Annotated in this window: 50 protein-coding genes (2 of these 50 only partly in view); 27 read left to right on the forward strand and 23 right to left on the reverse strand. The window is 72.0% G+C overall.

Annotated elements, in window-relative coordinates:
- Positions 1-597, forward strand: the 3' portion of a protein-coding gene (locus tag PZ894_RS13240) for a TetR/AcrR family transcriptional regulator (RefSeq protein ID WP_275745416.1). 24 nt of this gene lie to the left of the window's left edge; only the last 597 of its 621 coding nucleotides appear in the window; the start codon falls outside the window, past its left edge; it ends in the stop codon at positions 595-597.
- A 73-nt stretch (positions 598-670) separates the two neighbouring features.
- On the opposite strand, the gene PZ894_RS13245 is transcribed toward PZ894_RS13240, so the two are convergent.
- Complete coding sequence (locus PZ894_RS13245; protein ID WP_275745418.1) at positions 671-1,021, reverse strand: VOC family protein; 351 nt, start codon at positions 1,019-1,021, stop codon at positions 671-673.
- A 241-nt stretch (positions 1,022-1,262) separates the two neighbouring features.
- On the opposite strand from PZ894_RS13245, the gene PZ894_RS13250 reads away from it, so the two are divergent.
- The gene (locus PZ894_RS13250) at positions 1,263-1,673 is read left to right on the forward strand and encodes a YciI family protein (protein WP_275745420.1); all 411 of its coding nucleotides are present in this window, start codon (positions 1,263-1,265) and stop codon (positions 1,671-1,673) included.
- Between the two features lie 14 nt (positions 1,674-1,687).
- Positions 1,688-2,824, forward strand: a complete 1,137-nt coding sequence (locus PZ894_RS13255; protein WP_275745422.1) for a sigma-70 family RNA polymerase sigma factor — start codon at positions 1,688-1,690, stop codon at positions 2,822-2,824.
- Here PZ894_RS13255 and PZ894_RS13260 read toward each other — a convergent pair.
- Positions 2,821-3,222: a hypothetical protein gene (locus tag PZ894_RS13260; protein WP_275745423.1), complete on the reverse strand. Its 402-nt coding sequence runs from the start codon at positions 3,220-3,222 to the stop codon at positions 2,821-2,823. The two genes, PZ894_RS13255 and PZ894_RS13260, sit on opposite strands and share 4 nt — an antisense overlap.
- An 80-nt stretch (positions 3,223-3,302) precedes the next feature.
- On the opposite strand from PZ894_RS13260, the gene PZ894_RS13265 reads away from it, so the two are divergent.
- The 4 genes from PZ894_RS13265 to PZ894_RS13280 all read left to right on the forward strand — a co-directional run bounded on the left by PZ894_RS13265 (position 3,303) and on the right by PZ894_RS13280 (position 7,857).
- Positions 3,303-4,274, forward strand: coding sequence for an FAD-binding protein (locus PZ894_RS13265; RefSeq protein ID WP_275745424.1), 972 nt, complete (start codon positions 3,303-3,305; stop codon positions 4,272-4,274).
- Positions 4,223-4,540: a D-arabinono-1,4-lactone oxidase gene (locus PZ894_RS13270; RefSeq protein WP_275745425.1), complete on the forward strand. Its 318-nt coding sequence runs from the start codon at positions 4,223-4,225 to the stop codon at positions 4,538-4,540. Before PZ894_RS13265 ends, PZ894_RS13270 begins: the two co-directional genes overlap by 52 nt.
- A 102-nt stretch (positions 4,541-4,642) precedes the next feature.
- Complete coding sequence (locus PZ894_RS13275) at positions 4,643-6,931, forward strand: SpoIIE family protein phosphatase (protein ID WP_275745427.1); 2,289 nt, start codon at positions 4,643-4,645, stop codon at positions 6,929-6,931.
- The gene (locus PZ894_RS13280) at positions 6,928-7,857 is read left to right on the forward strand and encodes a formylglycine-generating enzyme family protein (RefSeq protein ID WP_275745430.1); all 930 of its coding nucleotides are present in this window, start codon (positions 6,928-6,930) and stop codon (positions 7,855-7,857) included. Before PZ894_RS13275 ends, PZ894_RS13280 begins: the two co-directional genes overlap by 4 nt.
- An 8-nt stretch (positions 7,858-7,865) precedes the next feature.
- Here the strand turns inward: PZ894_RS13280 and PZ894_RS13285 are convergent, their stop codons facing one another.
- Positions 7,866-8,393 (reverse strand): potassium channel family protein, encoded by a 528-nt coding sequence (locus tag PZ894_RS13285; protein ID WP_275745431.1) that lies wholly within the window; start codon positions 8,391-8,393, stop codon positions 7,866-7,868.
- Positions 8,394-8,505: 112 nt separating this feature from the next.
- On the opposite strand from PZ894_RS13285, the gene PZ894_RS13290 reads away from it, so the two are divergent.
- Positions 8,506-9,459: a YhjD/YihY/BrkB family envelope integrity protein gene (locus PZ894_RS13290; RefSeq protein ID WP_275745432.1), complete on the forward strand. Its 954-nt coding sequence runs from the start codon at positions 8,506-8,508 to the stop codon at positions 9,457-9,459.
- Here PZ894_RS13290 and PZ894_RS13295 read toward each other — a convergent pair.
- The 4 genes from PZ894_RS13295 to PZ894_RS13310 all read right to left on the reverse strand — a co-directional run bounded on the left by PZ894_RS13295 (position 9,365) and on the right by PZ894_RS13310 (position 14,661).
- Positions 9,365-10,726 (reverse strand): hypothetical protein, encoded by a 1,362-nt coding sequence (locus PZ894_RS13295; RefSeq protein ID WP_275745434.1) that lies wholly within the window; start codon positions 10,724-10,726, stop codon positions 9,365-9,367. The two genes, PZ894_RS13290 and PZ894_RS13295, sit on opposite strands and share 95 nt — an antisense overlap.
- A 24-nt stretch (positions 10,727-10,750) precedes the next feature.
- Positions 10,751-11,341, reverse strand: coding sequence for a DUF308 domain-containing protein (locus PZ894_RS13300; protein WP_275745436.1), 591 nt, complete (start codon positions 11,339-11,341; stop codon positions 10,751-10,753).
- 100 nt (positions 11,342-11,441) lie between these two features.
- Positions 11,442-14,036 carry a LuxR C-terminal-related transcriptional regulator gene (locus PZ894_RS13305; protein WP_275745438.1) on the reverse strand — a complete coding sequence of 865 codons (2,595 nt, stop codon included), beginning with the start codon at positions 14,034-14,036 and terminating at the stop codon, positions 11,442-11,444.
- A 142-nt stretch (positions 14,037-14,178) separates the two neighbouring features.
- A complete protein-coding gene (locus tag PZ894_RS13310; protein WP_275745440.1) occupies positions 14,179-14,661 on the reverse strand; it encodes a DUF1269 domain-containing protein in 483 nt (160 codons plus the stop codon).
- 123 nt (positions 14,662-14,784) lie between these two features.
- Here PZ894_RS13310 and PZ894_RS13315 point away from each other — a divergent pair, with 123 nt between their 5' ends.
- On the forward strand, positions 14,785-14,985 hold the full coding sequence (locus PZ894_RS13315) for a hypothetical protein (protein WP_275745442.1): 201 nt from the start codon (positions 14,785-14,787) through the stop codon (positions 14,983-14,985).
- Here PZ894_RS13315 and PZ894_RS13320 read toward each other — a convergent pair.
- A complete protein-coding gene (locus PZ894_RS13320; protein ID WP_275745443.1) occupies positions 14,969-16,114 on the reverse strand; it encodes an AI-2E family transporter in 1,146 nt (381 codons plus the stop codon). The two genes, PZ894_RS13315 and PZ894_RS13320, sit on opposite strands and share 17 nt — an antisense overlap.
- 127 nt (positions 16,115-16,241) lie before the next feature.
- Here PZ894_RS13320 and cls point away from each other — a divergent pair, with 127 nt between their 5' ends.
- Together cls and PZ894_RS13330 are read left to right on the forward strand one after the other, a co-directional pair.
- The gene (gene cls, locus PZ894_RS13325; protein WP_275745445.1) at positions 16,242-17,732 is read left to right on the forward strand and encodes a cardiolipin synthase; all 1,491 of its coding nucleotides are present in this window, start codon (positions 16,242-16,244) and stop codon (positions 17,730-17,732) included.
- 34 nt (positions 17,733-17,766) lie between these two features.
- A complete protein-coding gene (locus tag PZ894_RS13330) occupies positions 17,767-18,195 on the forward strand; it encodes a hypothetical protein (protein WP_275745448.1) in 429 nt (142 codons plus the stop codon).
- 231 nt (positions 18,196-18,426) lie between these two features.
- Here the strand turns inward: PZ894_RS13330 and PZ894_RS13335 are convergent, their stop codons facing one another.
- Both PZ894_RS13335 and PZ894_RS13340 read right to left on the reverse strand, forming a co-directional pair.
- Positions 18,427-20,751: an MMPL family transporter gene (locus PZ894_RS13335; RefSeq protein ID WP_275745450.1), complete on the reverse strand. Its 2,325-nt coding sequence runs from the start codon at positions 20,749-20,751 to the stop codon at positions 18,427-18,429.
- 34 nt (positions 20,752-20,785) lie between these two features.
- The gene (locus PZ894_RS13340) at positions 20,786-21,376 is read right to left on the reverse strand and encodes a TetR family transcriptional regulator (protein ID WP_275745452.1); all 591 of its coding nucleotides are present in this window, start codon (positions 21,374-21,376) and stop codon (positions 20,786-20,788) included.
- A 119-nt stretch (positions 21,377-21,495) separates the two neighbouring features.
- Here PZ894_RS13340 and PZ894_RS13345 point away from each other — a divergent pair, with 119 nt between their 5' ends.
- Positions 21,496-22,872: an NAD-dependent malic enzyme gene (locus PZ894_RS13345; protein WP_275745454.1), complete on the forward strand. Its 1,377-nt coding sequence runs from the start codon at positions 21,496-21,498 to the stop codon at positions 22,870-22,872.
- A 48-nt stretch (positions 22,873-22,920) separates the two neighbouring features.
- On the opposite strand, the gene PZ894_RS13350 is transcribed toward PZ894_RS13345, so the two are convergent.
- The 3 genes from PZ894_RS13350 to PZ894_RS13360 form a co-directional block, all read right to left on the reverse strand.
- Positions 22,921-24,069, reverse strand: a complete 1,149-nt coding sequence (locus PZ894_RS13350; RefSeq protein ID WP_275745456.1) for an HNH endonuclease signature motif containing protein — start codon at positions 24,067-24,069, stop codon at positions 22,921-22,923.
- 274 nt (positions 24,070-24,343) lie between these two features.
- The gene (locus PZ894_RS13355) at positions 24,344-28,120 is read right to left on the reverse strand and encodes a 5'-nucleotidase C-terminal domain-containing protein (RefSeq protein ID WP_275745458.1); all 3,777 of its coding nucleotides are present in this window, start codon (positions 28,118-28,120) and stop codon (positions 24,344-24,346) included.
- A 132-nt stretch (positions 28,121-28,252) separates the two neighbouring features.
- Positions 28,253-30,256, reverse strand: a complete 2,004-nt coding sequence (locus PZ894_RS13360) for an MMPL family transporter (protein ID WP_275745460.1) — start codon at positions 30,254-30,256, stop codon at positions 28,253-28,255.
- A gap of 59 nt (positions 30,257-30,315) precedes the next feature.
- On the opposite strand from PZ894_RS13360, the gene PZ894_RS13365 reads away from it, so the two are divergent.
- Entirely contained in the window at positions 30,316-30,807 is a 492-nt protein-coding gene (locus tag PZ894_RS13365) for a MarR family transcriptional regulator (protein WP_275745461.1), read from the forward strand.
- Here the strand turns inward: PZ894_RS13365 and PZ894_RS13370 are convergent.
- Positions 30,783-31,535, reverse strand: coding sequence for a polyphosphate--glucose phosphotransferase (locus tag PZ894_RS13370; RefSeq protein WP_275745464.1), 753 nt, complete (start codon positions 31,533-31,535; stop codon positions 30,783-30,785). The two genes, PZ894_RS13365 and PZ894_RS13370, sit on opposite strands and share 25 nt — an antisense overlap.
- 32 nt (positions 31,536-31,567) lie before the next feature.
- Between PZ894_RS13370 and PZ894_RS13375 the strand changes: the two genes are divergently transcribed.
- The 4 genes from PZ894_RS13375 (at position 31,568) to PZ894_RS13390 (ending at position 34,876) form a co-directional block, all read left to right on the forward strand.
- On the forward strand, positions 31,568-32,200 hold the full coding sequence (locus PZ894_RS13375; RefSeq protein WP_275745466.1) for a PadR family transcriptional regulator: 633 nt from the start codon (positions 31,568-31,570) through the stop codon (positions 32,198-32,200).
- 18 nt (positions 32,201-32,218) lie between these two features.
- Positions 32,219-32,989, forward strand: a complete 771-nt coding sequence (locus PZ894_RS13380) for a maleylpyruvate isomerase family mycothiol-dependent enzyme (protein WP_275745467.1) — start codon at positions 32,219-32,221, stop codon at positions 32,987-32,989.
- Between the two features lie 110 nt (positions 32,990-33,099).
- Positions 33,100-34,113 (forward strand): ATP-binding cassette domain-containing protein, encoded by a 1,014-nt coding sequence (locus PZ894_RS13385; RefSeq protein WP_275745469.1) that lies wholly within the window; start codon positions 33,100-33,102, stop codon positions 34,111-34,113.
- A 1-nt stretch (position 34,114) separates the two neighbouring features.
- Positions 34,115-34,876 carry an ABC transporter permease gene (locus PZ894_RS13390; protein ID WP_275745471.1) on the forward strand — a complete coding sequence of 254 codons (762 nt, stop codon included), beginning with the start codon at positions 34,115-34,117 and terminating at the stop codon, positions 34,874-34,876.
- A gap of 48 nt (positions 34,877-34,924) precedes the next feature.
- Here the strand turns inward: PZ894_RS13390 and PZ894_RS13395 are convergent, their stop codons facing one another.
- Positions 34,925-35,848, reverse strand: a complete 924-nt coding sequence (locus PZ894_RS13395; protein WP_275745473.1) for an Ig-like domain-containing protein — start codon at positions 35,846-35,848, stop codon at positions 34,925-34,927.
- A gap of 179 nt (positions 35,849-36,027) precedes the next feature.
- The gene (locus tag PZ894_RS13400; protein WP_275745475.1) at positions 36,028-36,888 is read right to left on the reverse strand and encodes a GTP-binding protein LepA; all 861 of its coding nucleotides are present in this window, start codon (positions 36,886-36,888) and stop codon (positions 36,028-36,030) included.
- Positions 36,889-36,952: 64 nt separating this feature from the next.
- Here PZ894_RS13400 and PZ894_RS13405 point away from each other — a divergent pair, with 64 nt between their 5' ends.
- Positions 36,953-38,359 carry an MFS transporter gene (locus PZ894_RS13405; RefSeq protein ID WP_275745477.1) on the forward strand — a complete coding sequence of 469 codons (1,407 nt, stop codon included), beginning with the start codon at positions 36,953-36,955 and terminating at the stop codon, positions 38,357-38,359.
- A gap of 39 nt (positions 38,360-38,398) precedes the next feature.
- Positions 38,399-39,247, forward strand: coding sequence for a methylenetetrahydrofolate reductase (locus PZ894_RS13410; RefSeq protein WP_275745479.1), 849 nt, complete (start codon positions 38,399-38,401; stop codon positions 39,245-39,247).
- Between the two features lie 7 nt (positions 39,248-39,254).
- Here the strand turns inward: PZ894_RS13410 and PZ894_RS13415 are convergent, their stop codons facing one another.
- The 6 genes from PZ894_RS13415 to PZ894_RS13440 form a co-directional block, all read right to left on the reverse strand.
- Entirely contained in the window at positions 39,255-39,887 is a 633-nt protein-coding gene (locus PZ894_RS13415) for a pyridoxamine 5'-phosphate oxidase family protein (RefSeq protein ID WP_275745481.1), read from the reverse strand.
- Between the two features lie 20 nt (positions 39,888-39,907).
- On the reverse strand, positions 39,908-40,438 hold the full coding sequence (locus tag PZ894_RS13420; protein WP_275745482.1) for a DUF1638 domain-containing protein: 531 nt from the start codon (positions 40,436-40,438) through the stop codon (positions 39,908-39,910).
- Between the two features lie 82 nt (positions 40,439-40,520).
- A complete protein-coding gene (locus PZ894_RS13425; RefSeq protein ID WP_275745484.1) occupies positions 40,521-42,383 on the reverse strand; it encodes an ASKHA domain-containing protein in 1,863 nt (620 codons plus the stop codon).
- On the reverse strand, positions 42,380-43,264 hold the full coding sequence (locus tag PZ894_RS13430; RefSeq protein WP_275745486.1) for a dihydropteroate synthase: 885 nt from the start codon (positions 43,262-43,264) through the stop codon (positions 42,380-42,382). The genes PZ894_RS13425 and PZ894_RS13430 overlap by 4 nt, the downstream gene beginning before the upstream one ends.
- Complete coding sequence (locus PZ894_RS13435; protein WP_275745487.1) at positions 43,264-43,929, reverse strand: corrinoid protein; 666 nt, start codon at positions 43,927-43,929, stop codon at positions 43,264-43,266. The genes PZ894_RS13430 and PZ894_RS13435 overlap by 1 nt, the downstream gene beginning before the upstream one ends.
- Positions 43,926-44,744, reverse strand: coding sequence for an IclR family transcriptional regulator (locus PZ894_RS13440; RefSeq protein ID WP_275745488.1), 819 nt, complete (start codon positions 44,742-44,744; stop codon positions 43,926-43,928). Before PZ894_RS13440 ends, PZ894_RS13435 begins: the two co-directional genes overlap by 4 nt.
- A gap of 46 nt (positions 44,745-44,790) precedes the next feature.
- Between PZ894_RS13440 and PZ894_RS13445 the strand changes: the two genes are divergently transcribed.
- Positions 44,791-46,230, forward strand: coding sequence for a trimethylamine methyltransferase family protein (locus PZ894_RS13445; RefSeq protein WP_275745489.1), 1,440 nt, complete (start codon positions 44,791-44,793; stop codon positions 46,228-46,230).
- 81 nt (positions 46,231-46,311) lie between these two features.
- On the opposite strand, the gene purU is transcribed toward PZ894_RS13445, so the two are convergent.
- Positions 46,312-47,187 carry a formyltetrahydrofolate deformylase gene (gene purU / locus PZ894_RS13450; protein ID WP_275745491.1) on the reverse strand — a complete coding sequence of 292 codons (876 nt, stop codon included), beginning with the start codon at positions 47,185-47,187 and terminating at the stop codon, positions 46,312-46,314.
- 106 nt (positions 47,188-47,293) lie between these two features.
- Here purU and PZ894_RS13455 point away from each other — a divergent pair, with 106 nt between their 5' ends.
- The 7 genes from PZ894_RS13455 to PZ894_RS13485 all read left to right on the forward strand — a co-directional run.
- On the forward strand, positions 47,294-48,058 hold the full coding sequence (locus tag PZ894_RS13455) for an IclR family transcriptional regulator (protein WP_275745493.1): 765 nt from the start codon (positions 47,294-47,296) through the stop codon (positions 48,056-48,058).
- 365 nt (positions 48,059-48,423) lie between these two features.
- A complete protein-coding gene (locus PZ894_RS13460; protein ID WP_275745495.1) occupies positions 48,424-49,890 on the forward strand; it encodes an aldehyde dehydrogenase family protein in 1,467 nt (488 codons plus the stop codon).
- The gene (betA, locus tag PZ894_RS13465; RefSeq protein WP_275745497.1) at positions 49,887-51,599 is read left to right on the forward strand and encodes a choline dehydrogenase; all 1,713 of its coding nucleotides are present in this window, start codon (positions 49,887-49,889) and stop codon (positions 51,597-51,599) included. The genes PZ894_RS13460 and betA overlap by 4 nt, the downstream gene beginning before the upstream one ends.
- Positions 51,596-52,630 carry a glycine betaine/L-proline ABC transporter ATP-binding protein gene (locus PZ894_RS13470; RefSeq protein WP_275745499.1) on the forward strand — a complete coding sequence of 345 codons (1,035 nt, stop codon included), beginning with the start codon at positions 51,596-51,598 and terminating at the stop codon, positions 52,628-52,630. The genes betA and PZ894_RS13470 overlap by 4 nt, the downstream gene beginning before the upstream one ends.
- Before the next feature lie 138 nt (positions 52,631-52,768).
- Complete coding sequence (locus tag PZ894_RS13475; protein ID WP_275745501.1) at positions 52,769-54,790, forward strand: ABC transporter permease subunit; 2,022 nt, start codon at positions 52,769-52,771, stop codon at positions 54,788-54,790.
- 41 nt (positions 54,791-54,831) lie between these two features.
- Positions 54,832-55,812: an ABC transporter substrate-binding protein gene (locus PZ894_RS13480; protein WP_275745502.1), complete on the forward strand. Its 981-nt coding sequence runs from the start codon at positions 54,832-54,834 to the stop codon at positions 55,810-55,812.
- 151 nt (positions 55,813-55,963) lie between these two features.
- A protein-coding gene (locus tag PZ894_RS13485; RefSeq protein WP_275745505.1) for an FAD-dependent oxidoreductase crosses the window boundary here: on the forward strand, positions 55,964-57,225 show its 5' portion. 1,249 nt of this gene lie beyond the right edge of the window; only the first 1,262 of its 2,511 coding nucleotides appear in the window; it begins with the start codon at positions 55,964-55,966; the stop codon falls past the right edge of the window.

Genomic DNA, 57,225 nt, shown 5'->3' on the forward strand with positions numbered 1-57,225 from the left:
AAGGCGATCGCCCGCAGCGAGTCCATCCGGCGGGCCACGCTCGAGCTGGCCCACGAGCGGGGCTTTGCGAAGCTCAGCATTGAGGCGGTCGCGGCCCGAGCCGGCGTCGGGAAGCACACGATCTATCGCCGCTGGCCCTCCAAGGGCGCGCTGTTCCTCGACGCAGTGCTCGCGTTGAACGAGGGTGCGTTCGAGTACCCGGAGACGGGCGACATCGTCGCCGACCTGCGCCAACAGATGTACGCGGCCGTCGACCTCCTCGGCCGCCCTCCACTGGGTCCGCTGTACCGGTCCCTGCTCGGCGAGGCTCAGCACGACCCTGCCGTGTCGGCCGCGCTCAACGAGCGCTTCATCGCGCCGCAGACGCAGCGGACGATCGCCCGACTGGAGAAGGCCCGCGACCGCGGGCAGCTCTCGCCCGACTTCGACCTGGAGCTCGCGATGTCGATCTTGTCGGGCCCGATCTACTTCCAGGTCCTGATCGCCGACGAGCCCGTGACCCACGACTACGTCGACAAGGTGCTCGCCGCACTCTTCGCCGGCATGGGTCCGCGAGCGTCATCGCCTCCCGGTGGCGATCAGCGTCCGCCAGGCTGACAGCCGCGGACCCCGTCGCCGAGACGCTGGCGTGATCAGACGCGGGTCGCCGTTCGTTCCTGCGCCGGTGCGCTCACGTGCGGTGCTGCGCGACGTTGATCACGTGGCCGTCCGGGCTGCGGACGAAGAACCTGCGAATGCCCCACGGCTCGTCCGTGAGGGCGTGCACCACTTCATGCCCGCGTCGCTGGGCCTCCGCGTACGCCGCATCGACGTCGTCGACCTTGATGGTCATGACCGAGTCCTCCGGCGCCGTGGCGTCCCGCGTCACCACCTGGACGGACGCACCCGACTCGGGGGAGGTGAAGCGAGCCACCCAACCCTGGTTCATGTTCTCCTCGGTGAGCCCCAGGAACCCGAAGAACTCTCGCGCCACCTCGACGTCGTCAGTGTGCAAGTTGGTGATGGCCTCTGACGCCTTCATCCTTCGAGCCTCACTCCAAGACGGGACACGGACGTTGATCAGCACCGTACCGGCCTCCCCCGGTGGAAGCGCAGCATCCCGAGCACCTGGTGCAGTCCCGCGACCGTGGCGATGCGGAGGGCTGACGGCGACGCGACGCGCGAAAACCTCGCCCGGGGGATGTCGAGGACGTCGTGACGGCTCCGTCCCCGGGTCGGAGGCGGCCAGAATGGGCCGTCACGGACACCGAAGGAGCACGACCATGAAGTACCTGCTGCTCAAGCACTACCGCGGCGGCCCGACGCCGACGCCGAACGGCGCGATCCTGATGGACCAGTGGACGCCCGAGGAGGTGTCCGACCACATCGCGTTCATGCGCCACGTCGCCGACACGTTCCGCGAGCGCGGCGAGTTCGTCGACGCGCAGGCGCTCTCGCCCGAAGGCACGTTCGTCCGGTACGACGCCGACGGCAAGCCGCCGGTCACCGACGGGCCGTTCGCCGAGACCAAGGACCTGATCGCCGGGTGGATGATCATCGACGTCGACTCGGTCGAGCGCGCGCACGAGGCCGCGGCGTACCTCTCCTCCGCGCCGGGCAAGGACGGCCGGCCGCTGCAGGAGTGGATCGAGGTGCGGCCGTTCATGGAGGAGCCGCCGACCGTCACCGACTGAGGGTCGTCGGAGCGATGGAGGAGCTGCTGCGGGACCTCACTCCTCAGGTGCTCGGTGTCCTCGTCCGCCGCGGAGCCGACTTCGCGGCGGCCGAGGACGCGGTCCAGGAGGCACTGGTCGAGGCGGTGCGCCGCTGGCCGGACGACCCGCCGGCCGAGCCGCGCGGATGGCTGATCACCGTCGCCTGGCGCAAGTTCATCGACGCCCGGCGCTCCGAGGTCGCACGCCACCGGCGGGAGCTGGCCGACCTCGAGGAGCCGGTGCCGGGGCCGACCGAGCAGCGCGACGACACGCTCCGGCTGCTCTTCCTGTGCTGCCACCCCAGCCTCACGCCGGGCTCGGCCGTGGCACTGACGCTCCGGGCGGTCGGGGGTCTCACCACCCGCCAGATCGCCGAGGCCTACCTGGTGCCGGAGGCGACGATGGCGCAGCGGATCAGTCGCGCCAAGCGCACCATCGGCGCCGCCGACGTCGGGCAGCCGGGCGACCTGCGCACCGTGCTCAAGGTGCTGTACCTGATCTTCAACGAGGGCTACACCGGCGAGGTCGACCTCGCCGCCGAGGCGATCCGGCTGACCCGACAGCTCGCCGCCAGCAGCGACGAGCCCGAGGTCGCGGGGCTGCTGGCGCTGATGCTGCTCCACCACGCCCGCCGGACCGCCCGCTTCACCGACGACGGAGCGCTGGTGCCGCTCGCCGACCAGGACCGCGCCCGCTGGGACACCGCGGCCATCGCCGCGGGCGTCGAGATCCTCCAGGCCGCGCTGGCCCGCGACCGGCTCGGCGAGTACCAGGCCCAGGCCGCGATCGCCGCCCTGCACGCCGACGCCCCCAGCGCCGCGGAGACCGACTGGACGCAGGTCCTCGAGTGGTACGACGAGCTGGCCCGACTCACCGACAGCCCGGTCGTCGCCCTCAACCGCGCGGTCGCGGTCGGCGAGGTCGACGGACCCCTGGCCGGGCTGCGGGCGGTGGAGCGCGTGCCCGACGACGTACCCCGGCACACGGCGGTGCGCGCCTACCTGCACGAGCGGGCGGGCGACCTCTCGGTCGCGCACGAACTCTACGCCCGGGCCGCCCGGCAGGCGACCTCGGCGGCCGAGCGCGACCACCTCACGCGGCAGGCCGCCCGGACGCGGTCGAGCGTCTAGGTGCGCCGGCGGCTGCCGATCGTGGTGCTCAGGGCCCAGATCACGGCGATGTCGAACGCGATCACGATGACCGCCCAGAAGGGGTAGTAGGGCAGCCACACGAAGTTCATCAGCGCCGAGACGACCGCGACCACGACGCCCGCGACCATCGCCCAGGACTGCCCGGCGAGGATCGCGCCGCCGACGACGGCGACGATGATGCCGACGATGATGTGCACCCACCCCCACGTCGTGAGGTCGAACTCGAACACGTAGTTGGGCGTGCGGACGAAGACGTCGTCCTCGGCGGCCGCGGCGACACCCTCCAGGAACTGGAAGATGCCGACGGTCAGCAGTGCGGCGCCCGCGAAGATGCCGATGCCCTCGGCCCAGGCGCTCTCGGTGGTGGACGGAGACATGGCCCGAGTGTGTGCCCGGCACCGCCGCCCGGGGCTCACCCGGACCGGGTGAGTCCGCGGCCCTGCGGGAGGATGGCCGGGTGCTGACGAACTGGGCGGGCAACCACACCTACGCCGCCGGGCGGGTGCACTCGCCGGAGAGTGTCGACGAGCTCCGGGCGCTGGTCGCCCGGCTCCCCCGGGTGCGGGCGCTCGGCACCCGGCACTCGTTCACCGACCTCGCCGACAGCACCGGCGACCTGGTGTCGACCGCCGACCTGCCGCGGGAGGTCGAGGTCGACTCCGACGGCCGCCAGGTGCGGGTCTCGGGCGGGCTCAGGTACGGCGACCTCGCGGAGGCGCTGGCGAACCGCGGCTGGGCGCTCGCCACGATGGCCTCGCTGCCGCACATCTCCGTCGCCGGCGCGGTCGCGACCGGCACCCACGGCTCGGGGGACCGCACCGGCTCGCTGGCGGCGGCGGTCGCCGGGGTCGAGCTCGTCGACGCGCGCGGCGAGCTGCGCAGCGTGCGCCGGGGCGACGCCGACTTCGAGGGGTACGTGGTGGCGCTCGGCGCGCTCGGCGTGACGACCCACGTCACGCTCGACGTGGAGCCGACGTACGACGTCCGCCAGGACCTGTGGACCGACCTGTCCTGGGATGCCGCCGCCGAGCACTTCGACGACCTCACGTCGAGCGCCTACAGCGTCAGCCTCTTCACCGACTGGGTCAGCGGTGCGGTCCAGCAGGTGTGGCTGAAGAGCCGGGCGACCGAGCCGCCCGCGGACCTGTGGGGTGCGCGACCGGCGGCCCGTACGCTGCACATGCTCGCCGGCGCCGACGTCGCCGCCGTGACCGGTCAGGGCGGGGTGCCGGGCCCGTGGCACCGCCGGCTGCCGCACTTCCGCATGGAGTTCACGCCCAGCCGCGGCGAGGAGCTGCAGAGCGAGTACCTCGTGCCGCGAACCGCCGCGGCGACGGCCGTCGAGCGACTCCGCGCGCTCGCGCCGGGTTCGCGCCGATGCTCCAGGTCGCCGAGGTGCGCACGATCGCCGCCGACGACCTGTGGCTGAGCGGCGCCCACGGGCACGATGTGGTCGGCTTCCACTTCACCTGGGTGCGCGACGTCGCCGGCGTCCACGCCGCGCTGCCGGCCATCGAGGATGCGCTGCTGCCGCTCGGCGGCCGGCCGCACTGGGGCAAGTGCTTCCTCGCGGGCGCCTCCCGCCTGCGGTCGCTCTACCCGCGCTTCGACGACTTCCGTGAGCTCGCGCTCCGGGCCGATCCCGGCGGCAAGCTCCGCAACGCCTTCCTGACCCGCTGCCTCGACCTGTCCTGACCTCGGGGCGTGGCCTCATCCCGCGGGATGGGGTCGCTTCTCGTCCGGATACGCGAGACTGGTCGTCCACCGCAGCATCTGCCACCCAGGCCGGAGTACACCGTGTCCGAGTCCCCCCTCGCGCCGCACACCCCGGCGTACGGCGAGGTCGACCTCTCCACCTGCGAGAGCGAGCCGATCCACGTCCCGGGGGCGATCCAGCCGCACGGCGTGTTGCTCGCCCTCGACGCGGAGCTGCGCTGCGTCGTGGTCTCGGCGAACTGCGAGGAGCTGCTGGGCATCCCGTCGAGCGCGGCGGTCGGCGCCACCCTCGCCGCGCTGGTCGGGCCCGCGCTCGCCGCCGCGCTCGAGGAGCGGATCGCGGCGGAGGTGACGACCGAGCCCCTGGTCGTCCGTCTCGACGACCTCGCGCCCCGCGCCGCCCTGGTCGGCGCGCACGTCGACGTGCGGCACCACCGCTCCGGCAGTCGGTGGATCGTCGAGATAGAGCCGATCAGCGGAGCCGGCGCGAACCGCCTGACCTACCAGTCGACCCGGGGCGCGATGGCGCGCCTGGCGGAGGCGGCGTCCGTGCACGAGCTCGCCGACCAGCTGGCCGTGGAGGTGCGCGCGCTGCTCGGCTTCGACCGGGTGATGGTCTACCGCTTCGACGGGGACTGGAACGGCGAGGTCATCGCGGAGGAACGGCGCGCCGACCTCAACTCGTTCCTCGGCCTGCACTACCCGGCCAGCGACATCCCCGCGCAGGCCCGCCGGCTCTACACGATCAACTGGACCAGGCTGATCGCCGACGTCGGCTACACGCCGGTGCCGCTGCAGCCCGTCCTCGACCCGGCGACGCGGGCACCGCTCGACCTGTCCCACGCCGGCCTCCGCAGCGTGTCGCCGATCCACATCGAGTACCTCGCCAACATGGGCGTCACCGCCTCGATGTCGATCTCCCTCGTCGTCGACGGGGTGCTGTGGGGCCTGGTGGCGTGTCACCACTACTCGGGTCCGCACCGCCCCAGCCACGAGGCGCGGGCCGCCGCCGAGTTCCTCGGCCAGGTCGCCAGCCAGACCGCCTCCGACCGCGAGCGGGCCGACTCGCGCGAGCGCACGCTCGCCGCCCAGACCGTGCTCGCCCGGATGTTCGCGCGCATCTCGAGCAACCCCGCCTCACCGCTCGTGAGCCTGATGGAGGACCCCGAGCTGCTCACCCTCGTCCACGCGACCGGTGCGGTGCTCTCGTACGACGGCGCGGTGACGCGACGCGGAGACATCGATCTCGACGACGACACCCTCCAGCGGATCGCGTCGACGCTCGAGGACCCGGTCGTGTACGCCACCTGCACCGACCGGCTCGACACCCTCATGCCCGAGCTGGCGGGCCGGACCTCGGCGGCCGGCGTGCTGCGCGTGGGGTCGGCGCCCGACCGCTGGCTGATGTGGCTCCGCCCCGAGCAGAAGCGCATCGTCGACTGGGGCGGCGACCCCACCAACAAGGCGCTCGCGGCCGCGGAGGGACCGGAGGTCCGGCTGAGTCCCCGCAAGTCCTTCGAGAAGTGGCGTGAGGTGGTCCGCGGGCGCAGCCTGCCGTGGGCGCCCTGGAAGCTCGAGGCCGCCGACGCGCTCGGCAAGCACATCATCGGCCTGCTGCTCAGCCGCTCGAAGGAGCAGATCGCGATGGCCGAGTCGCTGCAGCGCAGCGTGGTGCTCGACCAGACCCCCGAGGTCGCGGGACTCGAGCTGGCGGCCCACTACCGCCCCGCCTCGACCTTCCAGCTCGGCGGCGACTGGTGGGACGTGTTCGACCTCGACGACGGCAGCGTCGCCTTCGTCGTCGGCGACGTCGCCGGCCACGGTGTCTCCGCGGCGTCGGCGATGACCCAGCTGCGCACCGCGCTGCGCGCCTACCTCGTCGAGGGCCACTCGCCCGCCGCCGCCCTCGACCGGCTCGACCACCTGATGGCGAACCTCCTCGACCAGCGAGTCGCGACCGCGGTCGTCGGCATCGTCGACGCCGAGCGCACCCGGATCAGCCTCGCGAACGCCGGCCACCCCGTCCCGCTGCTGGTCACCGCGCAGGGCGCGCGCGACCTCGACGTGCCGCTCCGGCCGCTGCTCGGTGTCGGCGCCGGCGAGGCGGTGACCGTCGACGTGCCACTCGTGCCCGGCGCCGCCCTGCTCCTCTACACCGACGGGCTAGTCGAGCGTCGCGGCGTCGACCTGCGCGCGCGCACCGAGCGGCTGCGCGCCCTGGCCGGTGACACGTACGCCGGCTCCGACTTCCAGCTCTGGCTCGACCGGCTGCTCGGGCTGCACGAGGGCGGGGACGACGACACGACGCTGCTGGCGCTGCGGTTGGCCTCGCCGGGCGACGACGGCCCGTCTGCTACACAGGGGGCGTGACAGAGGGCAGCACGGCGGTCGACCGCCAGGGGATGGTGCTCGTCCCGGGCGGGACGGCCACGCTCGGGAGCGAGCGGTTCTACCCCGAGGAGCGCCCGCTGGTCGAGGTGACGGTCGGCGACGTGTGGTTCGACGTCCACCCGGTCACGAACGCCGAGTTCGCCGCCTTCGTCGAGGAGACGGGCCACGTGACGGTGGCCGAGGTCGCGCCGGACCCGGCCGACTTCCCGGGCGCCGACCCGGCCCTGCTGGTGCCGGGCTCCCAGGTGTTCACTCCGACGGCGGGTCCGGTCCGCCTCGACGACTGGACCCAGTGGTGGCGGTGGCAGCCCGGCGCGTCGTGGCGTGCGCCGCAGGGCCCGGGCAGCGACTGGCGGGAGATCCCCGACCATCCCGTGGTGCACGTGGGCTGGGGGGACGCGTCGGCGTACGCCCGGTGGGCGGGCAAGGAGCTCCCGAGCGAGGCGGAGTTCGAGCATGCCGCGCGCGGCGGCCTGGTCGGCCGCGACTACGCCTGGGGCGACGAGCTGATGCCCGGCGGCGCGCGGCTGGCCAACACGTGGCAGGGCGCCTTCCCCTGGCGCAGCGACGATCCGGACGGCCACCACCGCACCTCGCCGGTCGGCAGCTACCCCGCGAACGGCCACGGCCTGCACGACCTGATCGGCAACGTCTGGGAGTGGACGTCGACGCGGTGGACCGACACCCACTCCCGGGCCGGTGACACCGTGACCGTCGAGGCCACGGCCAGCCCCTGCTGCGGCGGCAGCATCCGGCTCGCCGAGACCGACCGCTTCGTCTCGAAGGGCGGGTCGCACCTCTGCTCGCCGCACTACTGCCAGCGCTACCGGCCGGCGGCGCGGCAGGGGCACGGCGTCAACGACACCACGTCCCACGTGGGGTTCCGGTGCGTACGCCGCGCCTGAGCCTGCGTTCACTCCTCCGGCGGGGCTGAGTCCGCGGCCGCGCGCCGCGCCCGCGCTCGCTCCTCCGCGCGCGTCCGGACCCGGTTGGTCAGCGTCGTTGCGCCCATCGCCAGCACGACGACGTTGAACACCATCTGCACGAGGACCAGCCCGCGGGCGACCTGGCCCGCGGCGTGCACATCGCCGTAGCCGATCGTGAGCAGCGTCGACATCGTGAAGTAGATGCCGTCGAGCCTGGTCTCGAGGCCGGGGAGCTGGTCGGGCTGGTCGATCGCGAGCCTGTAGAAGGCGAGCGCGAAGGCGAGCACGGCGACCACGAGCGCCAGGGCGAGCCCATCGACGCGGCGGTCGGGGTCCTCCACCTGCAGCACGACCTGCCACACGACGCCCGCCGCGAGGAGCCCGATCACGAGCACGGTCAGCGCGGCCCGGACCACGAGGTCCTCGCCGCCGGAGCCGACCGGCGCGACGAAGTAGGCACCGAGCGCGAGGCCGCCGAGCACCACCCCGCGCACCGCTCGCTTCCAGCCCGCCACGGTCGGCCCTCCCTGGTTCACCCGCTCCGGGTGATCGCCGGACGGCCCGCGCCGCCCACGATGGGCCCATCCTGCCGGATCCAACGGCGGCGACGCGGGAGGTGGGCACGAGGTGGATCTCGCCGCGTTGCGCGACCGGGTCGCGACGTCGTACCGGACCCGTCGCGACCGGGCGCTGGACCTCGTCGACCGGATCCCTGTCCTCGGCCGGCTGCTGAGCGAGTTCGTCCGGATCGAGTTCATCGACCGCTGCATGCTCATCGCCGCCCAGGGCCTGCTCGCGCTGATCCCGATGCTCGTGGTGCTGTCGGCCTTCCTGCCGCAGGTCACCGGCGACGCTGTCGGCTCCTTCACGAGCGCCGCGGGCGTCGGTGGCGAGGGCACCCGACTCATCGAGGACCAGGTGAGCCGCAACGACGTGCGCACCCAGACCGGACTGATCGGCCTGGCGATCACGATCTTCTCCGCGACCAGCTTCGCCCGGGCCGTGCAGCGGATGTACGAGCGGATCTGGGAGCGGCGGCACGTCGGCGGCATGACCGGCGCCCGACGCTGCCTGCTGTGGCTGCTCGGCTGGCTGATGACCCTGCAGCTCGCCGGTGCGCTGCGCCGGATCTCCGCCGATGTCGGGGAAGTGTTCGGCGGCCCGGTCGGCGACGGGCTCGAGCTCGCGGTGCAGGGGTTGGCGCTGTCGCTGATCTGGTGGGCCACCAGCTGGGTGCTGCTCTTCGGCCGCGTCGCGTGGCGGCACCTGCTCCTCGGGGCGCTGCTCACCGGCTGCCTCGGCGTCGTCTACAACCGGGGCTCGTCGCTGGTGATGCCGCCGTACGTCGAGGCGAACGCCGACCAGTTCGGGACGCTCGGCGTCATCCTGGCGGTGTCGACGTGGCTGATCGGCTTCGCCGCGATCATGGTCGCGGCGGCCCTGGTCGGACGGATCCTGTCCGAGGACCCGACGGTGAGGCGGGTCGTCACGACGACGTGGGAGGTGGTGGAGCCGCGCCTGCCTCTTCCGCGGCGGCGGGATCGGGCGGACGGGAGAGCAGCTCCACCAACAGCAGGATGACGGCCGCGACGACGATCAGCCAGATCGCGAACGAGCCGGTCGGGTGGTCGCGCAGCACGTAGAGCAGCAGCGCCCCGCCCAGCACCGCGAACCGGATCGGCGTCCTGTACGCGTGCAGCGTCACGCCGAAGGCGCCGGTGTCGATCCCGACCCGGTCCCCGCCCTGGCGCACGGCGCCGAACGTCCGGGTCGCGCCACGACGCAGCGCGGCCGGTGCGCCCTCGGGACCCGTGATCCAGGCGATGAACGCGATCGCCAGCGCCACGACCAGCACCGCGCGGAGGTTGAGGCGGATGAAGTGGACGAGCGTGTCGTAGATCGCCGCCGCCGCGTCGGTCGGCAGCTGGTCGGTCGGCACCGCGTTGAGGTAGATCTCGCGGGAGGCGTTCAGGACCGCGCCGAGCACGATCATCGACAGCGCGAGCGCGAGGGTCCCCGCGATCAGCGTGCGGCGGCGTGAGCGGCCGACGGCGACGGCACCGGCCAGGCACAGCAGCGCCAGGATCGGCAGCCAGGTGTTGATCGCCTCCAGGAGGCGGAAGGCGGTCTGCGCCTTCGTGATGTCGTCGGACTGGAAGATCGTGAACTGTGCATTGATCGTCGGCAGCTGCGCGGCGAGGTTGAACCCGCGGTCGACGAGCCGCTGCTTCACGGCGTCGATGAGCGTCGCGAGGTTGATGCTGACGGCGTTGTCGCTGACCTCGACGGTGTCGCTGTCCTTGCCGGTGAGCACGGCGACCAGCTGGGTGTGGGCCTGGCGGTTGGCCTCCACCCAGGCGCTCTCGAACTCGTCGGACTCGACGAGGCCGGTGACCTGGTCCTCGACAAAGCCCTCGATGGCGTCGGACAGGGGCGACGACAGCGCCTGGAGGCTCGAGGCGGCCAGCGGCGGCAGCCCCCGGTCCGCGAGCGCGTCGATCGCCCGCTCGGTCACCGACTCGACCCGCAGCCGGGTCACGATCTCGGTGGTGATCCGGTCGATCACCGCCGCCTGCACCGCGGGGTCGCTGGCGAGCGGCTCCACGGTCTCGATGTAGCGGTCGGTGTCGGCGACCGTGTCGTGGGCCCACCGCGCCACGACCGACAGCGGTGCCAGCACCGCCATCAGGATGATCAGGACGGTGGCGACGACGGGCCGCCACCAGCCGGTGCGCCCGGACGTCTCGACCGGGAGCTCGGAGGTGGGCGCCGGGCCGTGCACCTCGGACCGCAATCGCGCGAGCTCGGCGCGCAGCTCCTCGACCTCGGACGGCTTCTCCTCGGTCATCGGGCCCTCCTCTCGGCCGTCGGGTCAGCTCGCGGATCGCCACGATCGCAGCTGGAACGCCGCGACCAGCGCCAGGGCGCCGGCGATCATCAGCCAGATCGCCACCAGCACGACGAGCACGCGCAGGGACAGGTCGGTGTAGACGACCAGGAAGCCGCCGAACGCGACGCCGAGGATGCCGCTGAAGAGCGGCCAGGCCCGGCCCTCCGGCGGTGGTGCGACGATCGCGCCGAGGATGTCGACGATCCCGACGATCAGCCAGAAGACGCCGAGGATCATCCCGAGCACGAGCACGCTCTGCAGCGGGTCACGCAGGATCAGCAGCCCGACGATGAGCGCGATGCCGCCGGTCAGCCCGACCAGGGCCCGCACGCCGTCGCTGCGGTGCATCTGCAGTGCGCCGACGATGCGGAAGATGCCCGCGACGATCAGCTGGATGGCGAGCAGGACCGTGAACACCGTGACCGTGGCGTCCGGCCACACGATCAGGACGACACCGAGCACGAGCGTCACGACGCCGTACGCGAGCACGAGACCCCAGTGCTCGGCCAGCCCCGCCAGTGCGGGCGGTACCCCGCGGGACCGGTCGTACGGCGTGACGGTGTGGTCGCTCATGGAACCTCCAGGGGCGGGCTGGCTCCTCACGATGCCGTCCGCGCGTTCGCGGTGCCCTCGCCCGAATCGGGTGGACTGGTGACGCCCGGTGCGGGCACGCTCAGAGGAGCTGCATCGCCCGGGCGGCCGCGAGGGCGTCGCTGCGCCGGTTGACCGAGAGCTTCGCGTAGAGGCTCGAGACGTGGGTCTTGACGGTGTTCTCGGAGACGAAGAGGTTCGCCGCGATGTCGGCGTACGTCGCCCCCCGGGCGAGCTCGAAGAGCACGTCGCGCTCGCGGGGGCTCAGCGTCGGCCGGACCGCGGCGGTGCGCTGGCCCTCGCGTTCGCGCGGCCGCGCCGTGGACGGGCCGAAGTAGCTGGCGATCCCGGACAGTCCGGCGATGTCGGCGTCCAGCTCGATCAGCCACGGGTCGCCGTGGGCCGGCACCAGGCGCTGCATCAGCTCGGGGACCGGGGTGCCGTGCCTGCTCCAGCCGAGGAACGGCACGGCGTTCTTGCGCACCTGCGTGGCGCGCAGGGCCTCACGGAGCTCCTCCATCGCCTGATCGGCCTCGCCGAGCCCGTCGAGCAGCTGGGCGCGGGTGACCAGGGCGAGGGCGCGGACCGCGGGCTGCTCGACCGCCGGCCCGCCGGCGGCCTCGGCGAGCCGTCGGGCGGCCGCGCGCCGGTCGCCGGTGAGATCGGCACGCAGGCCGCTGACCAGCGCGGCCTCGGCCGACGCACCCAGCTCCACCAGCTGCTCGTGGAGCCGGTCGAGGAGGGCGGCGTCGCCGGAGAGGCTGGCCAGGAACGCCCGCTCGACCAGCAGGGCGACGGCGAGGTGCGCGGGCAGCGGCGGCGTCTCGAGCGGCGTCTCGAGGACGATCTCGGCGCCGGAGACCGAGCCGCGCGCCAGCTCGACCCGGGCCCGCCGGGTGCGGGTCCAGAAGCGCGTCGCCAGGTCCGCAGCGTGGGTCGGGAGGTCGCCGTCGTCCAGGGTCCGCGCGGGGCGTCGCAGCGGCAGGCCGCTGAGCTCCGCGAGCTGGCGGGCGAGGCGCGCCCGGGCGACCGAGTACGGCGCCTCGAACCCGCGCTCCGCGACCAGGGCCAGGACGAGCTCGGCGACCTCGGCCGCGGAGCTCTCGCGCCCGCGCATGTACTCGGTGAACGCCAGGTGCGAGAGAGCGACCGCGGTCAGGGCCGGGAGGTCGTGGGTGCGGCTCAGCCGGACCGCGGCCCCGAGGTTGTCCTCGGCGGCGACGAGGTCGCCGGTCCAGTTCTGGGTGATCGCCAGCTCGCACAGCAGGATCGGGACGACGGCGGAGCCGTCGGCGGTGAGCTCGGGATCGGCGACCACGCGCTGGGCGTGCTCGACCGCCGCGGCCATCGACTCGAGCCCGAGACGGGCCCGCATCAACCGGGCGCAGGCCACCCGCAGCACCGTCACCGTGGTGTCGGGCTGTGGCTCGTGGAGGATCCGCTCGAGCCACTGGACGGTCGCGTGCACGTCGTTGACGAACCAGCGCTCGAGTGCGACCGCGAACCACGACCCTGGGTTGACCTCGATCGCGGACGGATGGGCGGCGGCGAAGTCGTGGATCGGTGCGCCGTGCCCGCGCAGCAGCAGGCGCGGCCCCTCCTCGGCGACCAGCGCGGCCGCGACGTCGTGCTCGCCGATCGCCTCGAGCCGGTGCAGCGCGTCCTCGGTGACGCCCCGGGCCACGTCGAGGTGGACCGCGCGCTGGACGGTCGCGGACGCACGCATGACGTCCACACCCCCCGCGGAGATGCGCCGGCGCACCACCTCCGCGAGCAGGGGATGGATCGTGTAGCGCTCCACGGGGACGCCGCCGTCGTCGGGCTCGGGCGTGTCCACGCGGGTCACCAGGAGGCCGGTGGCTCCGAGGTCGGCGAGGATGGCTCCGGACTCGCTGTCGTGCGAGAGGTGCTCGGCCAGCGCCGGGGTGACGACGGGCTCGTTGGCGACGCAGAGCAGCAGGTGCCGCTCGCGGGGTCGCAGGGTGGCGAACACCTCGCTGGCGACCCGGTCGGCGACCGAGGGGCCGCCCTCGGCGTACCGCTGCGCGAGCTCGACGGGGTCGGGAGCGGCGCCGACCGCGCGCGCGGTCAGCACCACGGCCGCGCACCATCCCTGGGTCCGCCGCGCGATCGCGCGCGTGACGTCGGCGGCGCCGGTGCGCGTGTGCGCGGCGACCAGCGCCGAGGTCTCCTCGTCGTCGAGGCGGAGGAGGTCGCCGCGGAGGAGGGTCAGGTGGCCGAGCAGCTCGGGGGCCAGTCGTCTGAACGGGAGGTCCCAGCGCGACGCGAGGAGCACGCGGAGCGAGTCCGGGTCCGTGTCGAGCAGGCCGTCGAGGGCCCGGATCGTGGCGAGCGGCAGCCGGTGGGCGTCGTCGACGACGACCAGCGCGGGCCGGTCGTCGCCGGTGCGCCGCGCGAGGTGGGGCAGCAGCCGGTCGGGCCCCCAGGTGTCGGCGACCGTGATCCAGGTGGCGTCGTCGGCGCGGCCGGTCCGGCGCAGCCAGCCCGCCACGCCGAGCGTCTTGCCGGAGCCGCCGGGTCCGACCAGCAGCGTCACCGCGCTCTCGGTCGCGGTGTCGAGCCGGCTCCACAGCCGCTGCCGCGGGACGTAGACCCGGGGGAGCCGGGGCACGCGCCCGATCTGCGCGCTCGATCCGCGCTGGACCCTCTTCGACATCGGCTGGGACATCGAGCGCCTCGAATCCGACGCGCGGGTGGCCGCCCCGAACGCGTTCCACCGCTGGATGACAGACAGTATGGACCCCGACCGCGGTCCACTTCATCTCTCGAGGGGTTGACGCGCTGCTCGCTGGGTCCGCTCAGGTCCCGAACACGGCGCGGAGCGCGTCCACGTGCGCGGCGTCGAGGTGCGTGGTGATGAGCACGCTGCGCGGGGTGCCGCCGAGGGCCCCGCGCACCTGGTCGACCGCGGCGTCTGGTCCGAGCACGAACAGCGCCGAGCTGCCCGGCGTCACGTGGTCGCGCACCCGGTTGAGGAAGTGGTCGTCGATGCCGACGTCCGCGAGCGACCCCGCGGCGGAGCCGGTCGACGCGCCGACGGCTGCACCGAGCAGGGGCAGGAAGAAGGTGAGCCCGAAGAGCAGGGACCAGAACCCGTCGCCCAGCGCACCCGCATCGTCCGGGGTGAGCCGCCGGGTGTGCGGCCGGCGCTGACCCGCGCGCCACTCGACGAGCGCGGAGTCGGTGGGCACGAGCCACTCCTCGCGGAGCCCGCCGAGGGCCACGGACGCCCGGGCGGCGCCGCCCGCCGTGGCGAAGCGCCAGGCCGCCAACGTCGCCATGGAGCAACGGTCGTCGGCGGCCGCACCGTCCGCCTCGCCCGTTTCCGGTGATGCGCCCTCCCCACCCCCGACCTACCGTCGGGTGCGGGGACGGGGATGGCAGGCAGGGGTGTGACGGCGACGATGACCAGGATGCTGATCCGCGTCGACGCCGAGCTGAGCGACGAGCTGAGTGGGGCGTTCCCGCACCTGACCGCGCGCACCCAGCCGGCGACGACCACCCTCACCGGCGAGGTCACCGACCAGCAGGAGCTCCAGGGCGTGCTCAACCTCCTCAACTCGCTGGGCATCTCGGTCGTCGAGGTCGTCACGATCCCGGATTGACGCCGGCGTCCCCGGCCTCGTCCTTGTTGGAGATCAGCGGCCGCATCCACCTCGTGGCGGGATCGATGTCGACCAGGAGCGCCTTCGCGAAGAGCGTCAGCGGGATCGCGAGCAGGGCGCCGAGCGGACCGACGACCCACGCCCAGAACACCAACGAGACGAACGACAGCGTCGTCGACAGCCCCACCGCGTCGCCCACGACCTTGGGCTGGATCACCGACTGGATCACGACGTTCAGCACGCAATAGACGGCGATCACGGCGAGCATCAGCCCCGGGCCACCCTCGAGGAGGGCCAGGATGGCCGGCGGGATCAGGCCGATGACGAAGCCGATGTTCGGGATGTAGTTCGTGATGAAGGCGAGCAGGCCCCACAGGAAGGGGGCGGGCACGCCGAGCAGCGCCAGGGCGATCGTGTCGAAGACCGCGACGATGAGTCCGAAGACCGTCGAGACCGCGAGGTAGCGACGGGTGCCCTTGGCGAAGTCACCGAGCGCCTCGACGACGGCGGGCCGAGCGCTGCGCGCGCGTTCGAGCTGGCGCGGGAACGAGCCGCCGTCCATCGTCATGAAGAGCACCAGCGCGAGGATGAAGAACAGGTTGGAGACCAGGCCCATCAGTTCCGAGAGCAGAGAGCCGATGAACCCGCCGAGCTGCCCGAGATCGAACGACGACCCGACCTTGTCGATCTCCGCCTGCCCGACGCCGACGTCGGTGAGCCAGGACGTGAGGTCGTCGATGCGACGCTCGAGCTCGTCGGTGTACTCCGGCAGCAGCGTCGCGAACCGGGCGACCGACACGATGACGGCCATCGCCAGGCCGAGGACCAGCGCATAGATCGCGACCGTGCAGACGAGCGACGCCGCCCACGACGGCATCCAGTCGTCGAGCCAGCGTCGCAACGGGTGGGCGAGGATCGTGAGCACCAGCGCGAGGAACGTCGGCGCGAGGATGTCGGCCGAGGCCTTCATGCCGGCGACGACGACGACCGTGGCGGCGAGCCCGACGAGCACGAGCACGCCGCGGGGCAGCGCGGATCGCGCCGGCTCGCTCGTGATCGGCACGTCGTACTCCCGTCGGCCGTCGTTGGTCGGTCCATCGTGGTCGAGTGCGCAGCCCCGTCGGCTCACCCGAGTTGGGTGACCTCGTGGGCGGTGCCGTTTGCCTACGGTGGATCCGCCGGTCCCGACGAGCGGGTCGGAGACCCGAGAGAGGTGCCCCGATGGACCACGCGGCCGCCGAGCAGAAGCGCCTCGGTTGACGGCCTGGCTGTCCTCGCCGGGCGCGGCGATCAGCGCGATCCTGGTCGCGGTCGACGTCGCGATCATCGTCTGCGCGCTGGTGGTGCTGCCCGGCGGGCGCCGGCCGCAGACTGCGATGGCGTGGCTGATCCTGATCCTCGCCGTACCCCTCTTCGGCTTCCTGCTCTTCCTGCTCTTCGGCCGGACCAGCGTCGGCCGCAAGCGGCGCGCTCGCCAGGAGGAGGTCAATGCCGCCATCCTGGCGCGGGCGCCCCTCGCGGAGCTGGCCGACGCCGAGCGGCAGGCCGACCTGGCGCCCCTGGTGCAGGGGTTCGTGCGGTTGAACCGCGAGCTCGGGGTGCTGCCGATGACCTTCGGGAACTCGGTCGAGCTCATCGACGACTACGGCGGCTGCGTCGCCGCGATGGCCCGCGAGGTGGCGACCGCGGAGCAGTACGTGCACGTCCAGTTCTACATCTCGGCGTGGGACGAGGTGACCGCGCCGTTCTTCGAGGAGCTCGTGCGCGCCGTGGAGCGCGGGGTCGACGTGCGCTTCCTCTTCGACCACATCGGCTCGCGGGGCATCCCCGTCCACAAGGAGATGCTGCGCAACCTGGCGGGCACCGGCATCCAGTGGGCGGCGATGCTCCCGATCCGTCCGCTCAAGGGCGAGGTCCGCCGACCCGACCTGCGCAACCACCGCAAGATCCTGGTCGTCGACGGCCGCGTCGCGTTCAGCGGCTCGCTGAACCTGATCGAGCCCTGCTACGACAAGCCGAAGAACCAGCGGCTCGGCCGCGCCTGGGTCGAGCTGATGGCGCGGGTCGAGGGTCCCGCGGTCCAGGAGCTGAACGTGGTCTTCGCGACCGACTGGCTCACCGAGACCGGCGAGGACCTGCGCCAGCTCGTCAGCGACGTCCCGCCGCCGCCGTCGGAGCGGGCGGGCGCCGTGACCGGCGTCGGACTCCAGGTCGTGCCGAGCGGCCCGGGCTTCGTGAGCGAGAACAACCTGCGGCTCTTCAACAGCATGCTCTACTCCGCCGAGCGCCGGCTCTCGCTCACCAGCCCCTACTTCGTGCCCGACGACTCGCTGCTGTACGCCGTGACCACCGCGGCCCAGCGGGGGGTAGAGGTCGAGCTCTTCGTGAGCGCGACCGCCGACCAGTTCATGGTCGCCCATGCGCAGCGCTCCTACTACGAGGCGCTGCTGCGCGCCGGCGTCCGGATCTGGCTCTATCCGGAGCCGTGGGTGCTGCACGCCAAGCACTTCACGGTCGACGACCACGTCGCCGTCGTGGGGTCGAGCAACATGGACATGCGGTCGTTCGCCCTCAACTACGAGGTCGTGATGATGATGACCGGTCGCGAGGTCGTCGCCCGCCTCGAGCAGGTGCAGCAGACCTACCGCTCGCTGTCGACCGAGCTCAGCCTCGACGCCTGGCTCGGACGCGGGCGCCGCCAGCGGTACGTCGACAACCTGATGAGGCTGACCGCGACCCTGCAGTGACCGGCCGCGATACTGGACCCATGGACGTGATCCGGTGACGCGGCCTACTCGCTATGGCCTGGTGCTGCTGCTCGCGGCGGTGCTGGTGAACCTGCCGCTGGTGCACAGCACGCTGATCGCCGACGAGCGCCCGGCGGGCTCCGACCTCTCCACGCTGCTGGTGGTCACGCTGGCCGCAGACGTCGCGCTCGCGGTGGCGGCGATCCTGCTGACCCGCCACGGCGGACCGCGACGGCCGCAGCTGCGGGCGATCGCCGTCGGCGACGTCGAGCGCTGCCCGCCCGGCGTCGCCCTGGACCGCGTCGAGGGCGAGACCTACCTGATCCGTGGCGAGGTGGTCGACATCGCCGCCGACCGGGTCGTCATCGAGCTCGGCGACCGATCGGTGCTGGTCCTGCTCGACGGGCACGCGAACCCGGTCGGGCACCAGCAGGCCGCGCAGGTGCGCGCCCGGCTGGTCTGAGGAGCGGGTCCGCCCGCCGCGAGAGGCCGGAGACGAGCACGGCGACCATGAGCGTGGGCGCCAGGAGCACGAAGACCATCAGGCCGACCATCACGAACGTTGCGACCGACATGCCGACCTCCTGGACCCGGGCGGGGGCCGGTTGAACTCATGGATCGACCGCGGCGGCGCCGCGGTCGATCCACCAGTGTCCGCTGGACGACCGGACGAAACGTGGGCGATGCCACTCCCTCAGGCGCGCGAGTCCTCGGTGGCGAGCTCGTCCAGCGCGTCGTCGTACGACGTGTCGCGCAGGTAGGGCCGGTCGAGCTTCTCGCCCTCGACGTCGACGACCGGCAGCAGCCGGTCGAGCCAGCGTGGCAGCCACCACGCCCTCTCGCCGAGCAGGTAGAGCGTCGCCGGGATCAACACCATGCGCACCAGGAACGCGTCGAAGACGACGGCGGCCGCCAGGGCGAACCCCATCGACTTGATGATCGCCTCGTCCTGGAGCATGAACGCCGCGAAGACGGCGGTCATGATCGTCGCGGCCGCGGTGACGACGCGCGCGCTGTTGCGGAACCCGTCGACGACGGCGTCGCGCGTGGAGTAGCCGTGCACGTGCGCCTCGCGCATCCGGCTGACGAGGAAGACCTGGTAGTCCATCGCGAGGCCGAAGACCAGTCCGACGAGGAAGATCGGCATGAAGCTGACGATCGGCTGGCCCTCCATCAGCCCGAAGGCGCCGTCCTGGAAGATCGCGACCGTGACGCCGAGCGTCGCGAGCACCGAGAGCAGGAAGCCGAGGGTGGCCGTCAGCGGCACCAGCACCGAGCGGAAGACGATCATCAGGAGCACGAACGCCAGTCCGATCACGACGAGCAGGTAGATCGGCAGGGCGTCGGCGAGCCGTTCGGAGACGTCGACCTGGATCGCGGTCTGCCCGGTGACGCCGATCGTCGTGCCGGTCCGCGCCTCCAGGTCCGACTGTCCGTCGCGCAGGTCGCCGAGCAGCGCCTCCGTCTCGGTGTCGTCGGCGCTCGACGCCGGAGTGACCAGGATCTGCGCGCCGGTGCCGGCCTCGTTCATCGCGACCACTTGGGCGTTGACGACGTCGCCGAGTCCGCCGGCCCACGCGGTCACCTCGCCGATCGCGGCGCCGCGGTCGGAATCGTCGACGTCCCGAGCGTCGACCACGACCAGCAGCGGGGCCTGGCGGCCCTCGCCGAACGCCTCGGCGACGAGGTCGGAGGCCCGGCGCTGGGTCGTGTCCGACGCCGCGGTGCTGTCGGTCGGCAGGCCCAGGTGCAGACCCTTGAGCGGGATCGCCAGCGCGCCGAGCGCGACGACGACCGCGAGCACGAACGCGACCGGACGGCGGCCGACCAGGCGCGCCCAGCGGACCCCGTTGTTGAGCACGTGTCCGTCCGGCTCGCGGTGCGGGGCGTAGCGACGGACCCGGCCACCGAAGGCCCGGGACCCGAGCATGCCGAGGAGCGCCGGCAGCAGGGTCAGGGCGACGAGCACCGCGACCAGCACCGTCGCCGCGGCCGCGAGACCCATCGTGGTGAGGAACGGGATCCCGACGACGGCCAGGGCGCTCAGCGCGATCAGCACGGTCAGCCCGGCGAAGACCACCGCGGAGCCCGCGGTCCCGACGGCGACGCCGACGGCCTCCTCGCGGTCCTCGGTGTGGTGGAGCTCGGTGCGGTAGCGGGCGAGGATGAAGAGCGTGTAGTCGATGCCGACCGCGAGGCCGATCATCGTGGCGAGCATCGGCGTCGTGGAGCCGATGTCCATGACCGCGGTCATCGCGGTGATGCCGAGCATCCCGAGTCCGACGCCGAAGACGGCGGTGAGGATCGGCAGGCCGGCGGCGACCAGCGAGCCGAAGGTGAGCACGAGCACGACGAGCGCGACGGCGATGCCGATCAGCTCGGACGTGCCGCCGACCTCGCCCATGCCGCTGAGACCGGAGCCATTGGCCTCGACGGTCAGGCCGGACCCACGGGCGTGCTCCATGGCCGACGTCAGCTCGTCGACCGTGGAGGCCTCGACGTCGGCGGCGGTGTCGACGTCGAAGGTGAAGGCGATGGTGCCGACCCGACGGTCCTGGGACAGCGGGCTGAGCGCGGCGGCGTCGGCGCGCGCCACTCCCGGCGGGGTGCCGCTCTGCTCGGCCGACTGCACGAGCTGCTGGCGCTGGGCGTCGGCCGCCTGCACCGGGTTCGCGAGCTGCGGGTCGTCGGGCATCTGGGGCAGCGCGGCCAGGTCGCCCACGAGGGCGTCGACCGCGGCGGCGTACTTCTTCTCCTCGAGGGTGTGTCCCTCGGGGGCGGCGACGACGACGCTAACGTCGGCGGAGTCCAGCGCGTCCCCGGCGTCGGGGAAGAGCTGCTGCTGGAGGTCCTGGGCCTTCTCCGACGGGATGCCGGGGATGGAGAGGGCGTCGGTCATCGGCTTGGAGAAGCCGACGGCGACGGCGCCGACGGCGAGCATCGCGACGATCCAGCCGGCGATGAAGACCGGCCACCGCCGGTAGGCGGCCTTGCCGAGTCGGTGGAGCAGGGTGGCCATGGGTGTGGGCTTCCTGTGGGTGGGCGGGTGAGTGTCAGGCGAGCAGGGCGCGGGCGTCGCGCAGCTGCTCCTCGAAGAGGTCGACCAGGGTGCGGTCGTCGTCGGCGGTGAAGCGATCCAGCGCGACGTCGAGCAGCGCCAGCAGGAGCCGGAGCAGGAGCCGGGCCCGCGAGGCGCCGAAGTCGGCGCCTTCGCGCTCGAGGACCAGCTCGGTGAACTCGATCGTGATCGTCTCGAAGCGCTGGTGCGCCGCCGCCAGGAGCCGCGGTTCTGCGGCGAGGATGCGGCGTGCACGCTGCGCCTGGTCGCGGTCGGGCTGCTTGACGGACATCGCGATGCGGACGAGTTCGGTGAGGTCGTCGACGAGGTCGCCGTGCGGCCCCCCGGTGCGGAAGGCGTCGACGGCGGCCTCCGGGATCTCCGGCGGCTCGCCGAGCACCGCGTCGGTCTTGCTCGGGAAGTAGTTGAAGAGGGTGCGCCGCGAGACGTCGGCGGCCTCGGCCAGCTCCTCCATCGTGAAGCCGTCGAGCCCGTGCGCGGCGGTGAGCGCCTGGGCGCAGACCGTGATGCGGTGGCTGGTCTCCCAGCGCTTCTGCTCACGGAGCGTCATTGCACTATCGGTCATGAAGTGCAGTTTTGCACCATCGACTCATAAGTGCAAATTCGCGCGCTGTTGTGGGGCTGATGGCTGCCATCGGCGGCCGGACTTGCCGGTAACCGCGCGACGGGGAGAGGGTTCGGGTCATGGCCGCCACCACCTCGTCGTACTCGATCACCATGCGCCTGCACACGGCACCCGACCACGGGATCGTCGGCGCGGTGGCCACGGCGATCTCCCAGGCCGGCGGCATCGTGACCGCGATCGACGTGGCCGAGTCGAGTCACGAGCGCCTCGTCGTCGACGTCACCTGCTCGGCCAGCGACGCCGAGCACGCCTCCGACCTGGAGCGCGCGGTCGACCAGGTCGGCGACGTCGAGGTCTACAAGGTCAGCGACCGGACGTTCCTGCTGCACATCGGCGGGAAGATCGAGGTCACCTCGAAGGTCCCGCTCCGCAACCGCGACGACCTGTCGATGGCCTACACCCCCGGCGTCGGCCGGGTCAGCCGCGCCCTCGCCGACAACCCCGAGGACGTCCCGCGGCTGACGGTCAAGGGCAACTCGGTCGCCGTCGTGACCGACGGCTCCGCGGTGCTCGGCCTCGGCAACATCGGCCCCGGGGCCGCGCTCCCGGTGATGGAGGGCAAGGCCGCGCTGTTCAAGCGCTTCGCCGGGATCGACGCCTGGCCGATCTGCCTGGCCTCCCAGGACACCGACGAGATCGTGCGCGCCGTCGAGATGATCGCGCCGGGCTTCGGCGGCATCAACCTCGAGGACATCGCCGCGCCGCGGTGCTTCGAGATCGAGCGCCGGCTGCGCGAGTCGCTCGACATCCCGGTCTTCCACGACGACCAACACGGCACGGCGATCGTGGTGCTCGCTGCGCTCACGAACGCGCTGCGGGTCGTGCGCAAGGAGCTGGCCTCGGTGCGGGTGGTCGTGTCGGGCGGTGGCGCCGCCGGCACCGCGATCGTCACGCTGCTGCTGGCCGCCGGCGTCACGGACGTCGTGGTCGTCGACCGCGCCGGCGCGCTGTCGGCCGACGACGAGCAGCTCTCCCCCGTGCACCGCCAGCTCGCCGAGGCCACCAACCCGCGCCGGGTGCGCGGCGACCTGCCCACCGTGCTCGCCGACGCCGACGTCTTCATCGGCGTCAGCGCCCCGGGCGTGCTGAAGGCGGAGTGGATCCAGGACATGGCCTCCGATGCGGTCGTCTTCGCCCTCGCGAACCCCGACCCCGAGGTCGACCCTGCCGAGGCGGACAAGTACGCCGCGGTCGTCGCGAGCGGCCGGTCGGACTACCCCAACCAGATCAACAACGTGCTCGCCTTCCCCGGCGTCTTCCGTGGCCTGCTCGACGCCCGCGCGTCCGAGGTGACCATCGACATGCTGCTGCGCGCGGCCGAGGCGATCGCGCTGGTCGTGAAGGACGACGAGCTCAACCCGAACTTCATCATCCCCACGGTCTTTCACCCCGACGTCCCCAAGGCGGTCGCCGCCGCCATCCGGGGCGACGGCTGACGCCGACTCGGGCACGGCGGAACCGTGAGGCAGCGGATGCACTGCCTGTCACGTCCGGCGGTGGAACTGGACCTTGCCGGTGGGCAGGTAGGTGGTGTCGTAGTTCGAATCGTGGGCGCGGTTGTGATGCCAGTGGCAGAGCAGGGTGCCGTTGTCGAGGTTGGTGGTGCCGCCGTCGGTCCAGCGGATGCGGTGGTGGGCGTGGAGTCCGGTGGTGTGGTCGCAGCCCTCGGCGGTGCAGCCGTGGTCGCGGAGGAGCATCGCGACCCGCTGGTGCTCGGTGAAGTACCGCCGCTTCCGACCGAGGTCCAGCGGGATGGAGTCGCCGCCGAGGACGGCGGGGATGATCCCGGCCTCGCACGCGAGCCGTCGGGCCAGCGCCGGTGAGATCTTCTCGCCGGTGTCGAGCACGCCGGCCTTCTCGAGGCGGTCGAGGAGGACGTCGAGGTCGATCAGGACGGTGACGGTGGCGTTGACGCCGCCGGTGTGGGGGAGGCGGTGGGTGGGGTAGCGCTCGATGAGCTCGCAGAACGCCCGCCCGAGCGCCTCCGGGGTCGGCCTCCGCTCCACACCAGCACCGTGGGTGGCGGCCTGGTGCTTGGGTGCGGTGATCGCGCTCAGCGCCTTCTTCAGGGCGGCGCCGTGGTAGGTGGGGATGGTGAAGGTCCCGTGGGCCTGGCCCTGTCCGTCGTCGTACATCCGGAACGCACAGGCCTTCGCGGCGGCGTTCTCTTCTGCTTCGAGTTGGGCGGCTTCGTGGGCGTCGGCCTCCTCGGGCGCGACGACCTCGTAGAGGTGCCGGCCGAGGTGGTTGAGCGCCTTCGCGTCGTGATCCCGGGCCTGGGCGAGCAGGTGAGCCTCGGCCTTCTCCCGCACGTCGGCGCCGAGGTCGGTGGGGAGGCGGTCGACCCAGCGGAGGATCACCCGCGCCTGCTCCACCACCACGTCCCCGGCCGCGAGGGCGTCGCGGGTCAACGAGTGCTGTTCGAGGTCGTGGCCGAACCGGACCGCACGGTGTGCCTCCGCCCGCGTCGCCTTCGTTTCATGGGCGAGCCAGTTCGCCGCCGACGAGGCGCCGACGTCGGAGCCGATGTGGAGGTCGTCGGCGTGCGCGGCGACCCGGGCCTGCAGCTCGCTGATCTGTGCTGCCAACCGGGTGAGCTCGACCAGCGTGGTGCCGGTCTCGGCGGCGTCCATGGACCACACGCTCGCGTCGACACCCGGTGTCGTGGTGTGGCCGCTGCGGTCATGGGTCTACTCAAGCACCGACCACCGACACTGCGACGCTCAGAACCCCATGTTCCACAGGGTCCTGGGTCACGAACAGGTCACGATCCACAGTGCTCATCCACACCCGGACCGACGTCCTGTGGAGGGATGGTTTCGAGACAGGCGCCAGGGCGCCTTCCTCAACCACCGCGGCGGCGTACGGCGCCTGCCTCAACCACCGCCTGCCTCAACCGCCGCGGGGTCAGTTCTGAGTGAGCCTCCCCTCGACCTGTGGGTTCACCGGGGCGTTGGCGGTGACGTAGTCGGTGGCGACCTGCATCAGGTCGTCGCCGGGTTGGAGCACGTCGGTGCCCTGGCCGAAGATCGTGTAGCCGTCGCCGCCGGTGTACATGAAGTCGTTGATGACCAGGCGCACCGGATCCCCGTCGGCGATGGGGGTCTCGGGCCCGCCGATGCCGTCGGGGGTCTTCCACATGCCGTCGATGACGGGCGTGGTGCCGGTGCAGTGGAAGGTCGCGCGCAGCCCGGAGACCTGGGGGAAGCGGCCGCTGTGGATCGACGAGTCGCACACGGGTGAGAAGCCGTTCTCGAACGCGGTCCGCAGCTGCGCCCCGGTGACCGTGACGATCGTCGTGCGGTTGGCGAAGGGCAGCACGGCGAACATCTCGCCCCACGTGATCTCGCAGGCGGCCTCGCTGGCGCTGGGTGGCGAGCACACCAGGTCGGCGCGCAGCCCGCCGGAGTTCGTGTACGCCGCGTCGACGCCCGGGTACTTCAGGCGCATCGCGTCGGCGACCAGGTTGCCCATCTCGGACTCGTGGAGCCGGGCCGGGTCGCGCAGGATGTCGTCGGTCTGCGTGCCGATCACCTGGTTGCGCAGCACGGCCGTCTCGTCGTTCGCCTCGTCGATGATCGCCTGGACGTCGGAGCGTGCGTCGACCCCGAGGGTCTTCGCGATCCGGGTCGCGCCACCGGCCCAGGCCACGTCACCGCGGCGCACCATCAGCTGCAGCACCGAGTACGACGCGCCCGCGTTGACGCCCTCGGTGATCAGGATGTGCCCGCGCATCAGGTTGGAGACCCGGTGCGTGTGGCCGACGACCATCGCGTCCACCGTCGTGTCCTGGAGCGCGTCGGCGATGCCGAGGATCGGGCCCTCCCACTCGGTCCCCGGCGTGTTGCCGACCGGGTTCGTGCCCAGCGACGTGCCCTCGTGGATCACCACGACCTGGACCCTGACGCCGTGGCGTCGCAGCCGCTCCGACTCGGCCGCGATCCGCGGGGCCTCGTCGAGGAACTCCAGGCCCTCCGTGGCGCCGGCGGCGACCAGCTCGGGCGTCTGCGTGAGCCCGGCGCCGATCACGCCGACCTTGACTCCGTTGACGCGGAAGACCGCCGAGGGCCGCACCCACGACGGCGCGCGCCCGGTCGCCTCGTCCACGATGTTGGTCGCGAGGAAGGGGAAGTCGGCGCGCTCCTGGTGCTCGAGCAGCCGGCTCACGCCGTAGTCGAACTCGTGGTTGCCGTACGACGTCGCGTCCAGGCCCCAGGCGTTCTCGACGTCGATGGCGGGCATGTCCTGCAGCAGCGCGGAGTTCGGCGGCGAGGCACCGACGTTGTCGCCGCCGGCCAGGATCAGGCCCTGGCCCGGCAGCGCGTCGAGCTCCTCGTCGAACATGCTCGCGAGGTACGCCGCGCCGCCGACGCGAGCGTTGATGGCGTTGTCGTAGGGCCGGGTCGTCGGGTCGAGCTGGCCGTGGAAGTCGTTGAGCCCCACGATCGGCACCGGCGTGTAGCGGTGGCCGTCGTCGGCGACGTCCAGCAGCACCTTGCCCTGGCTGTGCTGGGGCTCGGGGATCCCGAGCAGGAACGCCAGCGTCGGCGCGAGGTCGATGGACCGCGCGGTCACCGAGCCCCGCGAGATGCCCTCGCCGCCGGCGAGGAAGGTCGCCCGCATGTTGACGTTGGCGTCGAGCGCCTGGACGTCGGGCACGTAGCCGTGCTGGCCGAAGAAGTGCGAGGGCGCCACGAGCGTGCCCGGGGTCTCCGCGTCGAACTGGTACGGCGGGTACGCGAAGACGACCAGGTCGCCGGTGCGCGTCGGGTGCGCCATGTCGGCGGTGCTGTTCGGCCCGTTCGGGATGGCCCGCGCCTCGGCCTTCGTGTAGGCCCGGTCGATGACCTGCCAGCCCTCGGGCCGTCCGTCGTGGGTCCAATCGTTGGGGTCGGTGAGCCCGAGGTACTTGGCCTTGATCGCGGCGACCGTGGCCGCCTCCTGGTCCGCCGGCACCTGCTGGAACCCGCCTCCGGCGGGGTCGCGCCCGGCGAGGTTGAGGTAGACCTGCAGCGCGCCTCCTGCCCAGCACGCCTTGGCCATCCCGATCGTCTCGCCGGTGGCCGGGCGGCAGTTCGACGTCTGCGGCCGGGAGAGCAGGCCGAGCTCGACCAGCGGCAGGCTCGCGTCGACAGCGAGGAACTGCGGGGCGAAGCCGTGGTCGGAGCCCACGAACGTCGTCGGGTCCCGGCCGACCAGCGACCGCGCGAGCCGCAACGTCTGGTCCGACTCGCGGTAGGCCTCGCGGATGAACGACGCACGCTCGCGCACCCGGCCGTCCGGGTTGCCGTCGAGGTCGACGTCGTCGTACGCCGGGTTGCGCTCGCCGTTCGGCAGCCGCCTGCTGACGAGGCCGAGGAACTGGTGCTGGAACTCGTCGGTGGTCGGCATGCCGACCATCAGCAGGTCGGGCCGGTAGGTGCGGGCGACGTAGCGCAGGATCGGCCAGTGCGCGGTGGACCAGGCGAGCCCCTGCTCGACGTACGTCTCCTCGCTGGTGACGCCCGCCTCGAGGATCGCGAAGTCGGCGGCGGTCGAGGTGGGGAACTCGGCGGCCAGGAACTCGTCGAAGTCCTCGGGCTCCGGGTAGCCGGGCTCGCCCGGCCAGGTCGGCCAGCTGGCGATGGCCCGGCTCACCGAGGTGTGGAAGAGCCGCACCCGGGACAGGTCGCGGGAGAGGGTCTCGACCTTGACCAGCATGCCCGCGGTCTTCCCGTCGAGCGCGCCGCCCTGGAGCGTCACCTTGACGTCTGCCCACTCGCCCTCGCGCAGGTCGCCGACGGCGTCGGCGCCGCTCCGGGTCGTGGAGAGGAGCACCCGGTCGTACGCCGTGCGCCGGTCGTTGCGGCTGTCGTAGAGGTAGGCGTTGAGGCCGTACTTGTCGACGCCCCCGTCGAGCACCCGCAGCCGCATCTCGCGCGCGGGGCTGTAGGACCTCGGCACCTGGGTCCAGCCGGTGGCGGGCGTCGGGGCCGCCCCGGGGAACGGCTCCTGGCCGGCGTACCCGTCGGGGTGGTCGAACTGGAGGCCGAAGGAGCGGATGAACGGCTCGTCGTCGAAGATCGGCTCACCCGGCTGGCCGATGAAGTTGGTCGCGACCCCGCGGCCCGAGTGGAACGTCCGGAAGTCGATCGTCGGGCCCTGGATCGAGGCGTTGCGGCCGCCGGCCCACTCGACCTGGGCGACCTTGAGGCCGCCGCGCTCGGCGGACTCCGCGATCGACTCGGCCTGGAGCACACCGGGGTCGAAGGCTGCGGTGCGGTTGGCGAAGGGGTCGCCGTTCTTGTGGAACGTGTTGTTGGTGGAGCCGGTGACGCCCGGCCAGGCGCCGGTGGCCATCGTGTACCAGCCCGCGCCGGTGTTCGGCGGGGCCTGGGTGAGCATCCCGTTGCCGCGCGCCTTGACGCCGTGCCGGAGGAAGGAGCGCATCGTCGGCATCACGCCCTGGTCGGCGTACTTCTCGACGAGGTCCTGGCGCAGCCCGTCGGAGGCGAAGTACACGGCCGTGTCGGCCCGCGGGTCCCCGTGGCCGTGGCCGTGCCCGTGGCCGTGCCCGTGACGGCCATGAGGGTTGCCGCCCGGTGCCGCTTCGGTGGGACCGGTGACGAGCGCCGTCGCGGCGGCCGGGGCGACCAGCGCGGCGACCGCGACGAGGACGGCGGATCGACGGTGTGAACGGTTCACGGCACCCTCCCAGGACCGAAGCTGGAGCCTCGCCCGGAGAGTCGTGAGGACGGCAGACCCGAGTGCAGCTCCCCCGATGGGATCGAACCTCTCGCGCCCGACCCGGGCCGTCAAGGCCCGAAATCGGGTACGTCAGCGCAGCGGCGAGCCCACCCGTCGCGGCCACCAGAACCGGTCGCCGAGCAGGACGGCGATCGCGGGCACGAGCATGGTGCGCACCACCAGGGTGTCGAGCAGGACGCCGACGCAGATGATCGTGCCCAGCTGGGCGAGCGCGACCAGGGGCAGCACGCCGAGCACGGCGAACACCGCGGCGAGCAGGATCCCGGCGCTGGTGATGACGCCGCCGGTGACGGTCAGCGCCCGGAGCATGCCCTCGCGCGAGCCGTGCGCGGCCGCCTCCTCGCGCGCCCGGGTCACGAGGAAGATGTTGTAGTCGACGCCGAGGGCGACCAGGAAGAGGAACGCGAAGAGCGGGATCTTCACGTCGACCGCGTCGAAGCCGAGGACCCCGGTGAAGATCCACCAGGACGCCCCCAGCGCCGCGACGTACGTCGCGACCACCGAGAGCACCAGCAGCACCGGACCGAGCAGCGAGCGCAGCAGCACGGCGAGGCCGAGCAGCACCATCCCCAGGATCAGCGGCACGATCACGAGCAGGTCGCGCTCGGCCGCCGCGCGGGCGTCGATCGCCTCCGCCTCGTTGCCGCCGACGTGGGTGTCGGGAACGTCGTCGAGGCGGTCGCGCAGCCTTTCGACGCTCGCGCGGGCCTCGGCGGAGCCGGGCTCGGCCGCGAGCACGGCCTCGATCTGGGTGACGCCGTTGCCCGAGGCGGTGATCCGCGCCGACCCGACGCCGTCGGTGGCGCGGACCCGGTCGAGGACCCGGTCGCCCTCCCCGGTCGTCAGCACCTGGGTGGGCTCGACCGTCCCGGCCGGGAAGGACTCGGCGAGCCGCTCGGCCGCCGTCACCGCCTCGGGCCGGTCCAGGAGCTGGTCGGCCTCGTCGAGCCCCAGCCGCAGGCCGGTGAGGCCGCTGGCCAGCACCGCGAGCAGTACGAGGGTGCCGGCCACGACCCCGGCCGGCCGGCGCGCCACCAGGCGCCCGACCCGGTGGAAGACCGAGTCCGCGTCGACGGCCGGTCGATCGCCGTGACGCGGCACCATCGGCCAGAAGACCCACCGCCCGCAGAGCACGAGCGCGGCCGGGAGCGCCACCAGCGCGAAGCCGGCGGCGACCACGATGCCGACCGCGCAGGCCAGTCCGAGCCCGCGCGTCGCGGGCGTGAGGGAGAGCAGCAGGGTGAGCACGGCGAGGAAGACCGTGGTCGCGCTGCCGAGCACCGCCGCCGACGTGCGCCGCAGCGCGTGCGCCATGGCCTCGTGTCGAGACGCGGTCGCCCGCAGCTCGTCGCGGTAGCGGGAGATCAGCAGCAGGGCGTAGTCGGTGCCCGCGCCGAAGACGAGCACCGAGAGGATGCCGGTGGTGGTGCCGTCCCAGGGCAGCCCGGCCGCGTCGAGCGCGCGGGTCGCGACGACGACGGCGACCCGGTCGGCGAGGCCGACGACGACGAGCGGCACCAGCCACAGCACCGGGCTGCGGTAGGTCACCACCAGCAGGACGGCGACGATGAGCATGGTCGCGAGCAGCAGCCGCAGGTCGGCGCCGTCGAAGACCTTGCCGAGGTCGGCGTGGATGCCCGCGGGGCCGGTGACCTGCACGGTGACGCCGTCCGGGGCGTGCGCGCGCAGCTCGTCGCGGAGCCGGTCGACGCGGGCTCCGACGGCGTCGGCGCTGCCGGCCTCGACCGGGACCACCGAGAAGACCGCGGTCCCGTCCTCCGCCGGCACGAGCGAGCCCTCCGCCTGGCCCTCGATCTCACCGAGCGCGGCGTCGTCGAGCCGCCCGGTGTCGGCGGTCCACAGCACGATCGCGGCCTCGGTGGCCTCGTCGGGGAGCTCGTCGACCTGCCAGGCGGCGGCCGTGCTGTCGGCGTCGTCGGGCAGCAGGTCGCGGGCGTCCGCCTCGTGGTCGGCCTCGCCGACCCCGCCGATGAGCGCCAGGGCGAGCAGGATCGGCGCCACGGCGAACAGCCAGGCGGTCCGGCGACCGGCGATGATCGACGTCAGGCGCACGTGCCCTCCTCCAGGCGTAGAGTCGCTAACCAACTTAGCAATCAAGAGGGTGAGACAAAATGACGGGACCCGCATCCGCCTTCGCCGACGGGTGGGAGCAGACCGGCAGCCTGCTGGCGCTGCGCGAGGCCGTCGAACGCGCGGGCCGGCTGCGACACGTCATCGCGCGGCGGGCCGGTCTTTCCGAGAGCGACCTGGTCGCGATGGAGCACCTGATGCGTCAGCCGCTCGGTCCCGGAGAGCTGGCGCGGATCCTGCGCGTCAGCACGGCAGCGGCCACGGGGCTGGTCGACCGCCTCGCCCAGCGCGGGCACGTCGAACGGCGAGCGCACGAGCTCGACCGCCGGCGTACCCAGGTCGAGGTCACCACCTCCGGGCGCGAGGAGGTGCTCGCCCACCTGCTGCCGATGTTCCGCGAGCTGGACCGGCTCGACCGGTCGTTCAGCGCCGAGGAGCGCGACGTGGTCGAGCGCTACCTGCGCGGCGTGATCGCCGCGTTCGAGCACCTCGAGGCACAGGGCCCGGATCAGCCGCCGCCCTCGGAGGCGTAGAGCGCGGCGCCCACGACCCCGGCCTTGTTGCGCAGCCGTGCCGGGATGATCTCGGTGTCGAGCTCGAGCAGCGGCAGGAACTCCTCGGAGGCCTTCGAGACCCCGCCGCCCACGACGAAGAGCTCGGGGGAGAAGAGCTTCTCCAGCGTCCGGTAGTACGTCGTGAGCCGCTTGGCCCAGTGCTTCCACGAGAGGTCCTCGCGGGTGCGGGCGCTGTTGGCGGCCCGTGACTCGGCGTCGTGCCCGTCGATCTCGAGGTGGCCGAGCTCGGAGTTGGGCACGAGTACGCCGTCGTGCACGAGCGCCGAGCCGATGCCCGTGCCGAGCGTCGTGACGATCACCAGGCCCGAGCGGCCGCGCGCCGCGCCGTACCGCACCTCGGCCAGCCCGGCCGCGTCCGCGTCGTTGACGACGTGCACCTCGCGGCCGGTCGCCTCGGTGAAGAGCCGGTCCGCGTCGGCGCCGACCCAGGACTTGTCGATGTTGGCGGCGGAGTGCACCACGCCGTGCTTCACGACGCCGGGCACGGTCACCCCGACGGCGCCCCGGCAGTCGGGGAACTTCTCGAGCAGCTCGACGAAGATCTCGGCGATGGCGTCCGGGGTGGACTTCTCGGGAGTCTTGACCCGCTCGCGCTCCGCCGCGAAGTCGCCGGTCGCCAGGTCGACGGGGGCGCCCTTGATGCCGGTGCCGCCGAAGTCGATCCCGAAGGGCTGCTCGGTTGTCATGCCTCGACCCTATGACTCCTAGACTCCACGACATGGCCGGCCAGGAGACCCGCATGCTGCTCCTGGGTGCGGTCGCGCTCTTCGAGCCGGTCAACGGCTACCAGATCCGGCGCGAGCTGCTGTCCTGGCAGGTCGACCGGTGGGCGCACACCAACCCGGGGTCGATCTACCACGGGCTGTACTCGCTGACGGGGCAGGGACACCTGGTCCGGCACGACCTCACCGACGGCGGCCGCGACGTCGCGGTCTACGAACTCACCGACACGGGTCGAGCCGAGCTCGACCGGCTCATGGTCGAGGCGCTGGAGACCGTCAACCCCTACGAGCGCACGGCGTTCAACGTCGCGTTCTCGATGCTGCCGCTGCTCGACAAGCGCACGATCGTCCGGTCGCTCACCCGCCGCCGGGTCGAGCTCGAGGCGACGGTCGCCGAGTTCGCGGACGCGAAGACCGGCCTCACACCCCCCCACGCCACCCGCACCATGCTGCTCTGGCTCGACCTCGCGGTCGCCGAGCTCGCCTGGCTGCGCGAGACGATCCAGGACCTGAAGGACGGCACCCTGTCCACGTCGCCGGATGACGGATCGTGGACCCCGCCGGCCGACGACCCGGGCTGGCAGATGAACGCCGACCGCGAGAAATATCGCGCGCTTCTCGACCGGTAGCCGTGCCACCCTCGTCGGGTGCCCACCCAGCTCCACCCGTCCCAGCACCTCGAGGGCCTGCGCTCCGCGATGGTCGCCTTCGTGCGGTACGCCGACCGCGCCGGGCTCTCCGCGCCGGTGCCGACGTGTCCGGAGTGGAGCGTGCGCGACCTGGTCGCCCACCAGGGCATGGTGCACCGCTGGGCGGCCCGGCTGCTGCGCGGCGAGTGGACTCGCGACGCCGACGCGGACCACTTCGAGGCCGAGGGGCGCGCGGCGGAGGACCCGCTGGAGTGGCTGCGTGAGGGGGCGATCGAGCTGGTCGAGACCATCGCCCGGGCGGCCGACGACGTGCGCGCGCCGGTGTTCCTCGACGACGCGCCGGCGCCGCGGGCGTTCTGGGCGCGGCGGCAGTGCCACGAGACGACCATCCACGCCGTCGACGCGCTGTCGGCGGTGTTCGGGCGCCACCCCGACCCGGCCGAGACCTGGATCGGTGCCGAGCTCGCGAGCGACGGGATCGACGAGATGCTCACCGGCTTCGTGACCCGGCCGCGCTCGCGGTTGCGCTGTGCGGAGGACGCCGTGCTGGTGGTCGCGCCCGACGACGTACCGGCATGGTGGCTGCTCCGGCTGGGGCCGCGGCCGGCCGTCGCCGAGCGGGGCTCCGGCCCCCGGCCCGACCTGCCGCCGGCGGACTGGGAGCTCACCGGCACCGCGGTCGAGCTCTACCTGGCGCTGTGGAACCGGACGGTCCGGCCCGAGCTGGGCGCCGCGTGGGGCGCACGCACCGCGATCACCTGGGGGTGAGCCCGCGCGCGAACCGATGAGTCCGGGCCGCCCGGTCCCCGGGGGCCGGGCTTGACGCCGGCTATTCAATGTTGAACACTGACTGTTCAAGTTTGAACAGAGGAGACCAGATGATCACGGCACGAGGACTCGTGCAGACGTTCCACACCGGACGCGGCAAGGCGGCCAAGGAGGTCCACGCCGTCGACGGCGTCGACCTCGACGTCGGGGAGGGCGAGGTCGTGGGCTTCCTCGGCCCCAACGGCGCCGGCAAGACCACCACCCTGCGGATGCTCACGACCCTGCTGCGCCCGACCGCCGGCGCCGCCACGGTCGCCGGCTTCGACGTCGTGAAGGAGCCGGTGCAGGCGCGCCGCAGCATCGGCTACGTCTCGCAGGTCGGCTCGACCTTCTCCGGTGCTTACGCCGGGGACGAGGTCGTCGACCACGGGATGCTCTACGGGATGGCGCGCGCCGACGCCGTACGCCGGGGCCAGGAGCTCTTCGAGCGGCTCCAGCTCGACGGCCTGTGGCGGCGGATGCCGAAGAACATGTCCGGCGGCCAGAAGCGCCGCCTCGACGTGGTGATGGGGCTGATCCACGACCCGACGCTCGTCTTCCTCGACGAGCCCACCACCGGGCTCGACCCCCAGGCGCGGGCCAACCTGTGGGAGCACATCGAGGGCCTGCGGTCGGCGCACGGCGCGACGGTCTTCCTGACGACCCACTACCTCGACGAGGCAGACGCCCTCGCCGACCGGATCGTGATCATCGACCAGGGCCGGATCGTGGCCAGCGACACCGCCGACAACCTCAAGGCCCAGGTCGCGGGTGACCTGGTCGACCTCGAGGTGGCGGCCGACGCCCAGGTCGGCGTCGCCGCCGAGCGGCTGGGCACGATCGCCCAGGCCGTCGAGATCGACGGCCATCGGGTGCGGGGGCGGGTCGAGCGCGCGGGCCGCGTCGTACCCGGGCTGCTGCGCGACCTCGAGTCCGCGGGCGTCCTGCTCGACTCGATCGAGGTGCTGCGACCCACGCTGGACGACGTGTTCCTGACCCTGACGGGCCGGTCGCTGCGCGACGCGGAGTCCGGCGACGCCTCCTCGTCCGAGGGCGAGCCCGAGCAGAAGGAAGAGGTGGCCTGAGATGGCCTTCGCGCGCGAGAGCTCGATCGTCTTCCGGCGCCAGATCCGGATGAACCTGCGCAACCCCGCGTGGGTGCTCATCGGGATCATGCAGCCGGTGCTCTACCTGCTGCTCTTCGGGCCGCTGCTCGAGCCGCTGGTCGGCTCGTTCGGCGTCAGCACCGACAACGCCTACACGTTCCTGGTGCCCGGCCTGCTGGTGCAGCTCGGCATGTTCGGCGCGTTCTTCGCCGGCTTCGGACTGATCGGCGAGTGGCGCGAGGGCGTCATCGAGGCCGAGCGGGTCACGCCGGCGAACCGGACGGCGCTGCTGGTCGGCCGGCTGATGCGCGACGTCATCCAGCTGCTGGTGCAGGCGCTGATCCTGGTCGGCCTCGGCTACGTCATGGGCATGCGGGGATCGCTCGGCGGCGTGCTGCTGGGGATCTTCATCACCCTCGTGGTCGGCGGCGCGTGCGCCGCGGCGTCCAACGCCCTCGCGCTCACCACCAAGAGCGAGGACGTGATGGCGCCGGTCATCAACATCGTGATGATGCCGGTGCTGCTGCTCAGCGGGATCCTGCTGCCGATGACGATCGGCCCGGACTGGCTGCAGAACGTCAGCGACTTCATGCCGTTCCGCTACATCGTCGACGCGGTCCGCGACTCCTTCGCCGGCGACTTCGGCACGTCGTCGGTCTTCTGGGGCACGGTGTGGGCGGTCGTGCTGGCCGCCCTCGGCACCTGGTGGGGCACCGCGACCTTCCGCAAGGAGAACGCCTGAGCACACGCCGACCCGCCCGAAACTTTCGGGCGGGTCGGCGTGGGCGGCCTAGCCGACCGTGATGGTCAGGGTGCCCGTGGCGCCGGTGTTGGTCGTGTAGGTGCCGATGGCGCTCCCACGCCAGCTTGAGCCAGGCGTGAAGTACCAAGTTCCGTCAGGATCCCATCCGAAGGGAACCGGATCGTCATCGTCCCCGGCATCGAATGCGAATGAAGTCACGCGCAGTGCGGAGTCGACGTCGCTGTCATTTGTCAAGACGTTGCCGGTGATCTGACCACCGCCAGCGACCACGGAAGCGGAGTCGTCCTTTGTGACCGTCGGGTCGTCGACGGGCGTCACCGTGACGGTGAGCGTGCCGAGCGCGCCGGTGGTGGTGGCGTAGCCGACGAGCGCCGTGCCGCTCCAGTCGGCGGCGGGCGCGTAGGTCCAGTCGCCGCCGGGCCGGATGGTGAAGGAGCCGGGCGCCCGGGCGGCGTTGTGCTCGAGGATCCGCAGCGGGCTGTCGACGTCGCTGTCGTTGACGAGGACGTTGCCGGAGACGACGCCGTCCTCGAGCACGCCAGCCGATTCGTCGACCGTGATGGTCGGGTCGTCGGCGGGCTTGATCTCGATCCGCACGACCGCCACGCTGCGCCGACCGCGCCTGTCGACGGCCCGGTAGAGGAACCGGTCCCGCCCCGACCAGTCGGCCGTCGGCCGGTAGCGGATCGCGCCGCGCCGGCCCAGCTTGACCGTGCCGTGGCGCGGGGCCTTGACCACCACGACCCGGCGCACCGCGCGACGGACCCGGTCGTTGGCGAGCACGCCGTGCGACGCCTTGACGCGGAGCACGGTGTCCTCGACGCCGGTGTAGCGGTCGTTGCGCACCAGTCGCGCCGCGGACGCCGACGGCGCCAGGACGGCGAGCACCCCCAGCACGCACGCCAGCGCGATCGTGGCCGCGCCGAAGCGCCGCGTGCCCGAGAGACCCATGCTCGGGAGGTTACAAGCCACGCGCCCCGGATCATGCCCCCGGCCAGCGTGGAGCGGCGGCGTCCGAGGCCGGGATACCCGGTGCACCGGGTATTCCCTCGCTTCTCGGGCATTGCAACACCCGAGAAGCGAGGGAACACCTCGAGAAGTCGGTCGCGGGGTCGCGGCAGCGCCCGGCCCTATGAAGCCAGCCGGACCTCGGACAGCTCGACGGCCTCGCGGAACGCCTTCGCGACGTACGGCGGCACGGTCAACCCGCGCCGGTGGGCCCAGAGCAGCTCGCGCTCGACCCGGGAGATCTGCTCGGCGAAGTCGTCGGAGCGCCCGTCGATGCCGAGCGAGTGCATCAGGTCGCCGAAGTCGGCCCTCTGCGCTTCGTCGTTGGCGCCGACGGGAGCGAAGGAGAAGTGCCGCATCCGGCGGACCATCCACCGCTGCCAGCCCGCGAGCTGCGCCCACAGGCCGCGGGCCGAGAGCTGGTAGAACGCGTAGTGGCCGGGCTCCTGCCGCTTGATCGGGGCGATCACGGTGCGGGCGACGGCCTCCTCGCCCAGCTCCACGACGCCCTCGTGGAGCAGGTTGTAGGCGACCACCGCGGAGCGCTCGGTGGCCATGCCGGTGAGGTAGTAGAGCATCCGGCAGACGTCCTGGAAGGCGTCGAGGTGCGCGAGCGCGCCGAGGAGCTTCATCTTGATGCCGACCGAGGTGAGGTCGGCGACCGCGGCCGGGCGCCCGAGGTGCACCTGGAGCTGGTCGAGGATCAGCCCGTGGCGGGTCTCCTGCGGCTGCCACACCTCCGCGTAGAAGCGCCGATCGATCTCGGGCGGGTCGGGCAGCAGCGTCGTGAGCTCGAGGACGTTGCGGTCCACCTCGAGCTCGACCCGCGCCATGTAGTCGAGCACGTGGCCGTAGCGGGCGTTGAAGAGGTCGGGACGTCGTACGGCGTAGTCCACGGAGTCGAGATCGATCGGTGGGTGCTCGTGACCGAGTCGGTCGACGTGCTCGGCCAGCCTCGCTTCGTTGAGGGACACACGCGCCATTGCAGAATCCTAGGTGGAGGTTAGGGGAGCCTTCATCGGGGATGACCCCGATACCGTCCGGGGTGTGACGGACGCCGCAGGATCGGTCGCAGGGTCGGGAGGGGTCCGCCTGGGCACGGCCGCCGGCCGGGCGGTCGTCGCGGCCGCCGTGCTCGGTTCGGGCATGACGATGCTCGACGGGACCGTCGTCAACGTCGCGCTGCGCACGATCGGCGACGACCTCGACGCCTCGCTCGCGCAGCTGCAGTGGATCTCGAACGGCTACCTGCTCTCGCTGGCGAGCTTCATCCTGCTGGGCGGGTCGCTGGGTGACCGGTACGGCCGGCGGCGGATGTTCGTGGTCGGCACGGTCTGGTTCGCCGCCGCCTCCCTGCTGTGCGGGGTGGCGCCGACGGCCGAGGTCCTGATCGCGGCCCGGGTGCTGCAGGGCTGCGGCGCCGCGCTGCTGACGCCCGGCAGCCTCGCGATGATCCAGGGGGCGTTCGTGCGCGCGGACCGCGCCGCCGCCATCGGCGCGTGGTCGGGCCTGGGCAGCATCGCCGCGGCGATCGGTCCGTTCGTGGGCGGCGGGCTGGTGGAGTACGCCCACTGGCGCTGGATCTTCCTGATCAACCTGCCCCTGGCCGTCGTGACGGTGTTGATCGCCCAGCAGGCCGTCCCCGAGACGCTCGACCCGAACGCGCCACGCCGCTTCGACCTCGTCGGCGCGCTGATGGCGGCGCTCTTCCTGGGCGGCATCACCTATGCGCTGATCGAGTGGGGAGACCCACTCGCGCCGTGGGCCGTGGTGCTGGCCGCACTCGCCGGCGCGGCGTACGTCGTCGACGAGCGCCGCAGCGACCACCCGATGCTGCCGCTGGGCATCTTCGCCGACCGCACGTTCAGCGCCGCCAACGCGATGACGCTGGTCGTCTACGCGGCTCTCGGCGCCGTGCTCTTCTTCCTGGTGCTCCAGCTCCAGACCGTCAGCGGCTACACCGCGCTCGAGGCGGGGGTCGCGACCCTGCCGATCACGGTCTGCATGCTCTTCCTGGCGAAGAAGGGCGGCGAGCTCGCGACCCGCATCGGCCCGCGGATCCCGATGACCGTGGGGCCACTCGTGATGGCGGCGGGCACCCTGCTCCTGCTCGGCGTCGACGACGACCTCAGCTACTGGCGCGACGTGCTGCCCGGGCTCACCGTCTTCGGCCTCGGCCTCGCCCTGATGGTCGCGCCGCTCACCGCGACCGTGCTCGCGGCGGCGCCGGACGAGCACGCCGGCATCGCCAGCGGCGTCAACAACGCCGTCGCCCGGGCGGGCTCGCTCCTCGCAGTCGCCGCGCTGCCGGTCGCCGTCGGCCTCGGCGGAGAGGAGTACGCCGATCCGGTCGCGCTCGACGCGGCGTACGACTCCGCCACCGTCATCTGCGCCGTGCTGCTCGCGCTGGGCGGTCTGATCTCGTGGGTGACGATCCGGCGGCCGGAGGGCTAGACTCGACGCGTTGGTGCGCATCCCGAAATGAGTTGCATCATGCGCAACAAGCCATCGAACCGTCAGACGCTGACGCGGCTGCTCGAGCAGGCCCGTTACGAGGTGCTGCCCACGCCGAGCACGGAGCAGAAGGTGCTCGACCACGTGCCCCGCGACGTCGTCGTCACGGTGACCGCGTCGCCGAGCAAGGGCCTCGAGGCGACGCTCGACCTCGCCGAGCGGCTGACCGGGCACGGGTACGTCGTCGTGCCCCACCTGGCGGCCCGGATGGTGGCGGGACGCACCGAGCTGGCCGAGATCGCCGATCGCCTGACGGGGAAGGGCATCTCGCGCATCTTCGTGCCCGGCGGCGACGCCGACCCGGCGGGCAGCTATCCCGACGCGCTGTCACTGCTCGAGGACCTCGCCGCGCTCGGCCGACCGTTCGCCCAGGTCGGCATCACCGGCTACCCCGAGTCGCATCCCACGATCACCGACGACCTGACGGTGCAGTCGATGTGGGACAAGCGCCGCTTCGCCACCCACGTCGTCAGCAACCTGACCTTCGACCCCGGGGTGCTGCGCGACTGGGTGCACCGGATGCGCGGGCGCGGGATCACGATGCCGCTGCTGCTCGGCATCCCCGGCCCGGTCGAGCGGACCAAGCTGCTGGCGATGGCCACGAAGATCGGCGTGGGCGAGTCGACCCGCTTCCTGGCCAAGCACAAGGGCACCTTCGCCCGCCTCGCGGCTCCGGGCGGCTTCACCGGCGAGTCGTTCCTCGAGAGGTGTGCGCCCACCCTGGGCGAACCGACCGCCCTCGTCGAGGGCCTGCACGTCTTCACGTTCAACCAGATCGCCGAGACCGAGGCGTGGCGCCAGGACCTGCTGCGGCGGTCGAGCCGCTGAGTCGAGGTCACGCGCCGAGGTCGCGCACGGATCGCGGGACCGGCAGGTCCACGGCCCACGGCGCGGGGACCGGCGGGTCGAGCACCGTGCGCACCGGCACGAGCCCGCTCCACACGTCCGGCCCGGCGCCCGCCTCCTCCGGGGTGGCCGGCCAGTCGTCGGCGACCTTGAGGAGCCAGTTGTCCGCGCCGATCGGGAGCGACAGCGCCTGGGTGGCGGCCAGCTCCTTGGGGGTCGAGGGTCGGACCTCCGCCGTACGACCCGGGATGAGCACCTCGGAGAAGACGTCGAGAGCGACGTCGTCCACCCGAGTCAGCGCGCCGCGGATGGTGGCCGAGCGGTAGTTGACCGACGACTCGAACGTCGTCGGCGCCACCACCAGCGCGTCGAGCGCGAACACCGTGAGCACCGCGGGCGCCCGGGCCGCCACGGCCCGGAGCGCACCGGCGCCGGTGGAGCCGTGCAGCAGCACCCGGTCGCCGTCGCGCGCGTAGAGCATGGGTACGGCGACGGGCTCGCCGTCCGCCACGGTCGACAGCACCCCGGCCCACTGGGAGTCGAGCAGCGCGTCGAGCACCGCCCGGTCGGTGACGCCCAGCTCGGGGAGGCGGTGGAGGTCGTGCGCGATGCCTCTTTCCACGCCGGGAAGGCTATCCGGGCTCATCCTGCGACGGTACGACGCAGCGCGTCCTCCAGCCGCGCGTGCCCGGTCTCGACGACGGTGAGTGGGAGGCCGATCCGGTCGGCCGCCCCGGCGGCCAGTCGGCGCAGCTCGTCGTCCGGCGCCTGCGCCAGCCAGACGACGCGGGTGTAGTGGCCGAAGTAGGCGTCACGCAGCTCGGGCCACCGGTCGAGGCCGAGCTCCTGCTCGACGGTCCGCGCGAACGACCTGACCAGGAAGTCGGTGAGCAGGTAGGTGCCCGGCTGCTCGTCGAAGAACCGCCCGATGCGCGACGCCCCGGCGTACACGTCGTAGCAGTGCAGGCCGGGCAGCCGGGCCAGCCCGAGCTCGGCGCAGACGGCGTCGAGCGCGCCGTAGGTGCCGCAGTCGGCGTATCCGACGACGACGGACGAGTAGGACGCCTGCAGCGGGCCCGCCAGCCGGCGCACCGCGTCGGCGATCAGATGGGGCTGGTTGTGCAGCAGCGGCGGCAGCGGGTGGACGTCGACGGGCCAGCCGTGGCGGGCCACGATCTCCAGGCAGGGCTGGGCGATCGCGCCACAGGCGACGAGCGCGGTCCTGAGGCTTCGAGAGGGGCGCAGAACGCCCTCCTCAACCACCGAAGGAGAGCTGGTCGACGAAGAGGTCGTTGAAGTCGGCGCGGTCGGAGAGCTCGACATAGGTCACCTCCTCGAGCAGCGCTCGGGCGCCCGCGCGCTCACGGACGGAGAGGAGCGCCATCTTGGCGCCCTCGCCCGCGACGTTGCCGGCGGCGACGATGCGCAGCACCGGGAGCTTCGGGACGAGCCCGATCCGGACGGCCGAGGCGGCGGAGAGGTAGGAGCCGAAGGACCCGGCGAGCAGCACCTGCTGGACGTCGCGGTGCTCGAGGCCGAGCTCCTCGAGCAGCAGCGTCCAGCCGGTCGAGATCGCGGCCTTCGCGAACTGGAGTTCCCGCACGTCGCGCTGCGAGAGCACGACGCAGTCCTCGGGCTCGGCGTCCGGCGTCGGCCGGTGGAGCACGAAGACGCGCTCCTGCCCGAGGTAGGTGAGCCGGTCGGCGAGCGAGGGCGCGATCTCCTTGGCGACGTCGTCGGCGACATACCGCCCGGACGCGTCGAGGAGCCCGACCTTCACCAGCTCGGCCACCGCGTCGACGAGCCCGGATCCGCAGAGCCCCTTCGGCTCGACGTCGCCGATGACCCCGAGCTCCACGCCCTCGCCGAGCTTGACCACTTCGACCGCGCCGTCCGCCGCACGCATGCCGCAGCGGATCGCCCCGCCCTCGAACGCCGGCCCCGCCGGCGCCGCGGTGGAGAGGATCCGGTCGCCGTCGCTGACGACGATCTCGCAGTTGGTGCCGACGTCGATGAAGAGACGGGTGCGCTTGTCACGGTCCATGCCGGTGGCGAGCATGCCCGCGACGATGTCGCCGCCGACGTACGCGCCGAGGGCCGGGAAGAGCGTGACCCGGGCGCGGGGATGGAGCGCCAGTCCCAGGTCGGCCGCGAGCAGGTCGGGCGGCTGCGCCGTCGACATGACGAACGGCGCGACGCCCAGCGGCTCCGGGTCGATCCCCAGCGCGAGCGCCGTCATCGTCGCGTTGCCGGCCAGCGCGACCTCGTAGACGTGCGCCGGGTCGACGCCACCCTCGGTGCAGACCTGCTCCGCCAGCACCGCGAGCGTCTCGCAGGCGGCGGTCCGCAGTCGACCGAGAGCGTCCGGGTCCAGCATCGTCGCGCTGATCCGGGTGATCACGTCGCCGCCGAAGGGCTGCTGCCGGTTGAGCATCGACGCCACCGCGACGGGCGTGCCGGTCGAGACGTCGAGCAGTGTCGCGACGACGGTGGTGGTGCCCAGGTCGAAGGCGATGCCGTACGCCGTGCGCGTGGTGTCGCCCGGCTCGACGTCGACGAGCGCCTCGTCGACCACGACCGCCGTCACCTTGAAGTCGGCCCGGCGGAGCACGGTGGGCAGCCGGCGCAGCACGTGCAGGTCGGGCACGGGCTCGAGGTCGTCGATCGCCTCGAGCAGCCGGGCGAGGTCGGTGCGCTGGTCGGCGAGCGTGGCCTCGTCGAGCTCGACGTACCGCTTCTGGATCGCGGGCCGCAGGATCACCTGGCGCCCCACGCCGACGGTCGCGGCCTTGGGCCGGGTGGTGAGCGGCGGGACATCGACCGCCAGGTCGCGGGTGGCGTTGACCAGGCAGGCGAGCCGCCAGCCGGCGTCGAGCTGCTCGCGGGTGAACGTCTTGACGTCGTGCCGCGTGATGGGTGTGGACCCCTCGACGCGCACCTTGCACTTGTGGCAGGTGCCGTGGCCGCCGCACGTGGAGTCGATGGCGATGCCGTTCCACGACGCGGCGTCGAAGACGGTGACGCCCGGCGGCACGCGCACCGTCCGCTGCGCCTCGTCGACCGTGAAGCTCAGGTCGACGCGACCGGTCCCGTCGTGCTCGGCGCCCCGCTCGGTCATGACGCCGTCGCGGCGGCCTTCGCCCGGTGGGCGGCGATCCACGCCATGCCCCACTCGTCGTGGTCGAGGAACACGTCGGCCGCCTTGACCGCGTCGACGATCTGCGGCGTGCGGGTGTCCATGATCGCGCTGGTCAACCCGGCGGTCATCGCCATCGGCAGCCAGGCCGCCCCGAGCGTGTGTCGGTCGGGCATGCCGAAGGAGGTGTTGGACGCCCCGCAGGTCATGTTCACGCCGTGCTCGTCGCGGATCCGGCGCATCGTGTCCATCGTCACGAGGGCGGTGGTCGTGTCGGCGCCGATCGGCATCGCGAGCGGGTCGATCACGATGTCGGCCTTCGCGATGCCGTACTCCTCGGTCGCGACGCGGATGATCTTCGCCGCGAGCTCGAGCCGCTTGTCGGCCTCCATCGGGATCTCGTCCTCGTCGTTGGGCAGCGCGATGATCGCGGCGTCGTGCCTCTTGACGAGCGGGAGGATCGCGGCGAGCCGGTCGTCCTCGGCGGTGACGGAGTTGACCAGGGCGCGGCCCTCGTAGACCGACAGCCCGGCCTCGAGCGCCTCGACGACCGACGAGTCGATGCAGATCGGCAGGTCGGTCAGGGACTGCACCATCCGGATCGCCCCGGCGAGCAGCTCCGGCTCGTCGGTCAGCGGGACGCCCATGTTGACGTCGAGCACGTCGGCGCCGCCCTCGACCTGGGCCTTGACGTCGCGCTCGATCGCGGACAGGTCACCGGCGCGGAGCTGCTCCTGGAAGATCCGGCGGCCGGTCGGGTTGATCCGCTCGCCGATCAGGCAGAAGCGCCGGTCGTGCCCGATCACGACCTCCTTGCGCGCCGATCGCAGCACGGTGTGCAGGGGCGCTCCCTCGTAGGCCATCAGGCCGGGACCTTCGTGCGGCGCTCGTTGATCAGCGCCTTGGCCCGCTTGACGGTCGCCGAGGCGTCGGCGGCGTACCCGTCGGCACCGACCGCGTCGGCGTACTCCTGCGTCACCGGGGCGCCGCCGACCATGACCACGACCGAGTCGCGGAGCCCGGCCTTCTCGAGCGCGTTGATGTTCGCCTTGAACATCGGCATGGTCGTGGTGAGGAACGCGGAGAACCCCACGATGTCGGGCCGGTGCTCCTCGATCGCGGAGACGAACTTCTCGGGCGCCACCTGCACGCCGAGGTCGATCACCTCGAAGCCGGCGCCCTCGAGCATGATGTTGACCAGGTTCTTGCCGATGTCGTGGACGTCGCCCTTGACGGTGCCCATCAGGAACTTGCCGATCGTCTCGACGCCGGTCTCGGCGAGCAGCGGCCGCAGCCGCTCCATCGCGCCGGCCATCGCGCGGCCGGCGATCAGCATCTCGGGCACGAAGAAGTCGCCGCGCTCGAAGCGGGCGCCGACCTCCTCGAGGGAGGGGATCAGCGCGTCGAAGAGCAGCGTCTGCGGCTCCATCGCGATCGACAGGCCCTCCTCGGTCAGCTCGAGGACGCGCGGGGCGTTGCCGACCAGCGTCTCGTCGTACAGCCCTTGCAGGATCTCCTCAGGGTTCATGCCACACCCTCCTTGGGCGCTCGGCCGCGCAGGAGCATGGACAGCTGCGCGGCATGGGACGACAGGTTGGAGCCGAGCTCCTCGAGGCGGTCCTCGAGTCGCGGGGTGGGTCCCGAGATGCCGAGGGCGGCGACGACGTCGCCGCGGGTGCCCCGGACGGGTACGGCGATGCCGGTCAAGCCGACCTCGAGCTCGTCGTGCGTGACCGTCCACCCGCGCTTGCGGGCGCGGGCGCCGTCGCGGCGCAGCCCCTCGAGGGTCGTGATGGTCGCCTCGGTGAGAGGCTGGAGCTCGGTGTCCGGCAGGGGCAGTGCGCCCCACGCGTAGAACACCTTGCCGAGCGCGGAGGAGTGCGCGGGGACCTCGATCTCGGTCCAGTCGCGGGTGCCGAGCAGATAGCGACTGTCGACCTGGGCGACCTGCACGACCTTCTCGCCGCGGGTCACCGACAGGTGCACGGTCTCGGAGATCTCCTCGCCGATCTGCTCCATCGCCGGCCGGGCCAGCCGGACCATCTCGTCCCACGGGTCGTGCCGCGCGGCGTACAGCCAGAAGAGGCTGCCGGCGACGTAGGACCCGTCGTCGTCGCGCTCGAGGAGGCCGCCGCGCTCGAGGGCGGCGAGCATGCGCGACGTCGTCGACTTCGCCAGCCCGCTGGACTCCTGGAGGTCGCCGAAGGTGAGCGGCTCGTCGGCGTGCACGACCGTCGACACGAGCGCCGCCGCCCGGTCGACGGCCTGGGTGCCCGTGCTCGACTCCGCCGTCGCCTGTGCCCTCGCCTGCGCCACCATTCTCCCTCTGGTCAGTGATCCCATGATGTGGAACTGTGGTCCCACATCATGAGGTTAGGCAGGAGGACCGATGTTCCGCAACCAGATGCCGCGATACGAAGTGCTGTCCGAGGAGGCGATGTCGACGCTCGACGGTGGATGGCGACGCCTGGTCAGCGAGATCGGGGTCGAGTTCATGGACGTCCGCGCCCGCGACCTGTTCGCCGCGGCCGGCCAGAAGGTCGACGACAACACGGTCTTCCTCGACCCCGACTTCGTGCTGGATCAGGTGGCGAAGGCGCCGCGGGAGTTCGACCTCCAGGCGCGCAACCCCGAGCACTCGGTCCACATCGGCGGCGACGCGATGGCGTTCGGCGCCGTCTACGGTCCGCCGTTCGTGCGTGAGGGCGACGTCCGCCGCGACGGCACGATGGACGACTTCCGCAACTTCGCGCGCCTCGCGCAGTCCTTCGCCGCGCTCGACTCGGCGGGTGGCGTGGTCACCGAGCCCAACGACACCCCGCTCGACAGCCGGCACCTCGACATGACCTACGCGCTGCAGACGCTGACCGACAAGGCCTACATGGGCAACGTCGTCTCCGGAGTCAACGCCCGCGACACGATCGCGATGACCGAGATCCTCTTCGGGTCGCGCGCCGCGATCGAGGAGACCCCGGCGCTGATCTCGCTGATCAACTGCAACTCACCGCTGCGCTGGGACGACCGGATGCTCGAGGCGCAGTTCGAGTACTCGGCGGCCAACCAGCCCGTCGTGCTCACGCCGTTCATCCTGATGGGCGCGATGTCACCGGTGACGGTGCCCGCCGCGCTGGTGCAGCAGATGGCCGAGGCGCTCTCGGGCATCGCGCTGTCGCAGCTGATCCGGCCGGGCTGCCCGGTCGTCTTCGGGTCGTTCCTCTCGAACATCGACATGCAGTCCGGCTCGCCGACCTTCGGCACCCCGGAGTCCGGCATCGGCCTGCTCTGCACCGGGCAGATCGCGCGGCACTTCAACCTCCCGTTCCGCACCGGGGGTGGCCTGACGTCGTCGCAGGTGCCGGACGCGCAGGCCGGCTACGAGGCGCTGATGACGCTGCTGCCGACGTTCCTCGCCGGCGCCAACTTCGTCATGCACTCCGCGGGCTGGCTCGAGGGCGGCCTGGTGGCGGGCTACGAGAAGTTCGTCATCGACGCCCAGCTCGTGGAGATGCTGCAGCACGAGTTCACGCCGCTGGAGATCGACGCGGCCTCCCTCGCCTTCGACGCCCACGAGGAGGTCGGCCACGGGGGGCACTTCCTCGGCGCGATGCACACGATGGAGCGCTTCCGCACCTGCTTCTACCGACCGTTCCTCTCCTCGTCGGAGAACTACGAGCGCTGGATGCGGGGCGGCGCCAAGGACACCGCCGCCCGCGCCACGGAGATCTATCGCAAGAGGCTCGAGGAGTACGAGCCCCCGCCGCTGGACGACGCGATCCGCGAGGAGCTCGAGGCCTACGTCGTACGCCGGCGTGCCGAGCTCGGCGATTGAGAGCCGTCGAATCGGGACTTTCTGACGGTCGAGTCGGGAGAAAAGTCCGGATTCAACCGTCAGAACTCCCGATTCAACGGGCTATCGGAAGACGACGGTCCGGGAGCCGTTGGGCAGGACCCGCGACTGGGAGTGCCAGCGGACGGCGCGGGAGAGCACCTGTGCTTCGACGTCGCGGCCGGCCGAGACGAGCTGGTCCTGGTCGTAGGTGTGGTCGACGCGCATGACGTCCTGCTCGATGATCGGGCCCTCGTCGAGGTCGCCGGTCACGTAGTGCGCGGTCGCGCCGACCAGCTTCACGCCGCGGTCGAAGGCCTGGTGGTAGGGCTTCGCGCCCTTGAAGCTGGGCAGGAACGAGTGGTGGATGTTGATCGCCCGCCCCGACAGCTGCCGGCACAGGTCGTCGGAGAGCACCTGCATGTAGCGGGCCAGCACGACGAGGTGCACGGCGTGCTTGTCCACGAGCCGCATCAGCTCGGCCTCGGCCTCCGGCTTGGTCCCGGGCGTCACCGGCACGTGGTGGAAGGGGATGCCGTACGACGCCGCCAGCGTCTCGGCGTCCGGGTGGTTGGAGACGATCGCCGGGATGGTGATCTGCAAGGAGCCGGTGCTGGCCCGGAAGAGCAGGTCGTTGAGGCAGTGCAGCTGCTTGGAGACCATGATCAGTGTCCGGTACGGCTCGGAGGCGTCCCAGATCTCGTAGGTCATCTCGAACTGCTCGGCGACGGGGGCGAAGGCCTCCCGCATGACGTCGGCGTCCACCGGCCCGGGTGCCACGAAGTCGATGCGCATGAAGAACCGGTCGGTGAGGCGGTCGCCGAACTGCTGGCTCTCGAGGATGTTGCCTCCGCGCGACACCAGGAACCCGGAGACGGCATGCACGATGCCGGGGCGGTCGGGGCAGGAGAGGATGAGGACGTAGTCGCCCGCCGGGGTGGTGGGAATGGCAAGGGACACGGGCGGATCCACCTTCCGGCGCTGGGCTCTCCTGACATGCGGCCGCGTTGCGCTGGCCGAAACGCATTCTGCGATACGCAACACCGCTTTGGGCTACTCTCCGAGCATGAGCGAGGGGCCCGCCGGAGTCCAGTCGGTCGACCGCGCCCTGACCGTGCTCGAGGTGCTCGCTCGGGTCGGCGAGGCCGGCGTGACCGAGATCGCCGGCGAGCTGGGCGTCCACAAGAGCACGGCGTTCCGGCTGGTGGCGACGCTCGAGGCGCACCGCCTGGTGGAGCAGACCGGTGACCGCGGCCGGTACCGGCTGGGGGTCGGCGTGCTCCGTCTCGCCGGCGCGACGACCGCGCGTCTCGACCTGGTGCAGGAGGCGCGCCCGGTGTGCCGCCAGCTGGCGGCCGACACCGGTGAGACCGTCAACATCGCGGTGCTGTCGGACCGCTCGGCGCTCTACCTCGACCAGGTGGCCGGATCCTCCGCGCTCCAGCCGCACAACTGGGTCGGCCAGCACATCCCGCTGCACGCGACCAGTAACGGCAAGGTGCTGCTCAGCGGCCTCGACGACGGACGGCTGGCCGACGTGCTCGGGTCGCTCGCCCGCTACACCCCGCTCACGATCACGACGAAGGCCAAGCTGCGCGACGAGCTCGGTCGGGTCCGCGAGCAGGGGTACGCCGTGGCGGTCGACGAGCTCGAGGAGGGCCTGACCGCGGCGGCGGCGCCGGTGCGCAACGCGCACGGAGACGTGGTCGCGTCGATGAGCGTGTCGGGCCCGTCCTTCCGGCTCGGGCCGGCCCGCGTGGACGACGTCGTCCCCCAGCTGGTCGCCGCGGCGGCCGAGGTCTCGCACCGTCTCGGCTGGGGTCAGCGATAGCGCCCTTCACGTGCGCAGGGGTCCAGACCTCCGCCGTCCGGGCTTGACGTGTGACCCAGGTCACAGCGACACTGCGGGCCCCTTCCCTCGCGGGTGCGTCAGGCCGCCGTGGCACGCCGACCGGCTCCCCGGGGGTCCCTGACCACGGTTCCATCGACTGGGGGCCGCGCCCGGCCGGGTCCCGCACCCGGCCGGGCGCGATGCGTCCGGGGTGCGCGCGGCCGGATCACCGCTGGGTGACATCTGGTCGATTCGCTTGACGGCCGGGGGTGGGGTGTCCATTCTCAGGACTGAGAACCAGTTGCGCGGAGAGCATCGTGTTGCGGCATACGCAACATGGGTTGTCCCCGCAGAATGGGGTGCCGGTGGCCGAGCTCTACCTCGACGGCGCGTGGACGGGCGCAGTGGGTGGGGCGCGCCGCGAGATCAGGTGCCCGGCGGACGGCGCCCTGGTCGCCACCGTGGACGAGGCCGGCGCCGCCGACACCGAGCGCGCGATCGCGGCGGCGTACGGCGCCTTCCACGACGGTCCCTGGCCACGGGCGTCGAGTCGCGAGCGCGGCGACCTGCTGCTCCGGCTCGCCGACCTCCTCGAGCGCGACGCCGACGAGGTCGCGCGGCAGGAGTCGCTCGACACCGGGAAGCGCCTCGTCGAGAGCGCGTACGACGTGGCCGACGTCGTCGCGGTGCTCCGCCACTACGGCCGGGTCGCAACGGAGGACGCCGGACGGGTCGTCGACACCGGGAACCCTGACGTGGTCAGCCGCATCGTCCACGAGCCGGTCGGCGTCTGCGGCCTCATCACGCCGTGGAACTACCCGCTGCTCCAGGTCTCGTGGAAGGTCGCGCCGTGCCTCGCCGCGGGCAACACCTTCGTGCTGAAGCCCAGCGAGCTCACGCCGCACACCGCGATCCACCTGATGCGCCTGCTTGAGGAGGCCGGGCTGCCGGCGGGCGTGGGCAACCTCGTCCTCGGTGCTGGAGCGACGGCCGGAGTCCCGCTGGCCACCGACCCCCGGGTCGACCTCGTCTCCTTCACCGGGGGCCTGGAGACCGGACGGCGGCTGATGGCCGCGGCGTCGACGACGGTGAAACGGGTGGCGCTCGAGCTCGGTGGCAAGAACCCCAACGTGGTGTTCGCCGACGCCGACCTCGAGGTCGCCCTCGACTTCGCGCTGACGGCGGTCTTCCTGCACTCGGGCCAGGTCTGCTCCGCGGGCGCGCGCCTGCTGGTCGAGGAGGAGATCCACGACGACTTCGTCGACCGCCTCGTCGACCGCGCCGAGCGGATCCGGCTCGGCGGGCCGTTCGACGACAAGGCGGAGACCGGCCCGCTCACCAGCGCCGCCCACCGCGACAAGGTCGAGGCGTACGTCGCACGCGGACTCGCCGAGGGCGCCGTGCTCCGCACCGGCGGACGCCGCCCCGACGACCCGGCGCTCGCCGACGGCTTCTACTACCTGCCGACGATCCTCGACGGCTGCCGCAGCGACATGTCGGTCACGCAGGACGAGTCGTTCGGGCCGGTGCTGACCGTCGAGACGTTCCGCGACGAGGACGACGCCGTCCGCATCGCCAACGACTCGATCTACGGGCTGGCCGGCGCGGTCTGGACGCAGGACGCCGGCAAGGGCCAGCGGGTCGCCGGCCGGCTGCGGATGGGCACGGTCTGGATCAACGACTACCACCCGTACGTGCCGCAGGCCGAGTGGGGCGGCTACAAGCAGTCGGGCGTCGGCCGCGAGCTCGGGCGGGCCGGACTCGATGAGTACCGCGAGACCAAGCACGTCTGGCACAACATCCGCCCCCAGGAGCAGAGGTGGTTCTCGTGAGCCCGGGGGTGGGCATGACCCGCGACAGGTACGACTACGTCATCGTGGGTGGCGGCTCGGCCGGGTGCGCACTCGCCAACCGCCTCTCCGCCGACCCCGGCACCTCGGTGCTGGTCCTCGAGGCCGGCCGGTCCGACTTCCGTATCGACCCCTTCATCCACATGCCGGCGGCGCTGCCCTTCCCCATCGGGAACCGGCTCTACGACTGGCGCTACGAGACCGACCCCGAGCCACACCTGAACGACCGCCGGGTGTTCCACGCGCGCGGCAAGGTCCTCGGCGGCTCGTCGTCGATCAACGGCATGATCTTCCAGCGCGGCAACCCGATGGACTACGAGCGGTGGGCCGCGGACCCGGGGATGAAGAAGTGGGACTACCTCCACTGCCTGCCCTACTTCAAGAGGATGGAGCACCTGCTGCTCCCCGACGGCAGCAACGGCGCCGATCCCTGGCGCGGCGGCGACGGTCCGCTCGTCCTCGAGCGCGGGCCCGCCGACAACCCGCTCTTCGGCGCGTTCTTCGAGGCGGCCCAGCAGGCCGGCTACCCGCTCACCGACGACGTCAATGGCTACCGGCAGGAGGGCTTCGCCAGGTTCGACCGCAACGTGCACCGCGGCCGACGGCTGTCGGCCGCGCGCGCCTACCTGCACCCCGTGAGGCATCGGAGCAACCTCAGGGTCGAGACGCTGGCCTTCGTCACGGGCGTGCGCGTCCGGGGCACCCGGGCCGTCGGGGTCGACTACCTGCGCGCCGGCCGCGTCCGGCGTACGGCGGAGGCCGGCGAGGTGATCCTCTGCGGCGGCGCGATCAACACCCCGCAGCTGCTCCAGCTCTCGGGCGTCGGCGACGCCGAGCTGCTGCGACAGCACGGGATCCCGGTCGTCCAGCACCTGCCGGGGGTCGGCGCCAACGCCCAGGACCACCTCGAGGTCTACATCCAGTACGCCTCGAAGCAGCCGGTGTCGATCGCCCCCGGCCTGCGGTGGCGGCGGCGCCCGGGGATCGGCTACCAGTGGCTGGTCCATCGCCGCGGGCTCGGGGCGACCAACCACTTCGAGGGCGGTGGATTCTGTCGCAGCAACGACGACGTCGACTACCCCAACCTGATGTTCCACTTCCTGCCCGTCGCGATCCGGTACGACGGGTCCGCGCCGACCGAGGGACACGGCTACCAGGTGCACATCGGGCCGATGTACGCCGACACCCGCGGCCACGTCCGGATCCGGTCGCGGGACCCGCGCCAGCACCCCTCGATCCTCTTCAACTACCTGTCGACGCCCAACGACCGCCGCGAGTGGGTGGAGGCCGTCCGCGTCGCGCGCGACATCCTCAACCAGCCGGCGTTCGAGCCCTACAACGACGGGGAGCTCTCGCCCGGCCGCCGGGTCGAGACCGACGAGCAGATCCTCGACTGGGTCCGCGCCGACGCCGAGACCGCGCTGCATCCGTCGTGCACGGCGAAGCTGGGCGTCGACGAGTCGGCCGTCGTCGACCCGGGCTCGATGCGTGTCCACGGCGTGGAGGGCCTGCGGGTCGTCGACGCGTCGGTCTTCCCCTACGTCACCAACGGCAACATCTACGCCCCCGTGATGATGGTCGCCGAGAAGGCCGCGGACCTCATCGCCGGCAACACGCCGCTCCCGCCCGCCGACGCGCCGTACTACCGCCACCGCGACGGCATGCCGCTCTACCCCGAGGAGTCCCGATGAGCGATGCCGCACTGTCCGTGAGGAGCCTCTGGAAGATCTTCGGCCGCGGCTCCGACCGCATCGTCGGCACGCCGGACGCCGACCTCTCGCGTGCCGACCTCAAGGAGAGGACCGGCTGCGTGGTCGGCGTCCGGGACGTGTCCTTCGAGGTCGCGCCCGGCGAGGTCTTCGTCGTGATGGGCCTGTCCGGCTCGGGCAAGTCGACGCTGGTGCGTTGCCTGACGCGCCTCATCGAGCCGACCGCCGGCGAGGTCGCCATCGACGGCCGCGACGTGATGAGGGCGAGCGAGGGCGAGCTGCGGGACCTGCGGCGTACCCATGCGTCGATGGTGTTCCAGCACTTCGGGCTGCTGCCGCACCGCCAGGTGATCGACAACGTCGCCTACGGACTCGAGGTCCGTGGCGTCGGGAGGAAGGAGCGCCGGGCCAAGGCCGCGGAGGTCGTCGACCTGGTCGGCCTCTCCGGATACGAGGCGTCCTACCCCGACCAGCTCTCCGGCGGCATGCAGCAGCGCGTCGGCCTGGCGCGGGCCCTCGCCAGCGACCCGTCGCTCCTGCTCTTCGACGAGCCGTTCTCGGCGCTCGACCCGCTGATCCGGCGGGACATGCAGAACGAGGTGATCCGGCTCCACCACGAGCTCGGCAAGACAATGGTCTTCATCACCCACGACCTGCAGGAGGCGCTCAAGCTCGGCGACCGGATCCTGATCATGCGCGACGGCGAGGTCGTGCAGATCGGTACGCCGGACGAGGTGGTCGGCGCCCCGGCCGACGACTACGTCAAGGACTTCACCTCCGAGGTGCCGAAGTCGCACGTGCTCACGCTCAAGTGGGTGATGCGCGAGCCGCGGCCCGACGACTCGTCGGAGGGCCCGGTGATGACCTCCGACACCGTGGTGCGCAAGGCGGCGCAGGCCGCGCTGGCCTCCGACCACCCGGTGCGGGTCGTCGACGGCGGTGAGCTCGTCGGAATCGTCGACGACGACGCGATCCTCCGGGTCGTGGTCGCCGAGGAGGAAGTCTCCGCATGAGCACCCCGTCAAGTTCCACGCTCCACTCGCTGCGCTCGCTCCGCGCACAACTTGTCGGGGACCCCGCATGAGCACCCCGTCAAGTTCCACGCTCCACTCGCTGCGCTCGCTCCGCGCACAACTTGTCGGGGACCCCGCATGACGGCCACCCTCACCCCGCCCCGGGTCGAGCCGGACGCGGAGCCGCCCGTCGTCCGCGAACGCCCGAGCATGCCGCGCTGGGCCTGGGCCCTGGTCGTCGTCGGCGTATGGATCCTGGTCTACCTGGTCACCAAGGGCCAGGACACGCTCGCGCTCCCGGGCCGGGAGCACACCGACCTGCACGAGACGCTGACCGGCTTCCGCGACGACGTGCTCGCGAGCCGGGACACCAACCCGCTGATCCAGCTGACCTACAACATCGGCCAGGCCTTCGTGGACCTGGTCGACTGGGCGCAACGGATGATCTCGGTGCCCGACCTGCCGCGGCCCGTGCCGCAGATCGGCTGGCTCGGCGTCACCGCGATCGCGACCTGGGTCGGTCTGGCCGTCGCCGGCTGGCGCATCGCGATCCTGGTCGGCGCCTCCTTCGTGTCCTTCGGGCTCTTCGGCTACTGGTCCGACTCGATGGACCTGCTCATCGTCACCTTCGTCGCCGTCGCCGTGTCGGTGCTCATCGGGATGCCCTTCGCCATCTGGCTCGGCACGACCCGGCGACCGGCGGTGGTCGCGGCCATCAACGTCGTCCTCGACATCCTGCAGACGATGCCGACCTTCGTGTACCTGCTGCCGGTCGTGCTCTTCGTCGGCATCGGCGCCTCGGCGGCGGTGGTCTGCACGGTCCTCTACGCCTTCCCGCCGATCGTCCGGATCGCCGGACACGGCATCCGCAGCGTCTCGGCCACGACCATCGAGGCGACCGACGCCTCCGGCCAGACCCGGGGCCAGCGGCTCCGCAAGGTCCAGCTGCCCATGGCCCGCAAGACGATCGTCGTCGGCGTCAACCAGTCGATCATGGCCGCGCTGTCGATGGCCACGATCGCCGCCTTCGTCGACGGGCCCGGCCTCGGCCAGCCCGTGCTGGCCGCGCTGACCCGGATCGACGTCGGCGGCGCCTTCGTGCCCGGCATGCTCATCGTGGTCATGGCGGTGATGCTCGACCGCACCACGACGGCCGCCAGCGAGGCCTCGGAGAAGGCCGCCCGCGGCGGGATCGACCTGCGCCGGCGGCGCATCGTGCTGGCGGCCACCGCCGTGCTGGCGCTGGTGGCGGTCTACCTGTCCCGTCAGTACTTCTGGGCCGCGGAGTTCCGCGAGACCTCGTGGGGGCCGTCGCTGGCCGACGCCGTCGACTCCTTCACCGAGTGGTTCACCGACACCTTCCAGGGCGTGACCGAGGGCTTCAAGGACTTCATCAGCAGCGTGCTGCTCAACCCGATGCAGTCCCTGCTCGCCGAGTCGCCGTGGTACGTCACCGGTCTGGCGATCCTGCTGCTGGCCTTCGTCTTCGGTGGCGTGCGAGCGGTCCTCCCGACCGTCGTCTGCCTGGCCGGCATCTGGTACCTCGACCTCTGGCACGACGCGATGATCACCCTGACCATGACGCTGGTCGGCACGCTGCTGGTGATGGTCCTGGCCGTCGTCTTCGGTGTCTGGATGGCCCGGCGACGCGCGGTCGACCTGGTGCTCCGCCCGCTGCTCGACGCGGGCCAGACCATCCCGCCCTTCGTCTACCTGATCCCGATGCTGGCCCTCTTCGGCCCGACCCGCTTCACCGCCATCGTGGCGGGGGTCGTGTACGCCGGGCCGGTCGCGGTCAAGCTGGTCGCCGACGGCATCAAGGGCGTGGCGCCGACGACCATCGAGGCGTCCCGCTCGACCGGTGCGACGGCCTGGCAGGAGATCACGAAGGTCCAGCTGCCGATGGCCCGCGGCTCGCTCGTGCTCGCCGCCAACCAGGGACTGCTCTACGTGCTGTCGATGGCGGTCATCGGCGGCATGGTCGGCGCGGGTGCGCTCGGCTACGACATCGTGCTCGGCTTCTCCCGCTCGGAGGAGTGGGGCAAGGGCGCCGCGGCCGGCATCACGATCGTGCTGATCGGGATCATGGTCGACCGCATCTGCCGCGCGGCGGCCGCCCGCACGGAGGGCGGCTCGCCAGGCACCAAGGCTCGGAACTAGGGATCACCAGGGTTCGCACTCGCGACGACGGAGGAGATGCAATGCGGAAGAGGACGGGAACCAGGCTGGCGGCCGTCGCGGCGTGCGCGACGTTCGTGCTGGCGGGCTGCGGCGACGGCGGCTCGATCGACGAGGAGACCGAGGCCAACGAGTCGGCCGCGGCCGAGGCGGGCGACTGCGGCGACATCAACATGGCGGTCAACCCCTGGGTCGGCTACGAGGCGAGCGCGTACGTCGTGGGCGCGGTCGCAGAGTCGATCGGCTGCACCGTGACCTACAAGGAGCTCAAGGAGGACGTCTCCTGGCAGGGCTTCGGCACCGGCGAGGTCGACGTGATCATCGAGGACTGGGGCCACCCGGACCTGGAGAAGAAGTTCTTCGCCGACTCCGGCGACGGCAGCGCCGAGGACTTCGGGGAGAACGGCAACGTCGGCATCATCGGCTGGTTCGTCCCGCCGTGGCTCGCGAAGGAGCACCCCGACATCCTCGACTACGAGAACCTGAACGACTACGCGAAGGACTTCGCCACGAGCGAGTCGGGTGGCAAGGGCCAGTTCCTCGGCGCGGACCCGTCGTACGTCCAGTTCGACGAGGCGATCGTCAGCAACCTCGGCCTCGACTTCAAGGTCGTCTTCTCCGGCAGCGAGGCCGCCAGCATCACGGCCTTCCAGAAGGCCGAGGACAACAAGGAGTTCCTCATCGGCTACTTCTACGAGCCGCAGTGGCTCTTCGCCGACGTGCCGCTCGAGCGGGTCGCGCTGCCGCCCTACGAGGACGGCTGCCAGGACGACCCGGCCAAGGTCGACTGCGACTACCCCGAGACGACGCTGAAGAAGGTCGTCTCGACCTCGTGGGCCGACGAGGGCGGCGCCGGCGTCGACCTGGTCAAGAACTTCAGCTGGACCAACGACGACCAGAACGTCGTGGCGAAGTACATCTCCGAGGACGGCATGTCGCCCGAGGACGCCGCGGCGAAGTGGGTCGACGAGAACCAGGACAAGGTCGACGCCTGGCTCGGCTGACCCCACCCCGCACCTCCACGCCGACCCGCCCGAAACTTTCGGGCGGGTCGGCCTTGACCCCTCCCGTGGCACGGGGTGATGCTGGAAACAGTTTCGTATTACGAATCGCGTTGCGTATTGCGCAACCGAATGGACAGACCGGAGAGTGTTCATGGCCACCGTCCCCGCCTCGGCCAAGGTCGTCGTGATCGGCGCCGGCATCGTCGGCAACAGCCTCGTGCACCACCTCGCCCGGCTCGGGTGGCGCGACATCGTGCAGCTCGACAAGGGCCCGCTCCCCAACCCGGGCGGGTCCACCGGGCACGCCTCGAACTTCATCTTCCCGGTGGACCACTCCCGGGAGATCACCGACCTGACGCTCGACTCGGTGCGGCAGTACCAGGAGATGGGCGTCTTCACCGAGTCCGGTGGCTTCGAGCTCGCCCGGACCGAGGAGCGCATGGAGGAGCTCCGGCGCCGCATGTCGAGCGCGAAGGCGTGGGGCATCGAGGCGGAGCTGGTCGACCCGGCGTTCGTGAAGGAGAAGGTGCCCTTCATCGAGGAGGACCAGTTCATCGGGGCCTTCTGGACGCCGAGCGTGGGCGTCGTCGACTCGCTGCGCGCCGGCACGATCATGCGGGAGGCCGCGCTCGAGACCGGCGCGCTGACCGTGGTCCCCAACGTCGAGGTCACCGGCCTCGACGTGGAGGACGGCCGCATCCGCCGGGTGCGCACCGACGGCGGCGACATCGAGGCGGAGTACGTCGTGATCGCGTGCGGCGTGTGGAGCCCGAAGATCGGCGACATGGCTGGCATCTCGATCCCGCTGACCCCGGCCGTGCACCAGATGATCAGCGTCGGACCCTGCCCGCAGCTCGCCGAGCGGGAGGGCGAGATCTCCTTCCCGATCGTCCGCGACATGGACACCTTCTGCTACGAGCGCCAGCACGGCGCCGACATGGAGGTCGGCTCCTACGCGCACCGCGCGATCCTCCACGAGCCCGAGGACATCCCCTCGATCGAGCAGGCGAAGCTGTCGCCGACCGAGATGCCCTTCACCTCCGACGACTTCGACCCCCAGCTCGAGCAGGCCTACGAGCTGATGCCCGAGCTGCTCGGCGCCGAGGGCGCGGAGATGCGCTACGCCATCAACGGCCTGCTGTCGCTGACCTGCGACGGCAACCCGATCCTCGGCGAAAGTCTGGTCAAGGGGCTCTGGACCGCGGCCGCGGTCTGGATCAAGGAGGGCCCGGGTGTCGGCCGCGCGGTCGCGGAGTGGATGGTCGACGGCCACTCCGAGATCGACGTCAGCCACAGCGACATCGCCCGCTTCCACCCCCACCAGATGCGGCGCGAGCACACCCGGCTGCGCACCACCGAGGCCTTCATCAAGACCTACGGGATCGTCCACCCGGCCGAGCAGTACGAGTCCGA

It is taken from the genome of Nocardioides sp. YIM 152315, from assembly GCF_029210375.1.
In the GTDB taxonomy this organism is placed as follows: Bacteria; Actinomycetota; Actinomycetes; order Propionibacteriales; family Nocardioidaceae; genus Nocardioides.

Coding starts and splice junctions, on each gene's coding strand:
- PZ894_RS13390 (WP_275745471.1), top strand. CDS start 34,115: ATGGCCTTCGCGCGCGAGAGCTCGATCGTCTTCCGGCGCCAGATCCGG.
- PZ894_RS13245 (WP_275745418.1), bottom strand. CDS start 1,021: ATGAAGGCGTCAGAGGCCATCACCAACTTGCACACTGACGACGTCGAG.
- PZ894_RS13335 (WP_275745450.1), bottom strand. CDS start 20,751: ATGGCCACCCTGCTCCACCGACTCGGCAAGGCCGCCTACCGGCGGTGG.
- PZ894_RS13440 (WP_275745488.1), bottom strand. CDS start 44,744: ATGGGATCACTGACCAGAGGGAGAATGGTGGCGCAGGCGAGGGCACAG.
- PZ894_RS13455 (WP_275745493.1), top strand. CDS start 47,294: ATGAGCGAGGGGCCCGCCGGAGTCCAGTCGGTCGACCGCGCCCTGACC.
- PZ894_RS13430 (WP_275745486.1), bottom strand. CDS start 43,264: ATGGCCTACGAGGGAGCGCCCCTGCACACCGTGCTGCGATCGGCGCGC.
- PZ894_RS13250 (WP_275745420.1), top strand. CDS start 1,263: ATGAAGTACCTGCTGCTCAAGCACTACCGCGGCGGCCCGACGCCGACG.
- PZ894_RS13425 (WP_275745484.1), bottom strand. CDS start 42,383: ATGACCGAGCGGGGCGCCGAGCACGACGGGACCGGTCGCGTCGACCTG.
- PZ894_RS13375 (WP_275745466.1), top strand. CDS start 31,568: ATGGCCGGCCAGGAGACCCGCATGCTGCTCCTGGGTGCGGTCGCGCTC.
- PZ894_RS13345 (WP_275745454.1), top strand. CDS start 21,496: ATGGCCGCCACCACCTCGTCGTACTCGATCACCATGCGCCTGCACACG.
- PZ894_RS13445 (WP_275745489.1), top strand. CDS start 44,791: ATGTTCCGCAACCAGATGCCGCGATACGAAGTGCTGTCCGAGGAGGCG.
- PZ894_RS13300 (WP_275745436.1), bottom strand. CDS start 11,341: ATGAGCGACCACACCGTCACGCCGTACGACCGGTCCCGCGGGGTACCG.
- PZ894_RS13365 (WP_275745461.1), top strand. CDS start 30,316: ATGACGGGACCCGCATCCGCCTTCGCCGACGGGTGGGAGCAGACCGGC.
- PZ894_RS13435 (WP_275745487.1), bottom strand. CDS start 43,929: ATGAACCCTGAGGAGATCCTGCAAGGGCTGTACGACGAGACGCTGGTC.
- PZ894_RS13340 (WP_275745452.1), bottom strand. CDS start 21,376: ATGACCGATAGTGCAATGACGCTCCGTGAGCAGAAGCGCTGGGAGACC.
- PZ894_RS13315 (WP_275745442.1), top strand. CDS start 14,785: ATGACCAGGATGCTGATCCGCGTCGACGCCGAGCTGAGCGACGAGCTG.
- PZ894_RS13480 (WP_275745502.1), top strand. CDS start 54,832: ATGCGGAAGAGGACGGGAACCAGGCTGGCGGCCGTCGCGGCGTGCGCG.
- PZ894_RS13400 (WP_275745475.1), bottom strand. CDS start 36,888: ATGGCGCGTGTGTCCCTCAACGAAGCGAGGCTGGCCGAGCACGTCGAC.
- PZ894_RS13310 (WP_275745440.1), bottom strand. CDS start 14,661: ATGGCGACGTTGGCGGCCTGGCGCTTCGCCACGGCGGGCGGCGCCGCC.
- PZ894_RS13350 (WP_275745456.1), bottom strand. CDS start 24,069: ATGGACGCCGCCGAGACCGGCACCACGCTGGTCGAGCTCACCCGGTTG.
- PZ894_RS13370 (WP_275745464.1), bottom strand. CDS start 31,535: ATGACAACCGAGCAGCCCTTCGGGATCGACTTCGGCGGCACCGGCATC.
- PZ894_RS13305 (WP_275745438.1), bottom strand. CDS start 14,036: ATGTCGAAGAGGGTCCAGCGCGGATCGAGCGCGCAGATCGGGCGCGTG.
- PZ894_RS13255 (WP_275745422.1), top strand. CDS start 1,688: ATGGAGGAGCTGCTGCGGGACCTCACTCCTCAGGTGCTCGGTGTCCTC.
- PZ894_RS13470 (WP_275745499.1), top strand. CDS start 51,596: ATGAGCGATGCCGCACTGTCCGTGAGGAGCCTCTGGAAGATCTTCGGC.
- PZ894_RS13385 (WP_275745469.1), top strand. CDS start 33,100: ATGATCACGGCACGAGGACTCGTGCAGACGTTCCACACCGGACGCGGC.
- PZ894_RS13270 (WP_275745425.1), top strand. CDS start 4,223: ATGCTCCAGGTCGCCGAGGTGCGCACGATCGCCGCCGACGACCTGTGG.
- PZ894_RS13295 (WP_275745434.1), bottom strand. CDS start 10,726: ATGACCGAGGAGAAGCCGTCCGAGGTCGAGGAGCTGCGCGCCGAGCTC.
- PZ894_RS13410 (WP_275745479.1), top strand. CDS start 38,399: ATGCGCAACAAGCCATCGAACCGTCAGACGCTGACGCGGCTGCTCGAG.
- PZ894_RS13260 (WP_275745423.1), bottom strand. CDS start 3,222: ATGTCTCCGTCCACCACCGAGAGCGCCTGGGCCGAGGGCATCGGCATC.
- PZ894_RS13395 (WP_275745473.1), bottom strand. CDS start 35,848: ATGGGTCTCTCGGGCACGCGGCGCTTCGGCGCGGCCACGATCGCGCTG.
- PZ894_RS13475 (WP_275745501.1), top strand. CDS start 52,769: ATGACGGCCACCCTCACCCCGCCCCGGGTCGAGCCGGACGCGGAGCCG.